This window comes from Microbacterium sp. Leaf203 (assembly GCF_001421275.1).
In the GTDB taxonomy this organism is placed as follows: Bacteria; Actinomycetota; Actinomycetes; order Actinomycetales; family Microbacteriaceae; genus Microbacterium; species Microbacterium testaceum_A.
Window position 1 is genome coordinate 412,304 of record NZ_LMKF01000031.1, and the last position, 55,418, is coordinate 467,721.

Here is a 55,418-nt window from a genome sequence, read left to right on the forward strand (position 1 = left end):
TCACCGCGATCATCAGGCGGTCGCCTTCGCGCGCGACCGCGCGCGCCACCCGAGAGGGCGTGCTCTTCGTGGTCTCGACGCGGATGTGGCAGCGCGTGCTCATCCGCACCGTCGGCATCGCCGTCCTCCCGTTGGCGGTCATGCTCCTATTGGCGGCCGCCTTCGTGCGCGACCCTGAGATCGGAATGGTCATCGCGGGGGCGGCGATGCTCGTCGGGGGCATCCTGTTCATCCTCCTCGCCCGGGGCATGAAGCGGATGCGTCTCGAGGTCACCCCCGACTCCGTGTGGTCGTTCGGTCTGGTGCGCGGACCGAACGCGGTGCCGCTGGCCGAGATCACCCGGTTGGAGCCAAACCCCGGCGACCGGTTCGGCGGCATCCTCGCGAAGACGGAGGGCACGACCCGATTCGGTGCGACCCGACTCATGCTGGGCTACCCCCAGCTGATCGACTTCTTGCAGCACACCCGCCCCGACCTGCCGATTCCCGACGGGTCGTGGCCCCTTCAGCAGAGAGCGGCGACCGCCCGCTGAGCCTGGCGGCGCGCCAGGGCGACGCGCAGCCGCTTCCCGGGGGAGCGGGCGGATAATGGACTGTGCCCACCTACCGCGACGAGGTCGTGGTCCTGCGTACCCACAAGCTCGGGGAGGCGGACCGCATCCTCACCCTGCTCAGCCGCCGCAACGGCAAGATCCGCGCGGTCGCAAAGGGCGTGCGCCGCACCTCGTCGAAGTTCGGTTCGCGCCTCGAGCCGTTCATGGTCGCCGACGTGCAGCTGTTCAAGGGGCGCAACCTCGATATCGTGCAGCAGGCCGAGTCGCTCGGGTCGTACGGGGCCGAGATCGTGGCGGACTACGACGTCTACACCACGGCCAGCGCCATGGTCGAGACCGCCGATCGCCTCAACGAGGCCGAGGCGACGCCCCAGCAATACCTGCTGCTGGTCGGTGGACTGCGATCCCTCGCCCGCGGTGAGCATTCCGAGCGCAGCGTGCTCGACTCGTACCTGCTGCGCGCGATGGCGCTGTCGGGGTGGGCGCCCGGTCTGACCGAGTGCGCACGCTGCGGCACCATCGGCGACCACGATTACTTCCTCCCGCAGCTCGGCGGGGTCGTCTGCTCGACCTGCGCCCCCGCGGGCTCGCCGCGCGTCGCACGCGACACGGTCGACATGCTCCGCGCCCTGATGGCCGGGGAGTGGGAGACGATCGACGCCGCCCCCGGTCGCACGATCGCGGCGGCCTCGGGCCTCGTGGCCGCGTACGCGCAGTTCCACCTGGAGCGCGGCATCCGCTCCCTCTCGCACCTGGAGTCGCATCGATGACACCCAAGCCGTTCACGCACCGCGACGCCGTGCCGTACCGCCCCCTCGACTGGACGGGCGAGTACCCGCCGGCCTTCCCGAAGGGCGCGGTTCCCGAGCACGTCGCGATCGTGATGGACGGCAACGGCCGGTGGGCCAACCGGCAAGGCCTGACCCGCGTGGAGGGCCATCGCGCGGGTGAGGGGGCCCTGCTCGACGTCGTGGCGGGTGCCATTCAGGCGGGCGTGAAGCACCTGTCGGTCTACGCCTTCTCGACCGAGAACTGGTCGCGCTCACCCGACGAGGTGCGCTTCCTCATGGGATTCAACCGCGAGGTGCTGCACCGCCGCCGCGATCAGCTCAACGAGTGGGGTGTGCGCATCCGCTGGTCGGGTCGCAAGCCGCGCCTGTGGGGCTCGGTCATCAAAGAGCTGCAGCACGCCGAACGTCTCACCGAGGGCAACTCCACCCTGACCCTGACGATGTGCGTCAACTACGGCGGTCGCGTCGAGATCGTGGATGCCGTGCGCCGCATCGGCGACGACATCGCGTCCGGCAAGCTCAAGCCCTCGGCCGTGACCGAGAAGCTCATCCGCAAGAACCTGTACCAGCCCGACATGCCCGACGTCGACCTGTTCGTGCGCTCGAGCGGCGAGCAGCGCACCTCGAACTTCCTGCTCTGGGAGTCGGCATACGCCGAGATGGTGTTCCTCGACACCCTGTGGCCCGACTTCCGTCGCACGCACCTGTGGGAGGCCATCGGGCACTACCAGTCGCGCGATCGCCGGTTCGGCGGGGCTGTGGACAAGCCGACGACGTGATCGATGCCGTTGACGGAATAGATCGGCGAATCGAAAGGTTGCACGCGATATGACGGATGCCATCAAGATCGACGTGTGGAGTGACATCGCTTGCCCCTGGTGCTACATCGGCAAGCGAAACCTCGAGAACGGCCTGGCCGCCACGGCCGCTGACGACGACGCCCCGGTCGTCGAGATCGAGTACCACTCGTTCGAGCTCTCGCCCGACACCCCCGAGGACTTCGACGGGGGAGAGGTCGATTACCTCTCGCAGCACAAGGGCATCTCGCCCGAGTCCGCTCGCGAGATGCTCGACCGCGTGACCGGCGTCGCCGCCGATGCCGGCCTTGCATACCGCTTCGACATCCTCAAGCACACCAACACTGTGAAGGCGCACGAACTGCTGCACTTCGCGAAGGAGAACGGCAAGCAGCTCGAGCTCGCCGAGGTGCTCATGTCGGCGTACTTCCTCGAGGGAAAGCACGTCGGTCGCGACGACGACCTCGTCGCCCTCGCGGTCGAGGTCGGTCTCGACGAGGCGGAGGCCCGCGAGGCCCTCGCCTCGCAGCGCTTCCGCGCGGCCGTCCGCGCCGACCAGGAGCAGGCCCGCCAGTTCGGCATCACCGGCGTGCCCTTCTTCGTCATCGACGGCAAGTACGGCGTCAGTGGCGCGCAGCCGGTCGAGGCCTTCAGCCAGATCGCCCGCCAGGTGTGGGGCGAGCGTCGCGAGGCCACGGAGACCGCCGACGCGTGAGGCTCCTCCACAGCGGTGCCCGTTTCCGATTCGCCGGGAGCGGGCACCGCTGTCGTTATCCGTCTGGGAGAATGGTGAAGTGAATACGGCAATGGCTCCGACGCGGTCCCTCCGCATCGGCAACATCGAACTCGACGCTCCCGTCGTGCTCGCCCCGATGGCCGGCATCACGAACACGGCGTTCCGCCGCCTGTGTCGCGAGTACGGTGCCGGGCTCTACGTGAGCGAGATGATCACGACCCGCGCGCTGGTCGAGCGCAACGAGACGACGATGCGACTCATCCAGCATCACGAGTCCGAGACCCCGCGTTCGATTCAGCTCTACGGCGTCGACCCGTCCACCGTCGAGGCCGCGGTGCAGATGATCGTCGCCGAAGACCACGCCGACCACATCGACCTCAACTTCGGCTGCCCCGTGCCCAAGGTCACGCGACGCGGCGGGGGAGCGGCCCTACCGTGGAAGACCTCGCTGTTCCGCGAGATCGTCGAACGCGCCGTCAAGGCCGCGGGCGACAAGCCGCTGACCATCAAGATGCGCAAGGGCATCGACGCCGACCACCTCACCTACCTCGAGGCCGGGCGCATCGCCGAGGGCGCGGGCGTCGCCTCGATCGCGCTGCACGCCCGCACGGCATCCGAGTTCTACTCGGGTCAGGCCGACTGGGCGGCGATCACCACGCTCAAAGAGACGGTCACGAGCGTTCCGGTGCTCGGCAACGGCGACATCTGGTCGGCCGATGACGCCGTGCGCATGATGGACGAGACCGGCTGCGACGGCGTCGTCGTCGGCCGCGGCTGCCTCGGCCGCCCGTGGCTGTTCGGCGACCTGGCGCGCGCGCTGGGGGGACCGGGTGCCGCCCACGGCGAGCCCGTCGACGCCACGCTCGGTTTCGTCGCGAAAGCCTTCCGTCGTCACGCCGAACTGCTCGTGGAGTTCTTCGAAGACGAGGGGCGCGGATGCCGTGACATTCGCAAGCACGTCGCCTGGTACTTCAAGGGCTACCCCGTCGGAGGCGAGCTGCGCGCGAGCCTCGCGACCGCGTCGACCCTCGACGAGATCGACGAGCTGCTGGCCACGATGGAACTCGACGCCCCGTACCCGGGTGCAGCGGCCGAGGGGCAGCGCGGTCGTGCGGGCACGCCGAAGCGCCCGGCCCTTCCCGACGGCTGGCTCGACTCCCGCGAGATCGGCCACGATGCCGGTCGCGCGCTCGCCGACGCGGAGTTGCACCACAGTGGCGGTTGAGGCGTCGCCGGCGGTCGCTCGACCGCTCGGCTACGACGACGTCGACGCGGCGCGCTTCCACGTCGAGAACCACCGCTCCCAGCGCGACGACTTCGCGCGCGATCGCGCCCGCGTGCTGCACTCCGCGGCGCTGCGCCGCCTCGCCGCGAAGACTCAGGTGCTCAGTCCCGCGAGCCCCGCCGACTTCGCCCGCAACCGCCTCACGCACTCGCTCGAGGTCGCGCAGGTGGGACGTGAGCTCGCGACGGCCCTGCAGCTGTCGCCCGACGTCGTCGACACCGCGTGCTTGAGCCACGACCTCGGACACCCGCCCTTCGGCCACAACGGCGAGCGTGCGCTCAACGAGTGGGCCGAAGACATCGGCGGATTCGAGGGCAACGCGCAGACCCTGCGCATCCTCACGCGCCTCGAACCGAAGTCGTTCGGCGCCGACGGCGAGCCGTACGGCCTCAACCTCACCCGCGCGAGCCTCGACGCCACGTGCAAGTACCCGTGGACGGTCGACGAGCCGGTGCCCGACCCGGGCGGCCGCTTGAAGTTCGGCGTCTACCCCGACGACGAGGCGGTGTTCCACTGGATGCGCGGCGGAGCCCCCGCCCGTCAGCGCTGCATTGAGGCCGAGGTCATGGACCTCTCGGACGACATCGCCTACTCGGTGCACGACTTCGAAGACGCGATGGTCAACCGTTACGTCGACCCGGCCCGCCTCGCCTCGCGCGTCGGTCGCGAGGGCCTGCTCGACGCGATCCAGCGCTGGGTGGGCTACGACTTCGTGCGCGACGACCTCGCCGCGGGCCTCGAGCGCCTCATGGCCATGCCCGAATGGATCACCACGTTCGACGGCACGCGCCCCGCGCTCGCGCGGCTGAAGAACCTCACGTCCGACTTGATCGGCCGCTTCGCACGCGCCGCCACCGCCGCCACGCGCGAGGCGTACCCCGCCGACGAGCTGACCCGCTACCGCGCCCACGTCATCGTGCCCGCCGAGGTCGAGGTCGAGATGGCGGTGCTCAAGGGCATCATCGGCGCCACCGTCGTGTCGATCGACGGCCGCAAGGTGCTGTACCGCGAGCAGCGCCACGTTCTCAAGCGCTTGGCATCCGCCCTCTGGGAGAACCCCGGCGCCCTCGACGCCCTGCACGCCCCCGACTTCGCCGCGGCCACCGACGACGCCGCGCGCCGCCGCGTCGTGGTCGACCAGGTCGCGAGCCTGACCGATCAGCTCGCGATCGCGTGGCACGGCCGGCTCGTGGGAGAAGTGGATGCCGCCGAGCTCGGCGTCTGGGCTCCCGGCGCCCGCGCCGCCCGGGGAGCGGATGCCTGATGCCCCGCATCCGCCAGTCCGACGTCGACGAGGTCAAGGCGCGGGTCAACATCGCCGATGTCGTCGGTGAGCGCGTCGCGCTGAAGTCGGCGGGCGTCGGGTCGATGAAGGGCCTGTGCCCCTTCCACGACGAGCGGAGCCCGAGCTTCCACGTGCGGCCGCAGGTCGGGTACTACCACTGCTTCGGCTGCGGCGAATCGGGCGACGTGTACTCGTTCCTCCGCGCGATGGACCACGTCTCGTTCACCGAGGCCGTCGAACGCATGGCCGCGCGCGTCGGATTCACGCTGCACTACGAAGACGGCGGGCCCGCGCCCGAAACGACCGGCCGCTCGCGCCTGTACGCCGCGAACGCGGCGGCGGCGGAGTACTTCCGCGCACAGCTCATGACGCCCGAGGCCGACACCGGCCGCCGCTTCCTCGGCGATCGCGGGTTCGACGCGGGCGCGGCCGCTCACTTCGGCGTTGGCTACGCCCCGAAGGGCTGGTCGCACCTCATGGACCACCTGCTCGCGCAGAAGTTCACCCGCGACGAACTGCTGCAGGCGGGGCTGGTCTCGCAGGGGCAGCGCGGCGTCTACGACCGCTTCCGCGGGCGGCTCGTCTGGCCCATCCGCGACGTCACCGGGCAGGTCATCGGCTTCGGCGCGCGCAAGCTCTATGACGACGACCAGGGCCCCAAGTACCTCAACACCCCCGAGACGCCGATCTACAAGAAGGCGCAGGTACTGTACGGCCTCGATCTCGCCAAGCGCGACATCTCGCGGTCGCACCGGGTCGTCGTGGTCGAGGGCTACACCGACGTCATGGCCTGCCATCTCGCGGGTATCACCACCGCGATCGCGTCGTGCGGTACCGCCTTCGGCAGCGACCACATCACGGTGCTGCGGCGAGTGATGGGCGATGACAGCTCGTCGGGCGAGGTCGTCTTCACCTTCGATCCGGATGCCGCGGGGCAGAAAGCGGCGCTGCGCGCCTTCGCCGATGAGAAGCGCTTCGCGGCGCAGACGTACGTCGCCGTCGCCCCCGAGGGCCTCGATCCGTGCGACCTGCGCCTGCAGCGCGGCGACGGAGCCGTGCGCGCGTTGATGGAGAACAAGGCGCCCATGTTCGAGTTCGTCATCGATCAGCGCCTCAAGGACTTCGACCTCTCCAGCGTCGAGGGTCGGGCCGGCGCCCTGCGCGCGGCGGCGCCCATCGTGGCCGACATCCGCGACCCCGCGCTCCGCCCGGGATACGTCCGCGTGCTCGCACGCCGCCTCGGTCTCGACATGCCCGAGGTGCAGTCGGCCGTCGAGCGCGCGGCCCGCGGCGCCGACCGCGCCGAGAAGCGCGAGACGCGGAGAGACAGCGAGCCCGCACCGATCGCGATCTCGGTCACGATGGCATCGCTCCCGAACAATCGCGATGTCGCCCTCGAACGCGGCGCGATGATGGCCTTCCTCCAGTACGGCCACCGCATCGAGCCGGACGTGTTCCTGCGGGCGCTGCAGACGCCATTCAGCCATCCCGCGCTCGAGGCCGTTCGCAGTGCCCTGGCATCCACCGACCTGTCCCAACCCGGCTGGGCCGTCGCCGCGGTCGAGGCCGTCCGCGAGCCCTTCCGGTCGCTCGCGGCGGAGTTGCTGACCGCCGAGTTCCCGGCGCGCACCGAAGAGGGAGCTGTCGCCTCGGCGAACGACCTCGCGCGGGGCCTGCTCGTGCGCGAGCTCGAGCGCGAGAAGAACGAATTGCTCCGCGGCATCCAGCGGGTTCCCGCCGATTCCGTCGAGGGCAAGAGACTGCGCTTCCGCCTGCGCGAGCTGGACGCCGATCGTCAGCGACTCGTCGCGACCTGACGGCTTGCTGCCGCGCGCCGCTGGCATCGCTCGTGCTCGTCGGGGAGGATGAGGGAATGCCCCGGACCCTCGACACCGACGTCGCCCTTCGCGCCGACGACCTGTCTCTGGCGCGCAGCGGCGTGCGCGTGATCGACGGGATCACCTTCACCCTGCCCGCCGCGCGCACGATGATCGTGCAGGGAGCGACGGGATCGGGCAAGACCTCGCTCGTCTCGCTCCTCGCGGGCCACCCCGACGACGGACTGACGGTGGTCGGGGGAGACGCGCGCGTGCACGGCATCTCGGCCCGCAGACCCGGCCGCGCCCGCCGCGAGTGGGTCTTCCACACCGGCTACCTGCCGCAGGGAGCCGGAGCCGCGCTTCCCTCGCGCTTGACCGTGCAGGACGTGATCGCCGAGCCCATCACGAGCCGCGACCGCAAGGTCAACTCGCGGGCTCTCGCGGTGCGCGTGGCCACGCTGCTGGACGAGATGGAACTGCCGCTCGGCACCGCGCCGAAGTACCCCTACGAGCTCAGCGCCGGCATGCGTCAGCGCGTCGCTCTCGCTCGCGCCCTCGTGCTCGAGCCGCGTCTGTTCGTCGCCGACGACCTGTACGCCAACCTCGACCTCGAGGTGCGCGCCGCGGCTCGCGCGTCGATCACGCGGCGTCGCGACGATCGCGGCATGGCATCGCTCATCGTGACGAACGACGCAGAAGCGCCGAAAGACCTGGATGCCGATGTCCTCGTGCTGCACGCCGGTCACGCCGTCGGACTCGGTCATGGCGACCAGGCCGTGCAGTGGACACCCGACGGCACGCCCGAGAGGCGGATTTCGGCCGGTTGATTTTTCCGCCGCCCCCGCGTGCTGTTAGTATCGTGGGGTTGCCCGCCGCAAGGTGAGCATGATCCTCGGTAGCTCAATTGGCAGAGCAATCGGCTGTTAACCGATAGGTTCTTGGTTCGAGTCCAAGCCGGGGAGCCAACGCAAGGCCCGACGCATCAGCGTCGGGCCTTCGCCGTTGCACGAGGCCTTTCGAAACGGCAATGAGCTCTGGAGTGCCCGGAGGTCACCGCCGAGCGCGGCTCGCCACGAGAGTCGCATCACGGCGTGAGCGGAAGGTGCGCTCTCGACCGGACCCGCGGATCCGCTAGTTCGCCGGGACGTCTGCGATCTGCCCTGCGCCCGGCCCCTTGCCGTTGTTCGCGCCGTTCCCCTTGCCGTTGCCGTTCCCCCTGCCGTTCCCGTTGCCCGGCGAGCCCGCACCCGGCGCCGTGCCGGTGCTCGCTCCGGGGGAGGGGGAGGTGCTCGGCGTCGGGACCGCGCTGTCGCCGCCCGGTTCAGGGGTGTCGGGCGCCGGCTCGACGACGGCGGAGCCACCGGAGCCGGGCGAGCCCTGACCGGGCTGCGAGACCCCGCCACCCGGCGCCTCGATGACGGGCGGGGCGGGGGAGGGCTGCGTGGGCTGCGAGGTACCGGGGTCTTTCGCCGGCGGCGGGGTCTCGGCATCCGTGTTCGACACCGGCTCGACGGACGAGGGGACGTCCTCGGCCACGACGGGGCCCGGCGTCGACGAGGGAGCCGGGGTCGAGACGCGGTCCGTGGTCATGTCGGACCCGGCGCCGAGCGAGAAGGCCATGACGTGCCCGCCGATGACGAAGGCAGCGCCGGCGGCGGCTCCGGCCCACAGCACGCGGCGTCGCCGCGAACGCGGGTCGCGCGCCGATGTCGAGGGGACACTGCCGGCTCCCACCGACGCGGCGGCCGACACCGGTGCGGTCGTCTCAGCACGGGAGCGCGGGAGAGTCCTCGACACCGCAGCCGCGCCCACCGGCGCCACGGGCTCGGCGCGCGCGGCAGGCGGAGTGACGGGGGCGGTCATCAACGCGGTCGGCATCGCCCATGAGGCCGCCGGCGCAGCCGCCGGGGTCGCACCCGTCTCGAGGGCCAGGGCCTCGGCGCGCTCGACGACGTTCGCCGCTGTGGGCCGTTCGTCGGGATCGAAAGCGGTCATGGACGTCAGCAGGGACTGCCACTCGAAGCCGTACGATCCCGGGATCTCGGGCTGACGAGCGAGGCGAGCCAACAGCGTCTCCTGTAGCGTTCCTCCGCCGAAGGGGTGCAGGCGCGTGAGCGCCTCGATGGCGAGGAGCCCGAGTGCGTAGACGTCCGACGCGGCACGGGGCGCCTCCCCGCGCACCTGCTCCGGGGCGAGATAGGCGGCCGTCCCGATGACGGTTCCGGGCGTGGTCAGGCGTGTCGCCCCGATCAGACGGGCGACGCCGAAGTCCGCGAGCACGGCCTCGTGCGAACGCACCCCGCCTCGCACGGGCCGCAGGAGCACGTTGGACGGCTTCACGTCCCGGTGCACGATCCCCGCGTCGTGGACCACGGTGAGCGCCCCCGCCAGGTCGGCGACGATCCCCGCGACCTCGGCGGGTGCGAGAGGGCCCTGCTCGATGCGCCGCTGCAGCGACGGGCCGTCGACGAGCTCCATCACGAGGTACACCTGGTCGTCGCCAGTGAGTCGAGCGTCGTACAGGGTGACGAGCGAGGGGTGCGCGAGGGCCGCGAGGGCGCGCGCCTCCGACATCCGGCGGAAGGGTTCGGGTTCGTCTGCGGCGTCGGCGTAGAAGATCTTGATGGCCACGTCGCGCGCGAGCACCTCGTCACGCGCGCGGAAGACGCGCCCCATCCCGCCGGCGCCGATCCGCTCGCGCAGGATGTAACGGCCGCCGAGGATGTCGCCCGCGTGGGGCATCGCGTGGTCGGACGAGAGGCTCATCGATTCCTTCGAGCAGGACCGCCTGACGGCGAGAGGGAGGGATGCCGGGACGCATGCGTCGAGTCGGACACTATGCCCGCGCGGCCCCTCGCAACCGGGGGTGGCGGGGTTCCACTCCGACGCGCATAATGGTGGCTCGGTTCGGGGGCAGGCTCTGCGTTCCCCGTCCCGTGCGAGTGCGCGAGGGGGCTGTGCCTCGGCACCGTGGGAGCGGTTCCACTAGGCTCTTTCCGGCCGCCGACGCCGGCCCGAGAGGATCCGACGTGCCCGCCCCCGCCTCTCGTGTGCGTCGCGACCTGCAGGGGCTCCGCGCCATCGCCGTCGTCGCTGTCGTCGCCACGCACCTGACGGCGTGGCCCCGTGGTGGTTTCGTGGGCGTCGACGTGTTCTTCGTCCTCTCGGGGTTCCTCGTCACGGGAATCCTCCTCTCCGACCTGGACCGCGAGGGCACGGTTCGACTCGGAGCCTTCTTCGCGCGACGGGTGAAGCGGCTGCTCCCCGCCGCGCTGGTCGTCCTCACGGCCGTTGTCGGCGCCGCCTTCTTGGTCTTCTCGCCCGTGCGGGCCGAAAGCACCCTGACCGATGCCCTGTCTGCGGCGGGCCTCGTCTCCAACTGGCACTTCGGCCTCGGGGGCCGCGACTACTTCGCCTCAACGGATGTCTCGCCCCTCCAGCATTTCTGGTCGCTGTCGGTCGAAGAGCAGTTCTCTGTGGCCTGGCCCTTGCTCGTCCTCCTCGCCGTCGCCGCTCTTCCGGCCGCCGCGCGCCGCGCACGAGGGGGACGCGTGGCGGTGGGACTCCTCGCCGGGGTGGTGGTCGTGGCATCCGGGATCGTCGCCGTCGTCCAGACGCCGGCCGATCCGAGCCTGGCGTACTTCTCCACGCTGACCCGGGCGGGTGAACTCGCCACGGGTGCCGTGATCGCTTCGGCCGCTCCCGTGCTTGCGCGCATCCCGGCGGCGGCCCGCGGCCTGCTCGCCTGGGCCGGGGTGGCCGTGATCCTCGCGGCGTTCTTCGTGATCGACCCGGCGGACCCCTTCCCTGCGCCCGCCGCCGCGCTCCCGGTGATCGGTGCGGCGCTCGTGATCGGCGGGGGGATCGGCGGCGATCCCCGTCACCGGCACCTCTTCGTGCTCACGAACCCCCTCGCCGTCACCCTCGGCGACCTCTCGTACTCGCTCTACCTCTGGCATCTGCCGGTGATCGTCTTCGCGGGCGTCCTGCTCGCGCCCGGGCCCGCCGCGACGGCGATCACGATCCTGGCCATGCTCGTCCTGACGGTCGCGACGTACCTCGGCGTCGAGCAGCCGTTCCACCGTTCGCCGTGGGCCGCGCCGCGCGTCGCGGAGCCGACGTCTCCGGCCCCGGCGGCCCCCGAAGCGATCCCGGCGTCGCGCCGCCCGAGCGCGCTCGCCTCGCGACCCGCCGGGTACGTTCCCGGTCAGCGGTACTACCCCGGATCCCGCGCCGCCGCGGCCCCGGTCGAACCCGCCCCCGCAACGGTCGTCGCCCCCGCGCCGCTCCCGACGCCGGAAGAAGAGCGGATGCCGGCACCCGCGGCATCCCTCCCCACTGACGCCGCACCCGCGTGGGCCGCCTGGCGCGCGCGCTTCGCCCCGCGCGTGGCGATGGCCGGCGCCACCCTCGCAATCGGCTCCGGCGCCACCGCCCTCGCCGTGATGTTGGCGTACGGAGCCCCGACACTCCCGGGACTGCCGGTGGCAGCCCCCGCCACGGTCGACGTCGCCGCCCAGGCCGGAGACGCCCTCAGCGCGCTGCAGGCGGAACTCGCCGCCGCGACCACCGCCACCTCGTGGCCCGACCTGCACCCCTCGCTCGACGAGGTGCAGCGCGCTTCATCATCGGCGAACCGCGCGCACGACTGCTTCACCCCGGGGGTCGCTCTCGACGCCGGCCGGTGCACGTGGGGCTCCGCCGACGCCCCGCGACACCTCTACCTCGTGGGCGACTCGAGCGCGATGGCGTACGCGCCCGCGTTCGCGAAGCTCGCCGACGACAGCGGGGGAGCGTGGCGCGTCACGACGGTCGGAATGTACGGATGCCGTTTCACCGATGTGCTCGTCGAGAGCCGCGATCCGTCGGTCATGGCCGGCTGCGCCCAGCGCAAGGCCGACGTCGCGGCGATGATCGCCGCCTCGCCCGCCGACCTGCTCGTGGTGTCCAACGCGTTCACGCTGGGGCGTGCGGTCGATGGACGCGATCTGAGTGTCGGTGATCTGGCATCCGCCATCGCCTCCGAGGTCACGGGATGGGCGCCCGCGGGCCACACCGTCTACCTCGCGCCTCCGCCCCACGGCGTCGACCTCGGCCGCTGCGTCTCTCCGCTCACCGGCCCGTCGGCGTGCCTTGCCGGCGTGGACGATGTGTGGACGCAGATGGAGGCCGCGACCGAGGCCCATGCCGCGACCACGGGTGACGCGGCGATCAGCTCGCTTGCCTTCAGCTGCTGGCAGGGCATCTGCCCCGCGTTCGCGGGCGACACCCCCGTGCGGTACGACGACACCCACCTGACCCCGGCGTTCGCGGAACGATTGACGCCGATTCTGCGGGGCGAGCTCGCGGCGCGCGGACTGTACTGACGGGAGCGGCCCCGGTCCCGCGCGTAACTGCGAGGCTGGGGGAGTGATCTCGCCTCCCGACGCCCCGACCGCCGACCTCGACGCATTGCGGTCACGCCTGCTTCCGGAGCGCGGGGGCCAGGTCGACGACAGCATCCCGCAGCTGGCCGACGCCGACCCCGACTTCTGCGCCCTGGCCCTCGTCCTGCCCGACGGCTCGGTGCGATCGAGTCGACAGGCGGACGTGTCGTTCAGCGTGCAGTCCGCGGTCAAGCCGTTCCTGTTCGCGCTGGCGCTGCTCGACACCGACGGCGCGGCGCTGGATCGCGTGGGCATCGAACCCACCGGCGAGTCGTTCGACGCCCTCAAACTCGAAAGCGGCACCGGCCGGCCGCCGAACCCCATGGTCAACGCCGGGGCGCTGCTCACGGCCTCGCTGGTCGAGGGTGCCGATGCCGAGGCGCGCATGGTCCGCATCGCGCGCGGGCTCGCCGCCTTCGCCGGACGCGAGCTCGACGTCGATGAGGACGTGGCGCACAACGAACATCTCCTCGGCGATCGCAACCACGCCCTCGCCCACCTCATGCGCGCGGAGGGCACCCTCGAACCGACGGCCGACGACGCCGTCGCGGTGTACGCCCGCGCCTGCGCGACCCTGGTGGATGCCGAGACCCTTGCCGTCATGGGCGCCACTCTCGCGCTCGGCGGAGTCAATCCCCGAACGGGGGAGCGCGCCGTGCCTGAGCGCGTCGCGCGCGACGTCATCTCGGTCATGGCGACCTGCGGCGTCTACGACGGATCAGGACGGTGGATGCGAGCGGTCGGCATCCCCGCCAAGTCGAGCGTCTCGGGTGCGATCGTGCTCTCGGTTCCGGGGCGTCTCGGCGGCGCCGTCGTGAGCCCGCCGCTCGACGAGCAGGGCACGAGTGTGCGGGGGCGTCTCGCGAGCGAAGCCCTCAGCGACGACCTCGCGCTGCACTCCTTCGGGGCGGGCTGACGACACCCGCCGAGGGATGTGTCGAGCGCGACCCCCACACGCCTAGGCTGACGCTATGGGGGCACGGGGGATCTATGTCGCGACGACCATCCGCGCGACGCTCGACCAGGTGTGGACGGCGACGCAGGACCCCTCGCAGCACGTGCGGTGGGACATGCGCTTCTCGCGCATCACACCCACCACGAGCGACGCGGACGGCGCCGCGCGCTTCGTTTACGAGAGACGCACACCCGTCCACACCGTCCGCGGCGACGGCATCAGCATCGGCGAGAGCTCCCGCCCCGACGGCAGCCGTACCTCCGCTCTGCGTTTCAGCACGGCCGACTGCCTGTCGCCCTTGCGCGACGGTCGCGGCTACTGGCGGTACGAGCCGGTGGACGGCGGCATCCGGTTCTCCACGGGCTATGACTACGCGGCGGGGTGGGGCCCGCTCGACGTGATCGTCCGGCCCCTCGTGGGCTGGGCCACCGCGTGGAGCTTCGACCGCCTGCGCCTCTGGCTCGAAACGGGTGTCGAACCGGAGCACTGGTCGCTCGTGCATGCCGTCGCCTTCTGGCGGAGAGATCGCCCCCGCGCATCGCGCTGCGAGAGGATCCCCCCGCACCGACGGCGTGCGCTCGACGACGCACCCGCCACGCTCGCCGCACTGCCTGCGCCGGGAGGCCAACGATGACCTCGATCTTCGCGCGGGCCATGGGTTCGGACTTCGACCGCCTTCACCCGATGATGCAGCGGCGCTTCGGCGTCGGCCTCGATGAGGGTCAGGCGTGCGTCGGCCACGGTGTCATGAGCGAGATCCGGCGCGGACCCTGGTGGACGGTCCCGTTCCTCCAGTTCGGAAAACTGCGGAACATCCTCGTCCCGGCGGTCGGCGAGAACGTGCCCTTCACCATCTGGAACAGCCCGTACCTCGACCCCTTCGGTCGTGAGACCGTGACCTTCGTCCGCGAGTACGAGGTGGGCGGGCGCTCCGCGCGGTTCGACGCGACGATGATCCTGCACGACGGACGGGTCATCGACTACCTCGGCACGCATCAGCATCTCGCCGTCGACCTCGACCTGAAAGTGGACGACGACGGCGGACTGCTCCTGCGATCGGGGGAGCAGCGCTTCTACGCGGGGCCGGTCGGCTTCCGGTTCCCGATGCTCTTCAGCGGCCGCGCCACCCTCCGCGAACGTTTCGACGACACCGACGGCCGGTTCCACGTCGACATGCAGGTCGACAACGATCGCTTCGGTTTTCTCTTCGGCTACCGCGGCAGTTTCACCTGCGAATGGATGCCGGCCTCCGGCGCCCCGCCCCACGTTTTCCCGCGGCGCCACGAATCCCGCGTCTGACATCGCCCGCACGCGGGTGTGAGAACATCGGCGCAGTGTCGCCGGATCGACATCTCCGAAGGAGTCCCCTCATGCAGCCAGTCGTGCGTCGTCGCGCGTCGCGCACCGTCACCGTCGGCGTCGTCGCCGCCCTCGCCGCCACCCTCACCGGGTGCGGGCAGGGGACGAACGTCTCGGACGACTACGCCCAGATCTGCCGGGACAATGCCACCGAGAAGCGACTTCCCGACGACGATTGCAACAACCACGGCGGCAGTGCGCACTGGTACTACCTGCCGCTCGGCTCCAGCAGCCGGACGGTTCCCGCGGTGGGGCAGCCGGCCACCGGTGGTTCCGACAGCCTTCCTTCGGGCAAGACCGCTGCCCGCGGCATCTCGAGCGACGGAGACAGCGTCTCGCGCGGCGGCTTCGGCGGCTCGGGCTCCGACGGAAGCCACGGCAGCTGATGCGGCGCATCGAGCTCGACCCGCGTCCCGACTGGGAGCGCACCATCAAGCAGTCCGGCCTGATCTATTCGCACTCCGTCCGCGACGACGGGACGGCGGTGGAGTACTGGAACGACGGCGCCGCCTACGTGTTCGCCCTCCCCGAGGTCGAAGAGCTCGAGAAGCAGACCGAGGAACTGCACCGCATGAGCCTCGAGGCGGCCCGGTACATGGCATCCGGCGCACTCGGTCATCTCGGGCTCAGCCCGAAGGCGTTCGAACTCGCGCAGTGGTCGCTCGAGCAGGACGAACCCGACGTCTACGCCCGCTTCGACCTCGCCTATGCCGGCGACGGCTCACCCGCCAAGATGCTCGAGTACAACGGCGACACCCCCACCGGTCTCATCGAGGCGTCGGTCACGCAGTGGTTCTGGTTGCAGGACCGCATCAAGAGCGGGGCGCTGCCTGCCGACACCGACCAGTGGAATGGACTGCACGAGGCCCTGGTGGAGCGCTGGCGAACCCTGCTGCACCGCTCGTTGAACGAGGGGGAGGGCGGCCGACTGTTCGTCGCCCACTCGGATGCCGACACCTACGGCGAAGACTGGGACACCGTCGCCTACATGCGGGACGTCGCCGGCGAAGCCGGGTGGGAACACACCGGCATCGAGATGAAAGAGATCGGCTGGCACCATGGTGCGCGGCAGTTCGTCGGCGTCCCGGAGCCCTGGGGCTCGTCGCGGAGCATCGCGGCGCTGCCCGGCGACACCCCGGGCACGCAGTATCCCGTGATCCGCAATCTCTTCAAGCTCTACCCGTGGGAAGACCTCGTCTCGGGGGAGGACCGCGTCGTCGGCGACCAGGAGTTCGGGGCCCTGCTCATCGCCGGTCGCGGACTCTTCGGCCGGTGGTACGAGCCGGCGTGGAAGATGTTCCTCTCGAACAAACTCCTCCTCGTCGCCCTCTGGCGATTGTTCCCCGGCCACCCGAACCTGCTGCCGGCCTATGCCGACGGCCCCAACGGCATGACCGACTTCGTCGTCAAACCCGTCTTCGGTCGAGAGGGTGACGGCATACAGGTGCATCGCCGTGACGGCAGCGTGACCTCGAACGGGCAGGAGTACCGCCGCGAGGGCGCGGGTCGCGAGCGCGTCTGGCAGCAGTACCACGAACTGCCCGACTTCCCGGGGGCGCAGGGGAGCAATCACCCCGTGCTCGGGTCGTGGGTGATCAACCAGGAAGCGTTCGGCGTCGGCATCCGCGAATCCGACGGACCGATCACCGACTACTTCTGCCGGTTCGCTCCGAACATCATCGAGAGCTGACGACGCCGCCCCGCGGCTGGCCGTTCACGCGTCGATGTCGTCGACGCCCGGCATCCACGAGATGCCCGGCTTGCCCCACTTGCGCTTCTTCGTAATCTTGGCCGCCACCCGGCTGTCCTCCTCGTCGAGGCGATCCACATACAGGATGCCGTCGAGGTGATCGAACTCGTGCTGGAGGATGCGCGCACGCCAGCCTGTCACCTCGATGCGGACCGCGTGACCGTCGAGATCCGTGCCGGTGAGCAGCGCCGCCTCCGACCGCCGCAGCGGGAAGCGTTCTCCGGGGAACGAGAGGCATCCCTCGCTCTCTTCGTCGGGGTCGGGGTAGCCGGGCTCCATCGGACGGATCCACAAGTCGGGGTTGATCACCACGCCCCGCCAGGGCCGACCCTCGTCGTCCTCGTACGTGTAGGTGAAGATGCGCAGGCCCACTCCCACCTGCGGGGCGGCGAGACCCACGCCGGGGGCGGTGTCCATCGTCTCGAACATGTCGGCGACGAGCGTGCGCACCTCATCGGTGATCTCGTCGACACGGGCAGCGGGAGCGTGCAGCACGGGATCACCCATGATGCGAATCGGGAGTACGGCCACGTCACCAGCCTAACCAGCGGACGGCGAGCTATCGTCGGAGGGTGATCCCGCTCGATGCCACCCTCAGCGACGGAATCGACCAACTCGTCGGTGTCTTCCGCGATCCCCGTATCCTCCTCGGCATCCCGCTGGCCCTCCTCGGGGCGGTGTTCATGTCATTCGGCGCGCAGTACCAGCACCGCGGAGTGCAGAAGGTCGAGCGCCTCTCGGGCAAGACCACCGGTGGCCTCTCGCGCAAGCAGCTCACGTCTCTGCTGACACGCCCCTCGTGGGTCGCGGGCACCGTCATGCTCGGACTGGCGATCGTGTGCCAGCTCTCGGCGCTGTCGGTCGCGCCGCTCATCCTCGTTCAGCCTCTCGGCGCGATCGCGCTCGTAATCACGACGGTGTTGAACGCCCGCGTCTCGGGGCAAAAACCGACGCGGCAATCCCTGATCGCGATCGCCCTGTGCGTGGGCGGCATCTTCATCTTCGTGACGATCGCCGCGTTCTTCGCCACCGAGCACGTGGTCACCGAGCGCGAACTGTGGATCATCCTCGGCATCCTCGCCGTCGTGGTCATCGTCTTCGGCGTGTTCTGGGTGCTCGTGCGTCGCCGGGCGCAGGCACTCTTCTACATCATGGCCGCGGGGGTGATCTACGGCTTCGTCGCGACCCTCGCGAAGGTCGTCATCAGCCGCGCGCAGGCCGGCAACTTCGAGTGGCTGACGATGCTGTGCCTCGTCGCTCTGCTGGCCGCGGTGGCCGTGGGCGCGTACTTCGTGCAGACCGCGTACTCGGTCGGCCCGCCCGACCTCGTCATCGCGGGGCTCACCGTCATCGACCCGATCGTCGCGGTGTTGATCGGTCTTCTCGTCCTCGGCGAGGCGTCGACGGCCCCCGCGTGGGCGCTCATCGGGTTCGTCATCGCGGGCGCGATCGCCACCTGGGGCGTGATCCAGCTGACCAAGCATCACCCTCAGGTCACCGCGGACGGAAAGCCGGCGAAGCCTCGGGTGAAGTAGGCCGTTAGAGGGGACGTGGCGTGCCCGGAGCTGTACTGCTGGTCGGTATCGGAGTGGCGCTCGTCACACGAAATGACGCGGAACCAGAACGGTCACCATTCCCTGATGTCTCGCAGATCGGACTGCAGGAGCCCGAGCGACTTGCCCTGCACAGCGTCTTCCAAACCAAGCTCGCGTGCGGCAGAGGCGAGTGACACGTCCTGACCTTCCGGGTCCTTTGTGAAGGGATCCATGGATCCTAAGCGCATGTCTTCTGTGCCGCGAGCGATGTTTTCGAGGATCGGCCGCAACGTCTCCGCAGACACGTCCCCCCACTCGTCATCCGATTCATCCAGGGTGACGCGCAGGGCCATCGTGCTCGAGATCGATCCTGTGTAGTCCGCAGTGGCCTCGCGAACACCGAAATTGCCCGACTCAAGTTCCGCCGCCAACTGGTCCGCACGCTCCTGCCCGGTGGGTCCGAACCCGACACAACCGGCGATCAAGATGGTGCATGTAGCGACCAGCACCATGAGAGTGGTCGCGCGCACGGTGTTTCGCATCGTTCTCCTCATCTCTCAAGGTAGTCGCCGCTCTGCCGGCATTCAGCGGGTCATTCCGCGGCGAACGCGCCGAGCTCAGCCTTCGAGAGCGAGAGGGATCCATCCGAGCCTGTTTCACTCAGCCCTAGCTGCCGTGCAGCCTCCGCCGTACTCACATCAGCGCCGTTGCCGTCCTGTGTGTAGAGAATCGCGTAACCGACGTTCGTGCCCGTCGCTTCGCGGCCCACGACCCGCAGAATGCCTTCCAGACCATCAGCGGAGACCGCGGGACCGCTCTCGAGGACGTCGGCCTCCAAGATCACCGTCACGATGAGACTCCCACTGAACGAGGCGGGAGCAGTGGCTTCCGCCCGTGTAACCCTCAACCCACCTTCCTCGAGCGAAGCCTCAAGGTGCGAGGCCCGTTCTTTGAGCGACGGACCGAAGCCGAAGCAACCCGAGAGGCCAGCGATCATCGCCACCGCGATCACGGCGACGGCAATGCATCTGCGTGTGCTCGCGACAGTTCTCGTGTCGGGTAGGGGAGGAAACCTCATCGCAGCTCCACTCGTTCGAAAAGGGCCAATCCCCGGGTCTGCAACGTCATCAGGCGGACGCCGCCAACGGAGAGCCTGCCTCGCTTTCGGTGGCGCTCCGCAGCCACTCACACAAAACGGCGAGCGATGGACTCGTACTCGCATCACTGTTTCGCCAGAGACTCGAGTCGTTCGCCGGTGAGAGAGAGTGACCGGCCGTTGACGGCTTCAGCGATGCCGAGGTCCTCCGCCGCCGTTTTTAGCGAGATCCGGATTCCCCCTTCTTCCTTCGCGTAGAAACCGACTCCGCCGACTCCCATTTCTTCTGCGCTTCGGGCGACAACGCCCAGGATCGGGCCGAGAGTCTTGGCCGACACCGAGTAGCCGGGCTTCAGCACGTCTGGTTCCAGGATCACCGACACGGTGAGGTCGCCCGAGAACGACGACAGGTAAATGGCTTCCGCGCTGTGCACGCCGAGCCCTCCGTTTTCGAGCTGCCTCGCAAGGTCATCGGCGCGCTCTTGCCCGGTCGGTCCACCTATGGAGCAACCGCCGAGCGCGGTGGCAAGGACGAGGCTCGACACGGCTAGCACTGCTCCGCGTTTTCGAACGTTCATCGTGACCCCATCGCCCGACGGACTGCCGCGTTACGCTTGAGCGAGGTAGGACTGGTCACTACTCCCGGCACACGTTCGAATTGCATCGAACCCGTGACGAAAGGAGTCGGAACGTCTTCGGTCACTTCCCGGCGTAAGAGGTCCATTGCTCCGCTACAAGCGTCAGCGAATCGCCATTGAGGGACTTCTCAAGCCCTAGCTCGGTCGCGGCATCTCGGAACGACAGGTCTTTCCCAAATTCGTCATCCGCGTAGAGATACAGACTTGTCACTTTCATGTCTGTAGCGTTGTCTGCCGTGAGCGCAAGGAGGCGTGTCAGGGTCGCGGCGGCGACCTCGCGGCCGCCCGGCTCCAAACCATCGGAGGAGAGCTTCACTGTGACGGTCAACCCGCCCGCGGCAGAGGGAGTCGTAACCACTCTCGCGCCCACGACACCGCTGCCCGCGGATTCGAGCGCCGCTGTCAGCCGCGCGTCCTTGTCGCCGGCACTGGGCCCGCCTAAGCAGGCGGTCAGCCCGAGCAAGAGCGCAACAGCCAGGACCGACAGTCCTGCACGAAGAGGACGGATCACTTTCTGGAAAGCGTCTCGAGGCGCTCGGGAGTGAGGAGGAGTGCACTTCCGTCGAGGGCCTCAGCGATGCCGAGGTCCTCCGTCGCCCGCACCATCGAGACGTCTATTCCTTGCTCATCTTCCGCGTAAAAAACAACTCCGCCCACATTCATCTCTTCGGCGCTTCGCGAAACGATTCCCAAGACCGGACCGAGAGCCTCCGCTGTGACCGTGTAGCCAGGCTGCACGACGTCGGGACTGAGAACAACCGTCACGGAAAGATCGCCCGAGAAAGAGGATTGAAAGATTGCCTTCGCGCTGCGCACGCCGAGCCCCGAATTCTCCAGCTGATTCGCGAGCTCATCGGCACGATCTTGCCCCGTTGGTCCACCTATCGCACAACCGCCGAGTGCCGCAGCGAGGAGAAGGCCCGCTACCGCCAGCCCGGCGGCACGCATGAAGGTACCCATCATGATCCCAACGCCCGCGCAGCTGCCAGGTCACAGTTGTCATACACATCAGCAAGCTTGATGAGCGTGTCTGCATTTCGGCGTAACCGATTGATACGACGAGTGGCCTCAGCCGAGGCTTCTTGACTTGACGTGATCGCGGCAACAGAAGCTTCTCCATCTGTGGTTGCTCGAAGCGACGCGATAGCTCTCTCGAGATCAGCCACAGTGCCATCCAATTCTGTCGCCTGCGCTTTTAATCGCATGGCTTGATCGGTAAGGTCCCCGACGCGGACGTCCAATCTCGGCGTCATCGTGCGCCTCTGTTTTCGTGAGTGGTGTGCAATTGCACGACGAATGGTGACGATTCCCCAAGCACCGGCGCGGCTATGAGCGCGGCCTCCTCACGGGCTTTTTCTTGCGCTTGTGCAATGGTGCGAACTAGGAGCGACTCGAAACCCGCGCTTAACTCTATTTCTCGAGCGAATGCAATTTCGAGCACAGCCCCGTCAGCCGACGCGGTGACCTCACATTCGCCCCTTGCGCTCCTAACGGACACGCGCACCCGCCTGATGTCGTCGATACGTGCTTCGAGAGATGCTCTTGCAGAACGGGAGCCCTCCACCTGTGCGTCTATCCTCGCGAGCGCGGCCTCGACCCGCCCTTCTAAATCCTGATTCATCGTCACTCTCCCGTTCTCGCCACGTAAACGTCCTCAACGCTCCCGTCGAGGAAACTCCAGTCATTCTTGAACTGACCGCCATCACGGACATAGCCCGAAAAGTCACTTTCGTACGTGACTGCACTGTGGGTTTTGGTCGGGTCCAGTGAACCGCCCGGATTGGGCAGCTGGATCCAATCCTTGTTCGGCGGCACCTCGCCTGGGCCAGTCGCAAGCGGGCCGCGCGGACCGCCGTACATTCGAGGCTGTCTTACTTCAGGCGTTCGTCCGTCCAACATCGGCACAGGGTCCGAGGCGTGCTCCACCTGCAAGACGGGAATGTGGTCCGGGATGTCAAACCCATCGACGGGAGCACCATTGGTTACAACGCCGACCGTGTTATAGGGCAAGCTACTGTCCGCAGCGAGGTTGCCAGCCATGATCCCACCTTGGCTGAAACCGGACCACACGACATCTGACCCAGGCGCGACTCCAGCATCTTCCAATGCTTGCTTCACCGCTCGCTCGTACTGAGTTCGCAACACGGGGTTGTCCATCAGCATCAGCGCAATGTTGCTGTCAAGATCATTGAGAGGCGGTGCATCGCGGTAGGTGTCCGCGAAGTCCTTCCCCATGAAGCCTTTGAGGGCCCCCCAGTCCTGGGTGGAGGGAAGATTAACGAGCGTATAAGTTGAGCCGTCCGGTCGACGGACGGTGCTGACACTAATCGCTGTCTGAGAATCACCGCTTATGGCATCGATGATGCGATTACGCTTGATGAGGTCGGCTGGCGAAGCGATTTCCCCGCTCTCCATGAGCTCGTCGTAAGCGGACGAATTCGCTGCCTTACTCGGGTCAAGTTCGCTGACTCGTGGATCGGCTCGCAGGAGGTCAGCAACGCCTCCCGCCAGCATGTAACCGAATGGTCCGCCACCGAGCGCATTAGCGATCCCGGGGAGCATTCGGGCCATGAGGTCCACCAGGACCTCGACTCCGCGCTCAACAATGGGCGCGAGTTCCGCGAGGAGCCCGGCGAGCTGCCCGAGCGCCGTGAGGAGCTGTTCGATCAGGTCCCGCGCCAAGACGATGATGTCCCACGCCGCGTCCGCGAACTCGCGGATGGCGTCGAGCTTGTCGAATGGGTTCAGGGTGAAGCTGGTCAGCGAGTCCGCCAAACGCGCCAGGGCGTTCAGCAGGCCGCAGATCGCGTCGCGGCAGGCGGTGACGAGAGTCGACGCGAGGGCCAGCGCAGACGAGGCGGCACCCGCCCAGTCCTGCACGTCCGTCAACACCCGCGAGACGTCTTCGTACCGCTGGCGCAGGGCGCGCACCGTTCGGCCATCGAGGTCGTCGAGAGCCCGCGCGGCGGACGCGAGGTCGAGCGTCAACTCCGACACCGACGACTCGACCGTGCGCCATTCCGACGACCGCATCGCGACGGCGCCCGGGTCGCCCTGCAACTCGTCCATCCACTGGGGCAGCGGCTGCACGTAGGTGATCAACCAGCCGACGAACCCGGGGATGCCATCGCAACCCCCGCCCGAAGATCGAGATGCGCCCGCAGCCCACGACTCGCTGCGCAACTGGGCAGCGACGGCGGCAGCGCCGCTCACGACTCGAACTCCTGCATGACCGCGACGGCCTGCTCTTCGACGTCGTCGAAGGACTCGCGCGCGACCTGGACGCCCTTCTGCATCGTGGCGACGAGTTCACGCGCGCTCGACAGCAGTTGCGCGGTGTTGCTCGCGAGTCCGTTCGCGGCTCCCACGACGATTCCCGACGCCAGGACGCCGAACGCCGATCCGGGAAGTGGTGCGCCGGCGGCGGCAGCCGCGGCATCCAGGGAATCGCTCACGCGTCCCAGTGTCGACGCCTGTTCCGCCAGGACGTCGGTGTCCATGATGATGTGCGTTCTTCCCGCCACGTGGCCCCCGCTCGTGTCAGCTTTTCCAACACCATAGCGAAAGCCTTCGCGGCCACGCACGGCCCCCTACGGATTGTGGATAACCGGATGCCGGTAGGCTCGATGTCGCTGGGGGCGGTGGCCAAGCTGGTGAAGGCAGCGGGCTCATAACCCGACGATCGTGGGTTCAAGTCCCACCCGCCCTACGACAGACAGGCACTCGGCCCCGCCGTGCTCGCGCACGTCGGGCTCGCGCAGCCCCCACCGCCCGAGCAGGACCGGCGGAACGAGCGGGAGGGCCGTTCAACGCTCCCGTAGCTTCGCGGCCGGATCAGCCGGTGCTCATCGCGGATTCGTAGACCGCGATGATCGGGTCGACCCGTTGCTCGATCTGAGCGCGTCCCCGGATCATGGCCGCGCTTGCCGCCGTGATCAGGTGGGGTTCCCGCCGGATTTTGGCCACGAGAGCGCTGATCCCCGCGGCATCCGGCGTATCGGCGAGAAAGCCACCGCCCGGCGGTTCGACCTCGCCGAGATCCGGGTCGCAGAAGAGCACGGGAAGACCGGATGCCGCTGCCTCGAGCATCACCATGGGCTGGTTGTCGAAGTCGTACGAGCTCGACACCAGCAGGTGGCTCGCCCGCATCGCATCGAGCACCTCCTGCTGGGACACCGGCCCGTCGTCGGTGCCGTTCATGCTGGTGACCAGTCTCGACGAGGGGCGGATCAGCCTCGGAGACACCGTCGTCCTGTGTGGCACCGCCGCGGGCTTGACCGCGAACGCCCTCGCGCTCAGGCTCTAGCGAGCCACGCTGGCAATGTGCATCGGAGGGATGCCGCGGCCCCACCGTCGAAGCCGGGTCCCGTCGAGGCGGTGTCGCGGCTGGCCCTCCGCGCGTGGAGCGTCTTCACCCACGGATGAGGCGGCCTCGCCGGTCGGGCAGCGGGCTCGAAACTTGACGACCGTGGGTTCACCTCCCACCCGCTCTCCGCGAGACCCCCGACCGGCTTCGACTGGTCGGGGGTCCTCTGCATGCGGCGGGCCAGCTCAGCCGGCGATCGGCGTCCGGATGAACAGGAACTGCGAGAAGAACAGGGTCGCCGTCGCGAGGATGACTCCGATTGCGAGGTAGCCGAGGACGAGTCCGATGATCGCCATCACGCGACCGACTCCGTAACGCTGGGCGGCGCGCAGTCCGAAGTGCCCGAGAATGATCGTCGCCACGGCGAGAGGGAACGCGGCGAACACGGCGACGAAGCCGATGAACGGCAGCGGTACGAAGGCCGAGTTGAAGAGTGCGATCGGTCCCACGATCACCGAGGCGATCGCTGTGCCGTTGGTGGTCGGGTCCGCCCGCGGCGGCGACGGCGGAGCGAACGGCGGCTGGTGCGGCGGCACGGCGGGCATCGTCATGCCCCCGACCCTAGTGGCACGACGCTTCCCCGAAAGCCCACCGGATGCCGATGTCGGAGGTGCCGTCTACGGTCGCTGGCGTGGCGGAGAGAGTGCAGGCATGGTGGGCCCGGCGACAGTGGTCGAAGGGGCGGGAGGTGCCCTACGCCGTCGGCGCGTACCGAGACTCGTGGGCCGCCTTTCCGGCGCTCATCCGTCAGTACCACCCCGATCTGAACGCGGGGATCGCACTCAGTCAGGTGCCGCCGGCCGCTGACGTCTTCCTGCTCTGGCAATGCGATTCAGGTCACCGTTTCGCGGCCACGCCCGAAGAGCAGCGACAGTGCCCCGGGAGGGAGCGCCGGCGCAGCGCCTGGTGCCCGGAGTGCAGCGAGCAGGCCAACCCGACACGCGCGATCGCTCTGCCCATGCGCGAATCGGTCTCGGCGCCGCCCGTCGCCGGGAACGCGGTACTTCGGCCCCGCCGAGGTGCCACACGCGCCCCGATCTGCCAGAAGACCCCAGACGTTCCCGTCGGCACGGCCTTCCTCTCACCGTGCGCGCCGCAGCCCGCCTCGGCCGTGGAGGATCGCGTTCGCGCCGACCTGCGGCAACGCCTCCTGCTGAGCGACGGATCCAACGCCATTCGGATTGCCAAACCGTTCTTCCACCATCTCGAGGTGTGGCCCGACATCGTGTTTCCCGAGCTGCGCATCGCCCTCGAATACGACTCGATCGGCCGTCACGGCCTCGAACACGTGGGAAAGCGTGAGGCGGCCGACCGCCGGAAGGACAGGGCTCTGCGCACAGCCGGATGGGAAGTGGTGCGGTTGCGAACCGGGAAGCTCGAACCTCTCGGCCCGCACGACCTCCAGCTCGCGGCCTGGAATCCGGCCGCACTGGACCGGCTGGTCGAGGCATTCCGCGGCATCCGGGGATCTCTGCTCGTGGACTCGTACCTGCGATGAGCCGCGCGCCTGGCGCCGGCTCCTTCTCGGAAGCCGACGACAAACGGGGCGCGATCCATGCACCGGGTCCATCGAAAAGCGACCCCGTGCACGGTCCGCGCCCCGGAACAACCTCCGAGATCGACGCCGCGCGGCTACGAGCCGTGCGCCTCCTCCGACACGGGCTGCCACTCGCGCCACGTTTGCAAGCGCGACTCGTAGTCGCGCTCGGCGATGCCGAGGGGCGCCTTGCCGAAGAAGATGCGCAACGGCGGGGTCGCGGCATCCACCACCTTCAAGATCGCCGCGCGAGTGGCTTCAGGCTTGCCGGGGTCGGCGGCGGAGGGGCGCTTCGCCGCCTGCTCGCGCACGTCGGCGTAGGCCTCGATCTCGTCGCTGCGCTGCGCCGAAGGGCCCGACCAATCGGTCGAGTACCCGCCGGGCTCGATGAGAGTGACGTGGATGCCGAACCCGGCGACCTCCTGCGCGAGCGACTGCGACAGGCCCTCCAGGGCCCACTTCGACGCGTGGTAGGCACCGACCGTGGGGAAGGCGCTGATCCCGCCGATGCTCGACACCTGGATGATGTGGCCCGAGCCCTGCGCGCGCAGGATCGGAAGAGCTGCCTGCGTCACCCAGAGCGCCCCGAAGAAGTTGGTCTCGAGCTGAGCGCGGACCTCGTCCTCAGTGAGTTCTTCGACCATGCCGAAATGCCCGTAGCCGGCGTTGTTGACGACCACATCGAGTCGTCCGAACTTCTCGTGCGCCTTCGCGACGGCGTTGAAGTCGGCCGAGCGATCGGTCACGTCGAGGCTGAGGGGAAGAAATGTGTCGGGGTAGTTCTCGACGAGCTCCGAGACGTCGTCGATGTTGCGGGCTGTGCCGGCGACGTTGTCGCCGCGTTCGAGGGCCGCCTCGGCCCACTCGCGGCCGAAGCCCTTCGACGCGCCGGTGATGAACCAGGTCTTGCTCATGGGTGTCCTCCGAAGAGATGTGGGGGTGAACGCGAGCGACGGTACGCCGCGCTCCTTGGCCCGTTCGATGGCTTGACACTCGAACCCGCCGCGCGACTGCTCACCCGTGACGAACGCCTGCCGCATCGAGGCACGCTCGCGAGGAGCGCTCCCGAACGCGGCAGGCGTTCATCGCGAGATCAGGTCAGGCGGCAGACCCACCCTGTGCCGCGGCCAGCTCGCCCGGGCCCGGCAGAATCTCGCGCAGCAGGTCGTCGAGAGTCACGACACCGAGCAACTGCTCGCCCGCCACCACGGTGGCCAACTGCACGCGTCCGCGACGCATGCGAGCGAGCGCGTCGTAGGCCGAGGCACTCGGCTCGAGCACGAGCGGTTCGCGCGCGATCTCGAGCGCCGGGGTGTCGGGGTCGACGGTCAACGTGTCACGCACGTGGGCAACGCGAGAGTCCGCGCCCGAGCCCACGAGGATGCGCAGGTGCGTCGACGAGGCGGCGACAGCCTGGATCTCGGCGACCGTGGCATCCCTCGGCACAGACGTCGGGGAACGATCCGTTCGCACGATGTCTCCCACCGTGAGCGTGCCCAGGGCGATCGCCTGAGCGATCGGCTCCGAGTACTGCTTCTCGAGCGTGCCCGCCTGGCGCGAATGCGCGACGAGCTCGCGGATCGTGTCGGCGTCTTGCCCGCCGGCCGCGGCCTTTTCGACGGGCTCGACACCCGACGCCTTCACGAGGCGGTTCGCGATGTGGTTGATCCACAGCAGGAACGGTCGCAGCGGCCAGGTGAGGGCGCGAGCCAGGATGCCGGTGGCCTTCGCCGCTGTCTCGGGGTGAGCGATCGCCCAGGACTTCGGGGCCATCTCGCCGATCACGAGGTGCAGGAACGTCACCACGATCAGGGCGAGCATGAACGCGATGATGTCGGCGAGCACGTAGGGCAGACCCCACGCCTCGAACACGGGAGCCAGCGCGTAGTCGATCGCGGGCTTGGTGATGGCGCCGAGCAGGAAGGTGCACGCGGTGATGCCGAGCTGGGCGAACGCGAGCATGACGGTGAGCTCGTTCACACCGCGCAGGGCCGCACGCGCCGAGGCACTCGTGGCGGCCTGTTCCTCGAGCCGGTGGCGGCGCGCGGCGAGCAGAGCGAACTCCACGATGACGAAGAACGCGCTCGCGATGATGAGCGCCGTGGTGATCAGGGCGACGGTCCAGCCGTTCATCGGGCCACCTCCTCGTCGATCGTCGAGACTCCGTCGGCAGGCTCGGCATCCCGGTCCACCTCGTTCAGGTGCACGGCCAGCTGGGACGGCACGTGTCGATCGACCTCGACGACCTCGATGGCGAGCCAGCGCTCGATGTCGAGGCCCTGCACGGTCTCGGACGCACGCTCGGGAAGGTCGACGCGCACGACACTGCCGATGGCGGGCAGGTCACCGTGGGTCTCGATGACGAGACCCGCGACGGTTTCGACGTCGCTCTCGGCGAGGTCGTACCCGATCAGGCGCTCGAGCTCGTCGAGGTGCAGATCGCCGGGCACCGTCCAGGCGTCGTCTCCGTCCGCAGAGACCTCGGCAACCTCCACGTCGTGCTCGTCGGACAGCTCGCCGATGACCTCCTCGGTCAGGTCTTCGATCGTCAGGATGCCGTCGAAGTTGCCGTACTCGTCGACCACGCACGCGAGCTCGTTGCGCGAGCGACGCATGCGGTCGAGGGCGACAGGCAGGAGCATCGAGGTCGGGATGACGACGGCGGCGCGCATGACGGATGCGACGGGCGCATCGTCCGCGGGCCGCTCGCGCAGCACGTCGATCAGTTCGACGACACCGACGGGGGAGTCCTCGTCACCGATCACGGGGTAGCGGGTATGGCCGGTGGCCATGAGCGCGCGGACCTCGCCGACCGTCGTGTCCGGGGTGACCGAGTCGATCTGCGACCGGGGGATCATCGCGTGTTCCACATCGCGCTGCGGGAAGTCCAGGATGCGGTCGATGATCATCGACAGATCGTCGGGGAGGTCTCCGCTCACGCGCGACTCCTCGATGATCGCCTCGAGGTCTCGCGCGGTGGCGCTTTCGTCGACGTCCTCGAGGGGCTCGATCCGCAGCAGTCGCAACAACGCGTTCGCCGCCACGTCGAACACGGTGATGAGCCACCCGAACAGCAGCAGGTAGATCCGTGTCGGAACAGCGAGAGCACGGGCGAGGGGCTCGGGACTCGCGATCGCGAGATTCTTCGGGTACAGCTCGCCGAAGATCATCGTGACGATGGTCGCCAGCAGCAACGCGCCGATGGTGCCGATCAGCACCGAGACGGTCGGGTCGATGCCGACGCCGCCGAGGAGGGTCCCCAGCGACTCACCGATCAGCGGTTCGGCGACGTATCCGATCAGGAGGCCCGTCACGGTGATTCCCAGTTGGGCGCCCGACAGCATGAACGACGTCCGCTTGGTGATCGCCAGCACCCGCTTGGCCTGCGCGTCGCCCTTCTCGGCCTTCGCCGCCATGCGCGAGCGATCAACCGACATGTAGGCGAACTCCTGCGCGACGAAGAATCCGCAGGCCGCGATGATCGCCAGAGTCACGATGATCCCCAACAGCAGTGTCAGGGCCGCAGCCAGCATCAGATCTCACCCCCTCTCGAGAAGAGGGGGCTCGAAGATCGGCCCTCCTGGTCGGTGGAGGTGCGGTGATGGCTCACGGGTTTTCTCTCTCGTGGGTCGGTGATCACTGATCCCCTCGACTGTATCCCGCACGATTCCGCCCAGGCTGGGGATTCACCCCGACCGTGCGCTCACCCCGGTTGCGTGATCTTCTGATCGGTGTTCGTGTACACGATCGAGTCGGCCGTGGTGCCGACCAGGCCGAGGGTCACGCGCGCGAGCCCCGGTGCGATCCCGTCGGCCGGTGGGGGGGTGTCGGCCCCGAGGGTGAGGGTCTTGCCGTCGGCGGTGGTCGCCGACAGCGAGTTCAGGTAGACCGAGACGTGCCCAGACAGCGTCATGCGGTCGGCTGTCGTGACGAGGGCGGGACCCGTCGCCCGCCGCACGGTGAGGGCGAACCCGTCGATGGTGATCTCATCGGCCGTCATCTTCAGCACGGTGATGCGCGTGCCGTCGGCGAGCGGCACGGTGGCCACGCTGACGAGAGGGATCCCCCGGAACGACAGGGACTGGGCGCCCAACTGGGCCGACGGTTGCGTGAAGACCGGTGAGTTCTCATCGACCACGGCGGCCTGCGCAGGCGGGGTGGTGGAGTCCTGCGGAGGCGGGGTGGGCGCCGGCGACGTCGGGGTGGCGGGCGTCGGATCCGGCGCCGGGACCACCGGGACGCCCGGCAGCGTCGGCAGAACGGATCCCGCCGTGGGTGTGGGGCTGGGCGTGGGCGACGGAGACGGGTCGCTGCACGGGAGCAGGATCGGGATGCATAGGCGCGCCGGCCGCGTGCCGTCGTCCGCCCACGCGGCTCCGGCGCCTGTCGCACCGCCCAGCAGGAGCATCGCTGCCGTCAGAGCGGCCGCTGCTCGCGCGCGCTTCATCGCCCGGCTCCCGTGATCGCGCTCTCCGCCTCCTCGGCCGTCGGCGCCGGGTCGTCCTGCGACCGGGGCGGCGCCCACGACACCGCGATGATGCCACCCACCGTGCTCAACAGCATCCCGAGCAGGAAACCTCCGAGGTTCACCCCGACGAGCGAATAGACGGCCACGGCGAGGGCGATGACCCCGTAGAAGATCCGGTGCGCGGGCATCGAGATGAGCAGGATGCCGAGGAGCACCAGGACGAGGGGGATCACCGTCGCCTGGAGGCCTTCGATTCCGAGCTGGATGTGCAGCTGACCGATGTCGAGTTGGCCCGAGAAGAACATCTCGATGCCGCCGAGAGCGACGAGCAGTCCGCCCACGAGGGGGCGATGGCGGCGCCATGCGCGAAAGCGCGCCCGCGCGGTGAGGTCGGGGGAGGTCATGGCGGCGCCGATCAGAAGCACGTCTTCGAGCCGTCGGTCAGCTCGAGCTTCATGCCGGTGAGAGTGAAGACCGACGCCTGCGTGCTCCACGCGGTCTGCTTGAGGTTCGCGATCGAGATGGTGTCGGCATCCTGAGCGAAGTCGCCCGCGGTGCCCTTCGCGGACGTGTTGACGGTCGAGGCGTCCACGCCGATGCGGATGTTGCCGAACGAGGAATCGCCCTGCAGGCCCGTCATGCCGATCTGCAGGTCGGAGGCCGACGCGGGGGAGCCCCCGCCGCCCGCGGTGATGAGGACGCCGACCTTGCCGAGCGGGGTCTCGCTGACGACCGATTGGCAGAGGTCGGCGAGCGTCGCCGACGCGATGTTCGCGATGGCGACGTTGTGCTCCCCGCCGGCGGTGTCGTTGGTGACGCCGGCGTACTGCGAGAAGCCGGTGCCCTCGAGCTGCGAAGCACTGATCTGGAATTGGCTGCCCGAGACGGAGAACGACACGGGCACGGCGCCCTGGGCGACACCGGTGAGAAGAAGGCTCGCCACGGCGGCGACGGGGACGGTGGTGAGGGCCACACGGCCGGTACGGGAGCGGGTCAGGTCACGGAACTTCATCGATCCTCCTGCGGAAGCGGGCCCGGCGACGGCGCCGAGCGACCTCAGGCTACGCCTCATTGACAGAGTGTCAATAGATCGCCGGCGCATCGCTTCGTTAGAGTTTCCTCATGTCGAGCGACCGGCGAACGCGCCTCACTCCCGATCAGCGGCGCGCCCAGCTCGTCGCCTCGGGCGTGGCGTTCCTCGTCGAGAAGCCGCTCGACGACCTCACGATGGAGGTGCTGTCCGAGCGCGTCGGGGTCTCGCGGGGCCTGCTCTTCCACTACTTCGGATCACGTCAAGGACTCCATCGCGAGGTGGTGAGCACCGCCGCGGCGGCACTGCTCGCGGCATCCGTCCCGCGTGAGGATCTCGCTGCCCGGGAGCGGCTCGACGACACGCTGGCGCGCATCGTGAGCTTCGTCCGCGAGCACCGCGGCACGTTCTTCTCGCTCGTGCGCGGCGTCGCGTCGGGCGACACCGAGGTGCGGCACGAGGTGGATCGCGCGCGCGACGTGACCGCCGGATGGGTCACCGACGGGTTCCTCGAGCTCGGCGCCGAGGACTCGCCCCTGTTGCGCGTCGCGCTGCGTTCCTGGGTGAACTTCGCCGAAGAGGTTCTCGTCGAACTCGCCCTCGGCACCGAGATGCCCGCGGTCGACATCGTCTCGTTCCTCTCGCGCTCGGCCTTCGGCGTCGTCGACTCGGTCGGAGCGGATGCCGAGCAGACTCCCTGCACCTGAGCGCCCGTGCACGTCCTCCCGGAAACCGCCCCCGAGGCGGGGCCGGGTGGCACAATGGAGACGCCCCCATTGCTGCGCCCCAGCGCGGTCCCTACGAAACACGGTTCGATTCGTCGAGCCAGAAAAGGACCTGTGATGGGACGTCTCATCTATCGTGACCGCGCGTCGTTCGACATCGACGACCGCATCCTCGCCCACCTTCGCATCGTCGTGATGAACAAGCTCCGGCGCAACGAGGGCTTCATGCTGCAACTGCCCGTCAACGAAGGCGTGCGCCAGGCCAGCCTCTGGATCCATGCCTCGAACGCGCTGGTCCTGCAGTTCTACGGTGGCCGGGAGCCGGCGATCGACCGCGCCCTGGTCGACCAGATGATGCACGACGCCAGTGGCGCCGACGGGCTCACACTCACCGCCGCGGGAATCGCCCCGGCGACCACGGCGCCGCCGCGGCAGCCGGTGGGCGGTCGCTCGGCCTGAGAGCCGGAGTCACCCTGCTGCTCGCTTCTCGAGCGGCAGGGTGACCTCGAAGCGCGCACCGCGATCGCTGTCGACGCACCGCACGTCGCCGCCGTGCGCCCGCGCGATGCCGCGCGCGATCGGTAGCCCCAGGCCCACGCCTCCGGGGGCCGCGCGCGCATCGTCGAGGCGGACGAGACGCTCGAAGATGCGCTCGTGGTCCGCCGGTGGCACGCCCGGCCCGTCATCGGTGACGGCCACGACCGCGGTGGACCCCCGCCGTTCGACGGCGATCGTGACCCGTCCGGTGCGACCCGTGGCACGAGCGGCGTTCTCGATGAGATTCGAGAGCACCTGCGCGACGCGGTCGGGGTCCGCGTGGACGGGCACCGCGGCATCCGAGATCTCCGTCCGGATGTGCAACGAGGGGTGCACGAGCGGAACGCGCTCCGCCTCTGCGGTGACGAGGGAACGCAGATCGAGGTCGGCCCGCGAGAGCTCGAGGCCGCGGTCGACGCGCGCCATGGTGAGCAGGTCGTCGACGAGACGCGACGCACGCGCGGCCTCGCGGGCGACGTGCGCGGCGAGCACCTCGCGTTCGGGTCCGGCGAGGTCGGCGCGGACGAGGGTGTCGGCGGCGGCACGGATGCCGGCGACCGGCGTGCGCAGTTCGTGCGCGGCGTCGGAAAGGAAGGCACGCAGGCGCTGCTCCGCGTCGACGGCCGCCTGCTCGGCCCCCACGACGTCGTCGAGCATGTCGTCGAGGGCGGTCGCGACGCGCCCGATCTCGGTGTCGGGTCGCGTGGGGTGCAACCGCCGCTCGCGCTCTCCGGAACCGATGGCGCGCGCCACCCGCGACACCTGGTCGAGGGGGCGCAGGCTCCGGCGCACCACCAGGGTGACCGCCCCCGCGGCGAGAACGAGAACCCCGATGGACGACAGGGCCATGATCCACCGCACCTGCACGAGCGTGTCGTCGATCCCCGCCGCCGATGCCGTCAGCGTCAACGTCGAGCCGTCGCTGAGGGTCGAGCGGAGCGTGACCAGGTCGCTGTCTCCCGTCACCTCCGAGGCGACGACGCTGACGTCGCTCGAGCCGGTGGGCTGCGGAGTGGACCGGGCACCCGGCCCTCCGCCTGGACCGCCGGGGCCGCCCGGAGGGCCGTCGCGCAACTGCTCGGGGCTGGGTCCGGCGACGACGGAGTCCCCGCTCGCGCCGTCGATGCGCACGGCGAGTCCCTGGTCGGACAGTCGTACGGCGAGGTCGGAGTCGTCGACGGTGCCCACGAGGGATGCCGCCGCGGCGGCGCGATCGCGAAGACGGTCTTCGATCTGACCGCGCAGGCGCGCACCCAACGCCACGTCGACGACGATCGCGAGCACGACGAGCAGGAGCGCGACCAGGGCGACCACCGCGACGATCGTGCGGCGACGCAGCGACCCCGATCTGAGCGGGGGAGACATGCTCATCGTTCCTCGCTCAAGCGATAGCCGAGCCCGCGGACGGTGTGGATCAGCCGGGGGCCGCGCTGCTCCATCTTGCGCCGGAGGGCGCTCAGGTGCACCTCGACGAGATTGGGGTCGTAGTCCTCGTAGCCCCACACTTGCGTGAGGATCTGCGCTTTCGAGAGCGTGCGTCCGCGGCTCTCGGCGAGAAGCTGCAGCAGCCGGAACTCGGTGGCCGTCAGCTCGAGCGACACCCCGCCGCGATGCGCCGTCGCCGCGTCGGGATCGACGACGAGATCGCCCACCGACACGGTCTGCGGCAACCGCCCGCGACGGCGGAGGACCGCGCCGCTGCGCGCGACGAGCTCGGCCATCGTGAACGGCTTGACGACGTAGTCGTCGGCCCCTTCCGCGAACCCGCGCAGGCGATCGTCGACCTCGTCCCGAGCGGTCAGCATGATTACCGCCGTGTCACCGGCGGCTCTCACGAGCGGAAGCAGACGGATGCCACTCGGCCCGGGCATCATCCAGTCGATGATCACGAGGTCGGGGCGGAACGAGGCGAGACGGTCGCTGAGATCGGTCCCGTCGGGCGCCGCCTCGGTGAGGAAACCGTCGGCGCGCAGGGCCGTGGTGACGGCGATGCGGATCGTCTCGTCGTCGTCGAGGACGAGCACGCGGGCAGCGAAGGACATCCGGGCGACGATACGGACGCGGGCTGAACGCCGGTTATGGCTTACCTATGCGAAGCAGGCGGGTGCGCGGGCTTCAGGTTCGCTTCAGTCCCGGCTCGAAGTCTGGTCTCAGAGCCGGTGACCGACACCGGACGGGAAGAGAATCATGAACGACGACAACCCCACGCTGCCGCTGCCGCGACAGGACGAGACCCCCGAACCCCGCCGCCGCTCGTGGCGCGGACCGGCGCTGATCGCCGGCGCCGTGATCGTGGCCGCCGGCCTCACCGGCGGAACCGCCGCCCTCGCGGCGCAGAGCAACGGCGCGGGGCCCCTCGCCGCCTCGTCGACCTCGGCGCCCAGCGCCGACGGCGGATCCACCGGACCGGGTAGCACCCCCAGTACCGCCCCGACCCCGGGGGCCTCGCCCACGACCCCGGCCGACGGCACGGCTCCGACGCCTCCCGCGGACGCAACCGCTCCGGCGGCACCCGCCGACGGCAAGGGACCCGGCGCGTGCGGACCTGCCGGCCCCGGTGGGCCCGGCGCCCCGAAGGGCGACGCCGCCAAGCCCGCACCGCCCGCCGACGGCACGGCGCCCACCCCTCCCGCCGACGGGCAGAAGCCCACGCCTCCCGCGCCTCCGGCCGATGGCACCGCTCCGACCCCGCCCGCGGAGGGGACCGCTCCGACTCCTCCCGCAACGCCGGGCAGTTGAACAGCGCCCCGCGCTGACCGCGCGCCACGCCCTGCGCGTGCAGCGCGCGGTCAGCGCGGTGGGGCACGATCGTTCGGTGGCGAGAACTCGGACGCGCCGACGGCGGACGCCCCGGCAACGGCTGATCCGGCGACGACGCATGACGTTCGCCGCGGTCGCCATGGTCCTCGTGGGCCTGATCGCTCTGGCGGTCATCCCCCTCGTCTCCCTCACCGCCGCGTGGAACACGGAGGCCCGGCGCGAGGCCATCGACCTCACCTCGTTCAATCCCGGCCACCTCATCGACGACGAGCCGTTCTACGACGGCGATGCCATGACGGCCGATCAGATCCAGTCCTTCCTCGACGACGAGGTGGGGGAGTGCCGCAACGACTCCTGTCTCTCGGTTCTGCGGTCCGACCTGCCCGCGCGGGGACCGATCGTCTCGGATGCCACGGGCCGCACGATCTGCGAGGGCTACGACGGGGGACAGCTCACCGCCGCCCAGATCATCGACCGCCTGCAACGCGCGTGCGGGATCTCGGCCAAGGTGCTGCTCGTCACCCTCCAGAAGGAGCAGAGCCTCGTGTCGGGCCGAACGGCGCGCGCCCCGTCACCCGAGCAGCTCGGTGCAGCAATGGGGGCGAGATGCCCCGACACCGCCCCGTGCGACGCCGGTGCCGCCGGATTCGGCGCCCAGGTCGCCCAGGCCGCCACCGATCTGAAGTCGTACAGCGCCTCGGACTTCATGCGGCAGCCGGGAACGCACTATCTCGCCTATTCACCGGATCCCTCGTGTGGGGGTTCAGACGTGACGATCGCGAACGCGGCCACCGCGGCGCTGTACAACTACACGCCGTATCAGCCGAACCCGGCGGCCCTCGCCGCGCGATGGGGGACGGGCGACGCCTGCTCGGCGTACGGCAACCGCAACTTCGCGCTCTACTGGGCGCTGTGGTTCGGCTGACACCCGCTGGGCCGATCGCGCGGCCGCCCCGCGGGACGCGCGGAGGAATCACAGTGTTGTGATTTCGTTATGCACGGGCGATAATGGCCGGACAACCGAACAATCGCCGGCACTCCATCACAGGTCGTAGGGGAAGACGTACCTGACGAAGGAGAAACCATGGCGATCACGTCTTCGCGCGGAGTGATCCTGATCCACTCCGCGCCCCGCGCGCTGTGCCCCCACCTCGAGTGGGCGGTCGGACGCGCTCTCGGCCGCGCCGTCAACTTCGACTGGGCCGAACAGCCCGTGTTGACGGGCAGCCGTCGCGCGGAGTTCTACTGGGAGGGCCCCGTCGGTTCCGGCGCAGCACTCGCGAGCGCGATCCGGGGGTGGGAACACCTGCGCTTCGAGGTGAGCGAGGATCCCACGCCGCGCAGCGACGGCGGACGCTGGATGCACACGCCGGGTCTCGGCATCCACTTCGCTCAAACCGATTCGGCCGGCAACGTCGTCATCGCCGAGGATCGCGTGCGCTACGCGATGGAGGTCGCGGCCGGCGACCCCTTCGAGCTGCAGCGCGAACTCGACGTCGCCCTGGGCTCGGCCTGGGACGAGGAGCTCGAGCCCTTCCGCCACGCCGGAGACGACCAGCAGATCGTGTGGCTGCACAAGGTCGGATGAGCCCGTCGAGTGGGGGAGGCGCCACTACCGGAGGTCGGTGAACACACCCGGCACCGGGAACGCGTATCCCTCGCTTGACGAAACGAGAGCCCCCTGGCATCCCCGATCGCAGTCGGGGGGATGCCAGGGGGCTCTCGTCGTGACGGGGAACGCGCTCAGACCGAGGCGATGGCGACGACGGCGTTGTGCCCGCCGAAGCCGAAGGAGTTGCTGATCGCGAGCTGGTCTCCCGCGCCGAGCTCGACGGGCGATCCCGAGAGCGCGAACGGAACCTCGGGGTCCTGCTCGGTCAGGTTGATCGTGGGGGGCGCGACGCGGTTCTGCAGGGCGAGAACCGTGAAGATCGCCTCGAGGGCTCCGGTGCCGCCCAGAAGGTGGCCGGTGGAGGCCTTTGTGGCCGAGACGGGGATCTCGTCGACCCGATCGCCGAAGACGGCGCGCAGCGCCTTGTACTCGTTCGGGTCGCCGACCGGCGTCGAGGTGGCGTGCGCGTTGATGTGCGTGACGTCGTCGACCGACGCGCCCGCCATCTCGAGTGCCATGTGCACGGCGCGAGCGGCGCCATGACCCTCGGGGTCGTTCGCGGTGATGTGGTACGAGTCGGCGGTGACGCCACCGCCCACGATCGACGCGTAGATCTTGGCGCCGCGGGCCTTGGCGTGCTCCTCGGTCTCGAGGATCAGCACGCCGGCGCCCTCGCCCATGACGAAGCCGTCGCGGTCGATGCTGGCCGGACGCGAAGCGGTCTCGGGCGAGTCGTTGCGCTTCGACAGCGCCTGCATCGACGCGAACGAGGCGATCGTGATCGGGTGAATGGCCGATTCGGTTCCACCCGCGATGACGACGTCGGCGAGGCCGTCGCGGATGTGCTGCACCGCGTTGACGATCGACTCGGTGCTCGAGGCGCACGCCGATGCCACGGTGCGCGCGAAGGCGCGGGCGTTGAAGTGCAGCGAGAGGTTACCGGCGGCCGCGTTCGGCATGAGCATGGGCACCGTCATCGGCATGACGCGACGCGGGCCCTTCTCGCGCAGGGTGTCCCAGGCGTCGAGCAGCGTCCACACGCCGCCGATGCCGGTGGCGAAGTCGACGCCGAGGCGGTCGGGGTCGATGTCGGGCGAACCCGCGTCTTCCCACGCTTCTTTGGCCGCGACCATGGCGAGCTGCGACGAGGGGTCGAGCCGCTTGGCGACGGGTCGCTCGAGCACGGTCTCGGGGCGCACGAGCGCCTCGGCCGCGAAGGTGACGGGCAGGTTGTACTGCTCGACCCACTCGTGCTCGAGGGAACGGGCGCCGGAGGTACCGGCGAGCAGGGCGGACCAGCTTTCGGGGGCCGTACCGCCGATGGGCGAGGTGGCGCCGATGCCGGTGACGACGATGCGGGGTGTGCTCATGAGCGAAGAATCCTTGGTGCGGCCGACAGGTCGTGACCGGTGGGGGCCGAAGCCCCCACCGGGAGGTGTCAGGACTGGTTCGACGTGATGAAGGTCACGGCGTCGCCGACGGTCTTGAGGTTCTTGACCTCGTCGTCGGGGATGGTGACGCCGAACTTCTCCTCGGCGTTGACGACGATCGTCATCATCGAGATGGAGTCGATGTCGAGGTCGTCGGTGAACGACTTCTCGAGCGCGACCTCGTCGGCCGAGATACCCGTCTCGTCGGTGATGAGCTCGGCAAGGCCGGCGAGAACCTCGTCGTTGGTGAATGCCATGATGTCTCCTGTTTCTTGGGGGCGGGCCTGTCAGGCCCCGATCAGTCTAGGGTTCGGTGTCGCCGCGTCAGGGCAGCACGACGACCTGCGCGCCGAACACCAGTCCGGCGCCGAAGCCGATCTGCAGCGCGAGGCCGCCGCTCAGCTCGGGGTGTTCCTCGAGCAGGCGGTGGGTGGCGAGGGGGATGGATGCCGCTGAGGTGTTGCCGGTCGTCTCGATGTCGCGACCGATGACGACGGTCTCGGGCAGGCCGAGCTGCTTGGCGAACTCGTCGATGATGCGCATGTTCGCCTGGTGCGGCACGAAGGCGGCGAGGTCGGCGGGCTCGATGCCCGCGGCCTCGATCGCCTGACGGGCGACCTTGACCATCTCCCAGACGGCCCAGCGGAAGACGGTGGGGCCCTCCTGGCGCAGGGTCGGCCACGGGGCGACGCCGTCGCGGAAGTCGGTGAGCGTGGCGTTCATGCCCACGGCGTCCGCTTTCGAACCGTCCGAGCCCCACACGGTGGGGCCGATGCCGGGGGTCTCGCTCGGTCCGACCACGACGGCGCCCGCGCCGTCGCCGAGCAGGAACGAGATGCTGCGGTCGGTGGGGTCGACGACGTCGCTGAGCTTCTCGGCGCCGACGACGACGACATGCTTCGCCAGGCCCGCCCGCACGAGGGCGTCGGCCTGACCGACGCCGTAGGCGAAGCCGGCGCACGCGGCGTTCAGGTCGTAGGCGGCCGCGGGGTTCGCCCCGATGCGGTCGGCGACGATGGCCGAGGCCGAGGGGGTCTGCTTGGGGTTGCTGATCGTCGCGACGATCACGGCGTCGATCTGGTCGGGGGCGATGCCCGACTTCTCGACGGCTTCGCGCGCGGCCTCGGTGGCCAGATCGATGGCATCCGTGTCCTTGTTCGCGCGGACGCGCGTGACGATGCCGGTGCGCTGGCGGATCCACTCGTCGCTGGAGTCGATGGGCCCCACGAGGTCGTCGTTGGGCACGAAGTTCTCACCGCGCGCGGCACCGTAGGCGTAGATGCGCGTGTGAGCGGCTCCCTGCAGCTGACGGAGGGTGGGGGTGCTCATGCCTGGTCTTCTTTCAGGAGTGAGACGGCCGCGTCGAGGTCGTCGGGGGACTTGACTGCCACGGTGGGGGTGCCGCGCAGTGCTCGCTTCGCAAGGCCCGTGAGGGCACCGGCGGGCGAGAGTTCGATGATGCCGGTCACGCCCTGCTCGGCGAACGAGGCCATGCAGCGGTCCCAGCGCACGGGCGACGAGACCTGGGCCACCACGAGGTCGAGAGCGCGGCGGCCCTCGGTCACGACGGAGCCGTCGGAGTTGGTCCACAGCGTCGTGGCGGGGTCGCTCACCTGCACGTCGGCGGCCGCGGCGCGCAGCGTCTCGACGGCAGGCTCCATGAAAAGGGTGTGGAAGGCGCCCGCGACCTGCAGCGGGATGACGCGAGTGCCGCGCGGGGCCTCGGCGGCGAGCTCGGCGAGGGCGGGGAGTTCGCCGGCGGCCACGATCTGTCCGCCGCCGTTGTAGTTGGCGGGGGTGAGTGCGAGCGCCTCGAGGCGTTCGAGCACAGCGGTCTCGTCGCCCCCGACGACGGCGCTCATGCCGGTCTCGACGGTGGCGGCGGCCTCGGCCATCGCACGGCCGCGCAGTCCGACCAGGCGCAGCGCGTCCTGGTCGGAGAGCACTCCGGATGCCGCCAACGCGGCGATCTCGCCCACCGAGTGCCCCGCGACACCGGCGACGGAGGTCGTGGCGCGATCGTTCAGCGCAGTCCACGACAGCAGGCTCGCAGCGACGATCAGCGGCTGGGCGACGGCGGTGTCGCGGATCTGATCGGCATCCCATTCGGTGCCGGCGGCGACGAGGTCGACGCCCGCCTGCTCCGAGAAGGCCCCGAGACGCTCGCGCGCTCCGTCGAGTTCGAGCCACGGCGAGAGGAAACCGGGGGTCTGAGAGCCCTGCCCGGGGAAGACGGCGATGATCACCGTTCCATCCTGCCAACGATCGAGCCCACGCTTATGGAGATATCGACACAGATATACGGCGTGTCTTTGTGCGCGCCGTGCATCAGCGCGCCAGGGGCGACCGTCGACCCACGGGTCCGCGACGGCGCGTGGCATCCGTTCCGATCGATCCCAGGATCAGCGCGGTCTGCAGGATGAGCGCCTCCCGGGGGCCCGTGGCATCCCATCCGATGACCTCCGACACGCGCTTCAGGCGATAGCGGACCGTGTTGGGGTGCACGTACAACTCGCGCGCCGTCGCCTCGAGCGAGCGCCCGTTGTCGAGGTAGCTCCACAGCGTCGCCACCAGATCGGCGCTGTGCGCCTGCAGCGGCTGGTAGACGCGATCCACCAGCGTCTGCTTCGCAACGGCGTCGCCAGCGAGGGCGCGCTCGGGCAGAAGATCATCGGCCTCCACCGGCCGCGGGGCATGACGCCACGCGCGGGCGACGGCGAAGCCGGCGAGGGCGGCACGAGCGCTCTGCCCGGCGTCGACCAACGCGGGGACCGCCGGTCCGAGGACGAGATGGCCCGACCCGAAACCGGGCTCGAGACGCTTGGCGATCTCGGGGAAGGGCAGTTCGGCGGAATCCTCTCCACCGCGCGCCGGCAGGTCGGCACGACCGACCACCAGCACCAGGCGCGAGCCCTGCACGCCGATGAGCACGTCGACGCCGAGCTTGCGCGCGGTGCGACGCACCTGGTCGACGTCGAGTTGCGGGGGAGTGGTGCCCACGAGCACCGCGACCTCTCCGTGGCCGTGCCAGCCGAGCGCGGCGATGCGGCTGGGGAGTTCGTCGTCGGCCTCGCCGGTGAGGATCGAGTCGACCACGAGCGCTTCGAGGCGAGCGTCCCAGAGGCCCCGGGCCTCGGCGGCGCGTGCGTAGACGTCGGCCGCGGCGAAGGCGACTTCGCGCGAGTACGACAGCATCGCCTCGCGCACCTTCTCGCTGCGTCCGGCGACGCGCTCTTCCATCACCTCGACGGTGACGCGCACGAGCTGCAGGGTCTGCGTCAGGCTGACGCTGCGCAGCAGCTCACGAGGGGCCGCGGCGAAGATGTCGGCGGCGATCGCCGGAGTGGATGCCGGCTCCTCGAACCACTGCAGGAACGAGGTGATGCCGGCCTGGGCGACGAGCCCGACGGCGGACCGCCGGGCTGGCGGCATCTCGGCGTACCAGGGAAGCGTCTCTTCGAGGCGCTGGATGGTCGCCGTCGCGAGATCGCCCGAGATGCGCCGCAGCCAGGTGAGGGTGTCGGCCTTCTCCTGCGCGGCGGCCGCGACCGCGCCCGCAGACCGGTCGGGCCCGGCCCCGCCCATGGAGGCGGAACCGGACCCGTCGGTGGTGCTCGTCACGCGCTCAGGCCTCGCCACCCGCGTTGCCGCTGGTACCGGCGTTGACGTCGTGCAGGCGGTACTTCTCGATGGCCTGACCCACGACCGCGTCGTCGACCTTGCCCTCGGCGACCAGCGCCTGCAGGGCACGGACGGCGAGCGACGGACCATCGATCTTGAAGAAACGACGGGCCGCGGCACGCGTGTCCGAGAAGCCGAAGCCGTCGGCGCCGAGGGTCCAGTAGTTCTGGGGGACCCACTGGCGGATCTGGTCCTGCACCGCGTGCATCCAGTCGCTGACGGCGACCACGGGGCCGTCGGCTTCCTTCAGCTTGTCGGTGAGGTAGGCCACGCGGGGCTCTTCCTCGGGGTGCAGGAAGTTGTGCTCGTCAGCGGCGAGACCGTCGCGGCGCAGCTCGCTCCACGAGGTGACCGACCAGACGTCGGCCGTCACGCCCCAGTCGTCCTTCAGCAGACGCTGGGCCTCGAAGGCCCACGGCACACCGACGCCCGAAGCGAGCAGCTGCGTCCGGGGACCATCGCCCTCGCCCGCCGAGATGTGGTGGATACCGCGGACGATGCCGTCGACGTCGACCCCCTCGGGCTCGGCCGGCTGCACGTACGGCTCGTTGTAGACCGTCATGTAGTACATGACGTTGGGGTCGGGGTGGTTGCCGCCGTACATGCGCTCGATGCCCGAGCGAACGATGTGCGAGATCTCGTAACCGTAGGCCGGGTCGTACGACACGGTCGCCGGGTTCGTCGAGGCGAGCAGCTGCGAGTGGCCGTCGGCGTGCTGCAGGCCCTCACCGGTCAGGGTGGTGCGACCGGCTGTGGCGCCGATGATGAAGCCGCGAGCCATCTGGTCGCCGGCCGCCCACTGGGCGTCGCCCGTGCGCTGGAAGCCGAACATCGAGTAGAAGACGTAGACCGGGATCAGCGGCTCGCCGTGGGTCGAGTACGCCGTGCCCGCCGCGGTGAACGCCGCGAGGGCGCCCGCCTCGTTGATGCCGACGTGGATGATCTGACCCTGCGGGCTCTCCTTGTACGCCAGCAGCAGCTCGCGGTCGACGGAGGTGTAGTGCTGACCCTTGGGGTTGTAAATCTTCGCCGTCGGGAAGTACGCGTCCATACCGAACGTGCGCGCCTCGTCGGGGATGATCGGCACGATGCGGTGACCGAAGTCCTTGACCCGCAGCAGGTCCTTCAGCAGACGCACGAACGCCATGGTCGTGGCGATCTCCTGCGTCCCCGATCCCTTCTTGGGCAGCGCGTACGCGGCGTCACCGGGCAGCTCGAAACCGACGTGCGTGGTGCGGCGCTCGGGCAGGAACCCGCCGAGCGCGCGACGACGCTCGAGCATGTACTTGATCGTCTCGTCCTGCTCACCGGGGTTGTAGTACGGCGGCTGGTACGGGTTCTCGTCGAGCTGCGCGTCGGTGACGGGGATGTCCATCGCGTCGCGGAACGACTTGAGGTCGTCGAGTGTCAGCTTCTTCATCTGGTGGGTCGCGTTGCGACCCTCGAAGTGCGGACCGAGGCCGTAGCCCTTGATCGTCTTCGCCAGGATGACGGTGGGCTGACCCTTGTGCTCCTTGGCCGCCTTGAACGCCGCGAACACCTTGCGGTAGTCGTGGCCACCGCGCTTGAGGCCCCAGACCTGCTCGTCGGTGTAGTCCTTGACGAGCTCGAGGGCACGCGGGTCGCGACCGAAGAAGTTCTCGCGCACGTAGGCGCCGTTCTCGGCCTTGTAGGTCTGGTAGTCGCCGTCGGGGGTGCTGTTCATGAGGTTGAGCAGCGCGCCCTCGGTGTCGCGGGCGAGCAGGTCGTCCCACTCGCGGCCCCAGACGACCTTGATGACGTTCCAGCCGGCACCACGGAAGAAGCTCTCGAGCTCCTGGATGATCTTGCCGTTACCGCGCACCGGGCCGTCGAGGCGCTGGAGGTTGCAGTTGACGATGAAGGTCAGGTTGTCGAGGCCCTCGTTCGCCGCGACCTGCAGCTGACCGCGGCTCTCGACCTCGTCCATCTCGCCGTCGCCGAGGTAGGCCCAGACGTGCGAGTCGCTGACGTCTTTGATGCCGCGGTTCGACAGGTACTTGTTCGACATCGCCTGGTAGATCGCGTTGATCGGGCCGAGGCCCATCGACACGGTAGGGAACTGCCAGAACTCCGGCATGAGGCGCGGGTGCGGGTACGACGGGATGCCGTTGGGCGCCTGCGACTTCTCCTGACGGAAGCCGTCGAGCTGCGCCTCGGTGAGACGGCCCTCGAGGTAGGCACGGGCGTAGGCGCCGGGGGAGGCGTGGCCCTGGATGAAGATCTGGTCGCCACCCGACGGGTCGTCGAGGCCGCGGAAGAAGTGGTTGAAGCCCACTTCGTAGAGCGCCGCCGACGAGGCGTAGGTGGAGATGTGGCCGCCGACGCCGATGCCGGGACGCTGGGCGCGGTGCACGGTGACCGCGGCGTTCCAGCGGATCCACTTGCGGTAGCGGCGCTCGAGCTCCTCGTCACCGGGGAACTCGGGCTCGTTTTTCTGCGAGATCGTGTTGATGTAGTCGGTGGTCGGAACCATCGGCACGTTCAGGTGCAGTTCTTTCGAGCCCTTGAGCAGGCTCAGCATGATCTCGCGAGCGCGAGCCGGACCCTTCGCCTGGACCAGCTGGCGCAGGGATTCCTGCCACTCCCCGGTCTCTTCCGGGTCGCTGTCCTGCGGCCCCTGCGAATACGGATCCTGGTCGTGAACAGTCACGGAAGACCTTTCGTCGTCTGGCAGGTCATGCCAGAGAATCGCCATACGAGTGCGGCAACCCTTGTTCGCTCCGCACAATCAACCAGCGTCCAGCCTAGCGAGTCGGAACGGGATCGGATGCGCGGCGGGCGCGAGCGATCCTCGCCCTGCGCGCAGACGGTTCGATGTCGAGACGAGTGGATGCCCGTCGAGAACGCCTGCAGCCCCCGCGCCGCGACAAGGCGCTCGAGGACGCAGGTCTACCCTGAGCCCGTGAGCACCCATGAGCGCGAGGGCTTCCGCACCCGGCCGGAGCATCGCTGGCCGGTCCTGATCGCCCTGGCCGTCGGTACGGGGCTGTACGCGGTGCTGCCGAATGAGGCGTCCGGCGTGCTCCGCTACGTCGTCGTCATCGCCGGCGTGCTGTGCGCCATCCCCATGGTCGTGACCAACCCCTCCCGACTGTCGCGCGAGTCGGCGGTCGGGAGGGGGTTCGCGCTGGCCTTCACCGCCGTGCTGCTCGTGGCGAACCAGGTCGCGTTCTTCCTGCTCATCCAGCAGCTGCTGCGCGGGGAGGGAAGCGGGGCCGGCACACTGCTGGGGGCTGCGCAGGTATGGGCGATCAACGTCATCGGCTACGCCGTCGTCTACTGGGAGATGGACCGCGGAGGGCCCATCGCTCGCCGTCGCGACGCACGCGACGAGCTTCCGCCCGCGGACTTCCAATTCCCGCAGGACTCCGACCGCGACGCGGTGAGCGAGGTTGCCCGCCGTTCGTCCGACACCGAGGACTGGGCGCCCGGGTACGTCGACTACCTGTACTTCTCGGCATCCAACGCCATGGCCTTCAGCCCCACCGACGTCATGCCCCTCAGCACGCGCGCGAAGCTGTTCATGATGGTGCAGGCGGTGTCGGGGTTCATCCTTCTCGCGCTGGTGATCTCGCGCAGCGTGAACATCCTGAACTAACGCGACGCCGTCAGCCAGGTCGGGGCGCCCATCAGGTCCTCGAGCTCGGTGACCAGTCGGGCCGCGTGGAATCCGTCTGCGACCGCGTGGTGGAGCTGCAGGGAAAGGGGCATGAACAGGCGCTCGCCGCGCTCGACGTACTTCCCGATGGTGACGATGGGGGCGAGGTGCGACGCGCCGTTCTCGATGTTGAGGGTGAAGCCCGTGAAGCTCGTCCACGGCACGCTCGATACGTCGAAGGTGTTGCGGGGCGGCTCACCCTGCGGGAAGAAGTCGAGACTGTTCGCGTGCGCGGCGATGGTCTGTTCGGCGCTCGCGTGGAAGGCCGCGAAGTCCGAGTCGTACGGCACCCAGAGACAGGCGAACGTCTCCCGCTCCGGGTGGAAGACCGTGAAGGCCGGGTGGACGACGTTCCAGACGGCGGGCGCGCCCGCTTCGTCGACGCGCATTCGGAATTCCGGATGCCGGTTCACGATCGACGCGATGGCCCAGATCTGCGCGATGGAGGTGCGGCACCCCGATGCGCGCCGAACCGCCACGAAGTCGGTGACGTCGATCTCGACGGTCATCGCGTAGGTGCAGGGCGACGAGCGCAGGTAGTGCTCGAAGTGCTGACGTCGGGGCCACGTCTCGAGGTCGATCGGAGTGAGCTGGTCCATCCGCCCATGATCCCAGGAGAGAAAAGACAGTGCGACTGAAAGGGGTGGGCCCTGCCGGGATCGAACCGACGACATCCACGGTGTAAACGTGGCGCTCTACCAGCTGAGCTAAAGGCCCTGGTCCGTCCGATCCTAATCGGCCCCGTCGATCCACCGAGACGGGAACCTTGTAATATGGCACGTAGTACATATTGGAGGGCACGTGACGACCGCGACACCGCTGCTTCGCGCCGCTCGCAAGAGCCGCAATCTCACGCAGAAGGCCATCGCCGATCGGCTTCACGTCGATCAGGGGCGCATTTCGCGCGCCGAGAGTGCGGGCGAGCTCGAGTATGGAACGGTCGAGCGCATTCTCGGCGCGACCGGCCACCGGTTGTACTCTGCCCCCACTCGTCGCGACGATGTCGCGACTGCCGCGTCGTCCATTCGCTCGCATCTGCGGCGCGGCGATCGACACCGCGCGCTTCGCGCGTTCATCCAACTCAGCGACGACCTTCAGGCCGAACGCGGGCTCATCCGTGGAGTGCTGGTGGTGGCCGAGCCGGAGCCCACCGGGGAAGCCGTGTGGGACTCCGCGCTCGCCGCGCTCGTCTCTCTTCGCCTCAATGAAGAGAATCTGCCGCATCCGGAATGGACCAAGACACCGAACCGGCACCTCCCGTCACCGAGGACACTGGAGGTAGACCCCGCCGACCCGCGCCCTGGCCCCGGCGACGTACCGGAAGAATTCCTCGAGCACGGTGTCCTCATCTGGAGCGACACCCTCGCGAGCGTCTGAGGTGCCCATCCTCGGGCGGGACGACATCGTCGCAGCATTGCGCGATCTCGTCGAAGAACTCGTCGCCAGCGGGGATCGCGTCGGCATCCGCCTCGTCGGGGGAGCCGCAATCGCGCTCCGCCATTTCGAACGGGAATCCACAAACGACCTGGATGCAACAGGGGTGACGAGCCAGGACGATCATGCCGTCGCCGAGGCGGCAGCGCGCGTCGCCGAGCGACGCGGATGGCCGAAGGATTGGTTGAATTTCGAGGTCGACCAGCTCGGAGCAACTCCCTGGATCGGTCGCCCTGCCGAATGGGAGAACCTCTACGACGCCGATGGTGTGGTCATCGAGGTCGCTTCGGCGGAGACGCTGCTGGCGATGAAACTTCGAGCAGGACGCCCCGGTCGCGATGTCAATGACATACGTCGGCTGCTTCATCTGTGTGTAGTCGGCACCATCGATGCGGCGGAGGACCTTTATGAGGGGTACTACCCCGGCGACAGCATGAGCGCACGGACGCGGGGATAGTTGAGCGGATCCTCGAAGAAGCCTCGCCACCACCGCTCCACCCGGTCGACCCGATTCGGTGGTGACCGCGCACCAGGTACGCGTACCGCGGATGTCCGAGGCCCGGGGTAGCGTGGGGGACGTGAATGCCGATCCCGCCGACCAGCGCAAACTGCTCGACCTCGCCGACCTCGACGCGCGTATCCACCGTGACGAGAAGGTCGCCGGCAACCCACCGCAGGCCGACCGCGTGCGCGAGCTCATCGCGCAAAGGGCGACGCTCACGCAGGAGCTTTCGACGCGCGCCAACGTCCGCGACGACATCAACGCCGAACTGAAGCGCCTCGAGTCCGACGTCGCCGTGGTCGACGCCCGCATCGCCCGCGACACCGAGCGACTTGCCGCGTCGTCGAACCCCAAGCAGGCCCAGGGCTTCGAGAGCGAGCTGACCTCGCTCAAGCGGCGCAAGAGCGACCTCGAAGACATGGAGATCGCGCTCATGGAGCGGCTCGAGGCAGCTGATGCCGCTGTCACCGAGCAAGAGGCAGTGATCGCCGACACCAACGCGCAGGGCGCTCAGCTCAGCGCCGAGGCCAAATCCACCGTCACCGACGCGACCACGCGACTCGAGGGCGCGCGCCGTGATCGTGAGGCCGTGGCCGCTTCGGTTCCCGCCGACTTGCTCGGGCTCTACGAGCGGCTCGCCTCGCGCGGCAACGGTGCCGGACTCCTGCGTGCCGGGGCGTGCGAAGCGTGCCGCATGGTGCTTCCGCCGAGCGATCTCGCCGTCGTCCGCCGCGCGCAGACAGACGAGGTCGTGTTCTGCCCCGAGTGCGGCGCGATCCTCGTCCGCACCGAAGAGTCCCGATGACCCGAGACGGCCGTGGCCTCTGACACGGTCGTCGTCGCCCGCGCGGCATCCGGTTCCCCCGTCCTGATCGAGCTCGACGCCGACGCGAACCCGCTTCGCTCGACCGAGGTCGACGAGCTCGTCGCGGCCGTCCGTGCGCGCGAGCACGCGGGCGACGTGCGCTGGGTCTGGCCCGACACCACCACCGCCTACCCAGAGCTGCTCAATGCAGGCGTACGCGTCGCGCGAGCGTGGGACCTTCGGCTGGTGCACGCGATCCTCCGCGACGCCGTGGCCGTCACCGACGACGCCGGGCTCCGCCGCGCGACCGCCTGGGATGCCGCATCCACCCCACCCGACGCGGGCGACGCCCTCTTCGACCTGGGGGAATCGGCATCCGGAGTCCCCGAATCCGCCGACGAAGCGGTCGCCGAATACCGGCGCCAGCATGGCGCCATCGCCGCCGCAGCGACACCCGGCGCCCTGCGGCTGCTGGCCGCCGCCGAGTCGGCCGGTGCGCTCATCGCCGTCGAACTGCACGCGGCGGGCGTGCCGTGGAGTGTCGAGGCGCACGAGCGCCTGCTGGAGACCGAGCTCGGGCCGCGGCGCGGCGGCGGGCTCCCGGAGCGCATCGAGCAGACCGCCGCCGTCGTCCGCGACGCGCTCGGCGACCCGAAAGCCTCGCTCGACTCGCAGCCGCGACTGCTGCGCTCCCTGCACCGCGCCGGCCTGCTCGTGCAATCGACGAGCCGCTGGGAGCTGTCCGAGCACGACCACCCCGCCGTCGCCCCGCTGATCGCCTATAAAAAGCAGATGCGCCTCTACACCGCGAACGGCTGGGCGTGGCTGGCCGAGTGGGTGCGCGACGGTCGGTTCCGTCCCGTCTACGTGCCGGCCGGCGTCGTCACCGGGCGGTGGGCCTCGTCGGGCGGGGGAGCCCTGCAGATCCCACGCGCCCTGCGGACCGCGGTGCGGGCCGACCCCGGCTGGACGCTCGTCACCGCCGACGTGGCCCAGCTCGAACCCCGTGTCCTCGCCGCGATGGCACGTGACACGGCGTTGGCCGAGGCGGCATCCGGTCGCGATCTCTATGCCGGCATCGTCGAGCGCGGTGCCGTCGCCACCCGCGCCGAAGCGAAGCTCGCGATGCTCGGGGCGATGTACGGCGCCACCACCGGAGAGAGCGGACGGCTTCTCCCGCGGCTGCGGAGCACGTTCCCCTGCGCGATGCAACTGGTCGACGACGCGGCGCGCACGGGAGAGGACGGCGGGGTCGTTCACACCTGGCTCGGTCGGACGTCCCCCACTGCTGGGGAGTCCTGGCGCGCGCTGCAATCTCGGGCGAGCGACGCTGCGGCATCCGGGATCGACGAAACACGCGCGCGCCGATCCGCGCGCGACCGCGGACGCTTCACACGCAATTTCGTGGTCCAGGGCACGGCAGCCGAGTGGGCGCTGGCATGGCTGGCCGACCTCCGCTCACGTCTCGCGAAATTCCCCGAGGTGGATGCCGCCCACGCGGCGCCTGCGTCGGGACCGGTGTTCCACCGGGCGCCGCACCTCGCCTTCTTCCTGCACGACGAAATCGTGGTGCACACCCCTCTTGCGCACGCGGATGCCGTGGCCGACGCGGTGCGGGAGGCGGCGGCATTCGCCGGGCGCTTGCTCTTCGGAGCGTTCCCCATCGACTTCCCCCTCGACCTCCGCGTCGGCACGACCGCAGACAAGGGCTGACAGGCGCTCGGTACGCTCGAGGGGTGATCGAGCTGCCGCCGTACCCGCGACGCGCCTCGAATGCCGCGGTGAGGGACGCCGATCCGCTCGCCTACCGCCTGGCCGCGTCGGGCGTGGGGACACTCGCCCTCGGAGTCCTGCTCCTCGTCGGGTGGGCGCTCGTGCAGTTCGAGGTCGTCAGAGCCGCATGGCTCGACACGCTCGCGGGACTGGTCGCTGTCGTCCTACTGTGGGCGGGTGTCCTCGGGCTGGCGCTCGGGGCCGCACTGGTCGCCTATCCGGCCGGAGTGCGGCGCGAACTCGCCCTGCACCGCTTCGCGCGTTCTGTGGGGTTGTCGTACGCGCGATTCGGCGCACCTCTCGAGATGGGCGGAGTCTTCTTCGCCGAGCGGGCCCCCGGTGCCGATCCCTCGTACGGGAGCGCCTTCGAGCTGTATCGGCCACCTTTCGACGATGCCCCGCTTCGCCTGGGCGTCGCCACGTTCGAGGGGGGACGGGATGCCGCGCGCGGGCCGCGCCACGCTTTTCGCTTCCTCGCTCTCCGGCTGCCCCGCCCGATGCCGCACATCATGATCGACTCGCTGCGCAACGGACGCCTCCGAGCCGAGCTACCGGGCGCGCAACGGGTGTCCCTCGAGGGCGAGATGGATCGCCACTTCGCGGTCTACGCTCCTCTTGGCTACGCGCGCGACGCTCTCCAAGTCCTCACACCCGACGTCCTCGTCTGCCTCCTCGAGCACGGACGGAATTGGGACGTCGAAGTCGTCGACGACCTCCTGCTCGTGGCATCCACCCGATTCCGGCGGGGCCGGGATGCCACGGAAGTGCCCGCTCTGCTGCGCTTCGCGACCCTCCTGGGTGCCGAAGTCCGCACGCAGATCGTGCCGTACACCGACCCCCGCGCTGTGTTCCCCCGCACGCAGGTCGCCGCCGCGGGGAGACGTCTGCGGCGGCGTTCGGTCTGGTGCGACATCGCCATTCTGCTCGGGCTCGTCATCGGAGTGCCCGCGGCGATCCTCGGTGGCGTCTTGCTCGTCGCCCGGTGACGGTGTCGGCGCGGCACGGCCCCGTAGACTAGCGAGCGCGAATGGGTCGGCTGGACGGTCGCGTCACGGGTTCGCCCGTGCCGAGGAACGTCCGGGCTCCACAGGGCAGGACGGTGGGTAACGCCCACCCGGAGCAATCCGCGAGACAGTGCCACAGAGAGCAGACCGCCCCGTCCCCTCGGGGTGCGGGGTAAGGGTGAAAGGGTGGTGTAAGAGACCACCGGGGTCGTGGTGACACGACCCGCGAGGTAAACCTCGTCCGGAGCAAGGCCAGACAGGGGATGACGACGCGGCTCGCCGAGTCCCCGGGTAGGCCGCTGGAGCGGCACGGCAACGTGTCGCCGAGAGAGATGACCGTCCACGGGGTTTCGACCCCCGGACAGAACCCGGCGTACAGGCCGGCCCATTCGCCCCTCGGGATCGCACGCCGAAACCAGTAGTCCGGTCGGCATCTGAGCGCCGTGCGGCTCCGAAGACCTGTCGTGGCACAAGACGACGCACGGGACTTCCTGGTCAATCTCATCGATCGGGCGGACGCGACAGGACGACCCTTCTGGGACGCGACCGCCGACGAGCGGGCGATCGCGCGTGCGCGCTTCGGCACGCCCGCGGCCGCGCTGCAGACGACGCGCAGCCGCGACGGCGATTCGGGGGCCGTCGGCGCGGCCGACCTGTTCCTCGGCACGGCGATCCTCGTCGAGGTCGCGGCGGAGCTCCTGCAGGCGCCGAGCAATGGGCGCACGCGCCAGCAGGCCGTCGCCGCCATGCGCGAGCGGGTGCATCTGCTGCTCGGCTAGACGCGCTCGCGGGTCACCCCCGATGCGGAGTGTCGGACATATGTTCTACACTCGACCACGGCCGGGGAAGGGGTCCGGTGCATGGGTTCGACGAGAGTCAGCGACGAGATGGTCGCTCGGGTATTGGCATCCATCGCCCCCTGCACGTTGCAGCCCGAGACCTGGGGAGCGCGGCCCATCGAGTGGTACGCGCAGAAGCGCCCTGTATGGGCGTGGGTGACCTGGCCCAACCGGGCCGCCACCCGCGAACCCGCGTGGGCGACGGGTGGCAACGACCGCGTGGTCATGCTCGAGGTGCCGTGCGAGGGCGGCCACTGGGCACCCGTAGTGTGGCGCAATGCGGTCAGCCTGCGTCGGGCAGACGCCGCCTGAAAGGTTTCCGGATGCCACGGCACCGGCCCCGGATCTACTTGACCGCGGGCAGCGCCTCGGGCACCGGCACCGCGAGCGACGCGGCGCCGATGATGCCGGCGTTGTTGCGGTGCTTCGCCGGGACGATGGGAGCACGCAGCTTCAGTAGGGGGAGGAAGTTCTCGGAGTGCTTCGACACGCCCCCGCCGACGACGATGAGGTCGGGGCTGAAGAGGAACTCGACGTAGTCGTAGTACCACTGCAGGCGCTTCGCCCACTTGTCCCACGACAGTTCCTCGCGCTCCATGGCCGAGTAGGCCGCGAAGTGCTCGGCGTCCTTCTTGTGCCCGGCGCGCTGCAGGTGACCGAGCTCGCTGTTGGGAACGAGCACGCCGTCGTAGATCATCGCCGACCCGATGCCCGTGCCGAGCGTCGTGAGGATGACGAGACCGTTCACGCCCTTGGCCGCGCCGTAGCGCACCTCGGCGATACCGGCGACGTCGGCGTCGTTGGCGAAGTGGATGTCGCGCGACAGGCCGTGCTCGAAGAACTTCTCGGCCTCGAAACCGATCCACGACTTCGAGACGTTCGCGGCCGAAAGGGTGCGGCCGCCCTTCACGATCGAGGGGAACGCGACGCCCAGGGGAAGATCCGCGGGGGCCTCCAGAGTCTCGAGCACCTGCTTCACCGCCGCGAGGACGTCGGCCGGCTCTGCACCCTCGGGCGTCGCGACCTTCACCCGGTCGCTGATCAGCTCACCGGCATCCAGATCCACGATCCCGGCCTTGATGCCGGTTCCGCCGATGTCCACTCCGACCGCACGAGACGCATTCGTTGCCATACCCCTCAGCCTATCCAGCCGCACGGTCGGGATCAGTAGGATCGGGGGAGCACCGGCGGTTCGCGCCGAGACGCGAGATCCACGTGAGGAGCGATCGTGAGCGACGATGACAAGAAGTACTGGTACAACCTCGAGACCGGCAAGGTCGAGCAGGGATACGAGTCGCCCGCGGTGGATCGCGCCGGCCCCTTCGACACCGCCGAAGAGGCGGCCAACGCGCCGCAGCTCATGAAGGAGCGCTCGAAGCAGTGGGCCGAAGAAGACGCCCGCGACGACTGGGGCTCCGGCTCCACCCGCTGAACGCCCACCGAAACGAGGGATGACGATGGACAAGCAGCGCGATTTCGTCTTGCGCACGATCGAGGAGCGGGGCGTCAAGTTCGTCCGCCTCTGGTTCACCGACGTGGTCGGCACGCTCAAGTCGGTGGCGATCGCCCCGGCCGAGGTCGAGGGCGCCTTCACCGAGGGGCTGGGCTTCGACGGCTCCGCGATCGAGGGACTGACGCGGTCGTACGAGTCCGACCTGCTCGCGCACCCCGACCCCACGACCTTCCAGATCCTGCCGTGGCGCGGTGAGATCGACCCGACCGCGCGCATGTTCTGCGACATCACGACGCCCGACGGGCAGCCGGCCGTCGCCGACCCGCGTCACGTGCTCAAGCGCACGCTCGCAAAGGCGGCCGACGCCGGGTTCACGTTCTACACGCACCCCGAGATCGAGTTCTACCTGTTGAAGTCCTCGCAGCTGGGTGCCGACGGTCGCCCGCAGCCGGTCGACTCGGCCGGGTACTTCGACAACGTCCCCGGCGGCACGGCGCACGACTTCCGTCGCCGGTCGGTGCGCATGCTCGAAGACCTCGGCATCTCGGTCGAGTTCAGCCACCACGAGGGTGGACCCGGCCAGAACGAGATCGACCTGCGCTACGCCGATGCGCTGACCACGGCCGACAACATCATGACGTTCCGCACGGTCGTGAAAGAGGTCGCGATCGAGCAGGGCGTGTACGCCACCTTCATGCCGAAACCGATCAGCGGCCAGCCCGGCAGCGGTATGCACACGCACCTGTCGCTGTTCGAGGGCGACATGAACGCGTTCTACGAAGAGGGCGCGCAGTACCAGCTGTCGAAGGTGGGCCGTCACTTCATCGCGGGCCTGCTGCGTCACGCGAACGAGATCTCGGCCGTGACCAACCAGTTCGTCAACTCATACAAGCGCCTGTGGGGCGGCGACGAGGCTCCCAGCTTCATCTGCTGGGGCCACAACAACCGCTCCGCTCTCGTGCGCGTGCCGCTGTACAAGCCGAACAAGGGCCAGTCGACGCGGGTCGAATACCGCGCGCTCGACTCCGCCGCCAACCCCTACCTGTCGTACGCGCTCATGCTCGCGGCGGGCCTCAAGGGCATCGAGCAGGAGTACGAGCTCCCGGCCGAGGCCGAGGACAACGTCTGGTCGCTCAGCGACGCGGAGCGCCGCGCGCTCGGCTACGCACCGCTGCCGGCGAGCCTCGACCACGCCCTCGAATACCTCGAGGAGTCAGAGCTCGTCGCCGAGACGCTCGGCGAGACGGTCTTCAAGTACGTGCTGCTCAACAAGCGGCGCGAGTGGCAGCAGTACCGCGCTCAGGTGACGCCGTTCGAGCTCGCGAGCAACCTCGAAGCGCTCTGACAGTCGTCCCATGACCTCGGGCGATCGTTCCACCGCGCTCACCGCCCTCGCCCGCACCGGCTTCTCACGGCTCGCCGAAGCAGACACCCTGCTCTCCGAGCTCGAGGAGTCGGTGGGGGTGGAGCGGGCGGATGCCATGCAGCTCGCGCAGCGCGTGGCCGACCCCGACCGTGCCCTGCTGTCGATCCTGCAGGTCGCCCGCCGTGATCGCGAAGCGGTTCGCGCGGCGGCGGCGGACGCGGGAGCGTGGCGCGCCCTGTGGGACATCGTGGGCGCCTCCGACGGCTTCGCGGAGTTCTACCTGCGCCACCCCGATGAGCTCGCGCATCTCTCGGGTGCGGGCCTGACCCTGCCCGACGAGCCCTTCATGCGCGCCGAGCTCCTGGCATCCGTCGGCGACGTCGAGGGCTT

Annotated in this window: 61 protein-coding genes, 3 tRNA genes and 1 other RNA gene (1 of these 65 cut by a window edge); 36 read left to right on the top strand and 29 right to left on the bottom strand. The window is 69.3% G+C overall.

Going from position 1 to position 55,418, the window contains the following annotated elements; translation table 11 throughout:
* The 9 genes from ASE56_RS14725 to ASE56_RS14765 all read left to right on the top strand — a co-directional run.
* The coding region (locus tag ASE56_RS14725; protein ID WP_235557009.1) for a hypothetical protein at positions 1–533 on the top strand (533 nt) is incomplete at its 5' end.
* A gap of 62 nt (positions 534–595) precedes the next feature.
* The gene (gene recO, locus ASE56_RS14730; RefSeq protein WP_056231295.1) at positions 596–1,324 is read left to right on the top strand and encodes a DNA repair protein RecO; all 729 of its coding nucleotides are present in this window, start codon (positions 596–598) and stop codon (positions 1,322–1,324) included.
* Positions 1,321–2,124: an isoprenyl transferase gene (locus ASE56_RS14735; protein WP_056231299.1), complete on the top strand. Its 804-nt coding sequence runs from the start codon at positions 1,321–1,323 to the stop codon at positions 2,122–2,124. The genes recO and ASE56_RS14735 overlap by 4 nt, the downstream gene beginning before the upstream one ends.
* Before the next feature lie 49 nt (positions 2,125–2,173).
* The gene (locus ASE56_RS14740; RefSeq protein WP_056231304.1) at positions 2,174–2,857 is read left to right on the top strand and encodes a DsbA family protein; all 684 of its coding nucleotides are present in this window, start codon (positions 2,174–2,176) and stop codon (positions 2,855–2,857) included.
* A 91-nt stretch (positions 2,858–2,948) separates the two neighbouring features.
* The gene (gene dusB, locus ASE56_RS14745) at positions 2,949–4,103 is read left to right on the top strand and encodes a tRNA dihydrouridine synthase DusB (RefSeq protein WP_056231307.1); all 1,155 of its coding nucleotides are present in this window, start codon (positions 2,949–2,951) and stop codon (positions 4,101–4,103) included.
* Positions 4,093–5,427, top strand: a complete 1,335-nt coding sequence (locus tag ASE56_RS14750) for a deoxyguanosinetriphosphate triphosphohydrolase (RefSeq protein WP_056231310.1) — start codon at positions 4,093–4,095, stop codon at positions 5,425–5,427. Before dusB ends, ASE56_RS14750 begins: the two co-directional genes overlap by 11 nt.
* On the top strand, positions 5,427–7,265 hold the full coding sequence (gene dnaG, locus ASE56_RS14755) for a DNA primase (protein WP_056231315.1): 1,839 nt from the start codon (positions 5,427–5,429) through the stop codon (positions 7,263–7,265). The genes ASE56_RS14750 and dnaG overlap by 1 nt, the downstream gene beginning before the upstream one ends.
* Positions 7,266–7,321: 56 nt before the next feature.
* On the top strand, positions 7,322–8,095 hold the full coding sequence (locus ASE56_RS14760) for an ATP-binding cassette domain-containing protein (protein WP_056231319.1): 774 nt from the start codon (positions 7,322–7,324) through the stop codon (positions 8,093–8,095).
* Positions 8,096–8,157: 62 nt separating this feature from the next.
* A tRNA-Asn gene (locus ASE56_RS14765) sits at positions 8,158–8,233 on the top strand.
* Between the two features lie 166 nt (positions 8,234–8,399).
* Here the strand turns inward: ASE56_RS14765 and ASE56_RS14770 are convergent.
* Positions 8,400–10,034, bottom strand: coding sequence for a serine/threonine-protein kinase (locus ASE56_RS14770; protein WP_056231325.1), 1,635 nt, complete (start codon positions 10,032–10,034; stop codon positions 8,400–8,402).
* 263 nt (positions 10,035–10,297) lie between these two features.
* Between ASE56_RS14770 and ASE56_RS14775 the strand changes: the two genes are divergently transcribed.
* From ASE56_RS14775 to ASE56_RS14800, 6 genes are all read left to right on the top strand, one after another.
* On the top strand, positions 10,298–12,634 hold the full coding sequence (locus ASE56_RS14775; protein ID WP_235557010.1) for an acyltransferase family protein: 2,337 nt from the start codon (positions 10,298–10,300) through the stop codon (positions 12,632–12,634).
* A 43-nt stretch (positions 12,635–12,677) separates the two neighbouring features.
* Positions 12,678–13,610: a glutaminase A gene (glsA, locus tag ASE56_RS14780; protein WP_235557011.1), complete on the top strand. Its 933-nt coding sequence runs from the start codon at positions 12,678–12,680 to the stop codon at positions 13,608–13,610.
* Between the two features lie 55 nt (positions 13,611–13,665).
* Positions 13,666–14,283: an SRPBCC family protein gene (locus ASE56_RS14785; protein ID WP_082450724.1), complete on the top strand. Its 618-nt coding sequence runs from the start codon at positions 13,666–13,668 to the stop codon at positions 14,281–14,283.
* Positions 14,280–14,948 (top strand): DUF4166 domain-containing protein, encoded by a 669-nt coding sequence (locus tag ASE56_RS14790; RefSeq protein WP_056231328.1) that lies wholly within the window; start codon positions 14,280–14,282, stop codon positions 14,946–14,948. Before ASE56_RS14785 ends, ASE56_RS14790 begins: the two co-directional genes overlap by 4 nt.
* A gap of 71 nt (positions 14,949–15,019) precedes the next feature.
* Positions 15,020–15,394, top strand: coding sequence for a hypothetical protein (locus ASE56_RS14795; protein ID WP_056231331.1), 375 nt, complete (start codon positions 15,020–15,022; stop codon positions 15,392–15,394).
* Positions 15,394–16,698 (top strand): glutathionylspermidine synthase family protein, encoded by a 1,305-nt coding sequence (locus ASE56_RS14800; protein ID WP_056231334.1) that lies wholly within the window; start codon positions 15,394–15,396, stop codon positions 16,696–16,698. The genes ASE56_RS14795 and ASE56_RS14800 overlap by 1 nt, the downstream gene beginning before the upstream one ends.
* 24 nt (positions 16,699–16,722) lie before the next feature.
* On the opposite strand, the gene def is transcribed toward ASE56_RS14800, so the two are convergent.
* The gene (gene def, locus ASE56_RS14805; RefSeq protein WP_082450727.1) at positions 16,723–17,289 is read right to left on the bottom strand and encodes a peptide deformylase; all 567 of its coding nucleotides are present in this window, start codon (positions 17,287–17,289) and stop codon (positions 16,723–16,725) included.
* A gap of 41 nt (positions 17,290–17,330) precedes the next feature.
* Here def and ASE56_RS14810 point away from each other — a divergent pair, with 41 nt between their 5' ends.
* On the top strand, positions 17,331–18,293 hold the full coding sequence (locus tag ASE56_RS14810) for a DMT family transporter (protein WP_174799693.1): 963 nt from the start codon (positions 17,331–17,333) through the stop codon (positions 18,291–18,293).
* Between the two features lie 92 nt (positions 18,294–18,385).
* On the opposite strand, the gene ASE56_RS14815 is transcribed toward ASE56_RS14810, so the two are convergent.
* The 8 genes from ASE56_RS14815 to ASE56_RS14845 form a co-directional block, all read right to left on the bottom strand.
* Positions 18,386–18,835 (bottom strand): hypothetical protein, encoded by a 450-nt coding sequence (locus ASE56_RS14815; protein WP_143017863.1) that lies wholly within the window; start codon positions 18,833–18,835, stop codon positions 18,386–18,388.
* 50 nt (positions 18,836–18,885) lie between these two features.
* Positions 18,886–19,371 (bottom strand): hypothetical protein, encoded by a 486-nt coding sequence (locus ASE56_RS14820; RefSeq protein WP_074694996.1) that lies wholly within the window; start codon positions 19,369–19,371, stop codon positions 18,886–18,888.
* A 143-nt stretch (positions 19,372–19,514) separates the two neighbouring features.
* On the bottom strand, positions 19,515–19,934 hold the full coding sequence (locus ASE56_RS14825; RefSeq protein WP_143017862.1) for a hypothetical protein: 420 nt from the start codon (positions 19,932–19,934) through the stop codon (positions 19,515–19,517).
* Positions 19,935–20,088: 154 nt separating this feature from the next.
* Complete coding sequence (locus ASE56_RS14830) at positions 20,089–20,538, bottom strand: hypothetical protein (RefSeq protein WP_056231352.1); 450 nt, start codon at positions 20,536–20,538, stop codon at positions 20,089–20,091.
* Positions 20,535–20,987 carry a hypothetical protein gene (locus ASE56_RS14835; protein ID WP_162234523.1) on the bottom strand — a complete coding sequence of 151 codons (453 nt, stop codon included), beginning with the start codon at positions 20,985–20,987 and terminating at the stop codon, positions 20,535–20,537. The genes ASE56_RS14830 and ASE56_RS14835 overlap by 4 nt, the downstream gene beginning before the upstream one ends.
* Positions 20,988–21,276: 289 nt before the next feature.
* Positions 21,277–21,648: a YbaB/EbfC family nucleoid-associated protein gene (locus ASE56_RS18080; protein WP_369111675.1), complete on the bottom strand. Its 372-nt coding sequence runs from the start codon at positions 21,646–21,648 to the stop codon at positions 21,277–21,279.
* Between the two features lie 2 nt (positions 21,649–21,650).
* Positions 21,651–23,240: a hypothetical protein gene (locus tag ASE56_RS14840; protein ID WP_056231359.1), complete on the bottom strand. Its 1,590-nt coding sequence runs from the start codon at positions 23,238–23,240 to the stop codon at positions 21,651–21,653.
* Positions 23,237–23,482, bottom strand: a complete 246-nt coding sequence (locus ASE56_RS14845) for a hypothetical protein (protein WP_156371755.1) — start codon at positions 23,480–23,482, stop codon at positions 23,237–23,239. The genes ASE56_RS14840 and ASE56_RS14845 overlap by 4 nt, the downstream gene beginning before the upstream one ends.
* A 180-nt stretch (positions 23,483–23,662) precedes the next feature.
* Here ASE56_RS14845 and ASE56_RS14850 point away from each other — a divergent pair.
* Positions 23,663–23,736: transfer RNA gene (locus tag ASE56_RS14850), tRNA-Ile, on the top strand.
* Between the two features lie 125 nt (positions 23,737–23,861).
* Here ASE56_RS14850 and ASE56_RS17260 read toward each other — a convergent pair.
* Entirely contained in the window at positions 23,862–24,227 is a 366-nt protein-coding gene (locus ASE56_RS17260; RefSeq protein ID WP_056231369.1) for a glycosyltransferase, read from the bottom strand.
* Between ASE56_RS17260 and ASE56_RS18085 the strand changes: the two genes are divergently transcribed.
* Entirely contained in the window at positions 24,226–24,333 is a 108-nt protein-coding gene (locus tag ASE56_RS18085) for a hypothetical protein (protein WP_369111595.1), read from the top strand. The two genes, ASE56_RS17260 and ASE56_RS18085, sit on opposite strands and share 2 nt — an antisense overlap.
* Before the next feature lie 245 nt (positions 24,334–24,578).
* On the opposite strand, the gene ASE56_RS14860 is transcribed toward ASE56_RS18085, so the two are convergent.
* The gene (locus tag ASE56_RS14860; RefSeq protein ID WP_056231373.1) at positions 24,579–24,944 is read right to left on the bottom strand and encodes a hypothetical protein; all 366 of its coding nucleotides are present in this window, start codon (positions 24,942–24,944) and stop codon (positions 24,579–24,581) included.
* A gap of 80 nt (positions 24,945–25,024) precedes the next feature.
* Between ASE56_RS14860 and ASE56_RS14865 the strand changes: the two genes are divergently transcribed.
* Positions 25,025–25,891 carry a zinc-ribbon domain-containing protein gene (locus ASE56_RS14865; RefSeq protein ID WP_082450831.1) on the top strand — a complete coding sequence of 289 codons (867 nt, stop codon included), beginning with the start codon at positions 25,025–25,027 and terminating at the stop codon, positions 25,889–25,891.
* A 134-nt stretch (positions 25,892–26,025) separates the two neighbouring features.
* Here ASE56_RS14865 and ASE56_RS14870 read toward each other — a convergent pair whose 3' ends face one another.
* From ASE56_RS14870 to ASE56_RS14895, 6 genes are all read right to left on the bottom strand, one after another.
* On the bottom strand, positions 26,026–26,844 hold the full coding sequence (locus ASE56_RS14870; RefSeq protein WP_056231377.1) for an SDR family oxidoreductase: 819 nt from the start codon (positions 26,842–26,844) through the stop codon (positions 26,026–26,028).
* 184 nt (positions 26,845–27,028) lie between these two features.
* Complete coding sequence (locus tag ASE56_RS14875) at positions 27,029–28,063, bottom strand: CNNM domain-containing protein (RefSeq protein WP_056231380.1); 1,035 nt, start codon at positions 28,061–28,063, stop codon at positions 27,029–27,031.
* Positions 28,060–29,463 carry a hemolysin family protein gene (locus ASE56_RS14880; RefSeq protein WP_056231382.1) on the bottom strand — a complete coding sequence of 468 codons (1,404 nt, stop codon included), beginning with the start codon at positions 29,461–29,463 and terminating at the stop codon, positions 28,060–28,062. Before ASE56_RS14880 ends, ASE56_RS14875 begins: the two co-directional genes overlap by 4 nt.
* Positions 29,464–29,633: 170 nt before the next feature.
* Positions 29,634–30,377 (bottom strand): hypothetical protein, encoded by a 744-nt coding sequence (locus ASE56_RS14885; RefSeq protein WP_056231388.1) that lies wholly within the window; start codon positions 30,375–30,377, stop codon positions 29,634–29,636.
* A complete protein-coding gene (locus tag ASE56_RS14890) occupies positions 30,374–30,802 on the bottom strand; it encodes a DUF6114 domain-containing protein (RefSeq protein WP_235557012.1) in 429 nt (142 codons plus the stop codon). Before ASE56_RS14890 ends, ASE56_RS14885 begins: the two co-directional genes overlap by 4 nt.
* Positions 30,803–30,813: 11 nt before the next feature.
* On the bottom strand, positions 30,814–31,410 hold the full coding sequence (locus ASE56_RS14895; protein ID WP_056231393.1) for a DUF6230 family protein: 597 nt from the start codon (positions 31,408–31,410) through the stop codon (positions 30,814–30,816).
* Positions 31,411–31,520: 110 nt separating this feature from the next.
* On the opposite strand from ASE56_RS14895, the gene ASE56_RS14900 reads away from it, so the two are divergent.
* Positions 31,521–32,135: a TetR/AcrR family transcriptional regulator gene (locus ASE56_RS14900; protein ID WP_056231396.1), complete on the top strand. Its 615-nt coding sequence runs from the start codon at positions 31,521–31,523 to the stop codon at positions 32,133–32,135.
* 135 nt (positions 32,136–32,270) lie between these two features.
* Positions 32,271–32,612 carry a hypothetical protein gene (locus tag ASE56_RS14905; RefSeq protein WP_074694980.1) on the top strand — a complete coding sequence of 114 codons (342 nt, stop codon included), beginning with the start codon at positions 32,271–32,273 and terminating at the stop codon, positions 32,610–32,612.
* A 9-nt stretch (positions 32,613–32,621) separates the two neighbouring features.
* On the opposite strand, the gene ASE56_RS14910 is transcribed toward ASE56_RS14905, so the two are convergent.
* Positions 32,622–34,061, bottom strand: a complete 1,440-nt coding sequence (locus ASE56_RS14910) for a HAMP domain-containing sensor histidine kinase (RefSeq protein WP_235557013.1) — start codon at positions 34,059–34,061, stop codon at positions 32,622–32,624.
* Positions 34,058–34,732: a response regulator transcription factor gene (locus ASE56_RS14915; protein ID WP_056231404.1), complete on the bottom strand. Its 675-nt coding sequence runs from the start codon at positions 34,730–34,732 to the stop codon at positions 34,058–34,060. The genes ASE56_RS14910 and ASE56_RS14915 overlap by 4 nt, the downstream gene beginning before the upstream one ends.
* 145 nt (positions 34,733–34,877) lie before the next feature.
* On the opposite strand from ASE56_RS14915, the gene ASE56_RS14920 reads away from it, so the two are divergent.
* The 3 genes from ASE56_RS14920 to ASE56_RS14930 all read left to right on the top strand — a co-directional run bounded on the left by ASE56_RS14920 (position 34,878) and on the right by ASE56_RS14930 (position 37,038).
* Positions 34,878–35,429: a hypothetical protein gene (locus tag ASE56_RS14920; protein WP_056231408.1), complete on the top strand. Its 552-nt coding sequence runs from the start codon at positions 34,878–34,880 to the stop codon at positions 35,427–35,429.
* A gap of 139 nt (positions 35,430–35,568) precedes the next feature.
* Positions 35,569–36,375 (top strand): hypothetical protein, encoded by an 807-nt coding sequence (locus tag ASE56_RS14925; RefSeq protein WP_056231411.1) that lies wholly within the window; start codon positions 35,569–35,571, stop codon positions 36,373–36,375.
* A 159-nt stretch (positions 36,376–36,534) separates the two neighbouring features.
* Entirely contained in the window at positions 36,535–37,038 is a 504-nt protein-coding gene (locus tag ASE56_RS14930) for a DUF3145 domain-containing protein (RefSeq protein WP_056231415.1), read from the top strand.
* A gap of 155 nt (positions 37,039–37,193) precedes the next feature.
* Here ASE56_RS14930 and ASE56_RS14935 read toward each other — a convergent pair whose 3' ends face one another.
* The 6 genes from ASE56_RS14935 to aceE all read right to left on the bottom strand — a co-directional run bounded on the left by ASE56_RS14935 (position 37,194) and on the right by aceE (position 44,844).
* Positions 37,194–38,432, bottom strand: a complete 1,239-nt coding sequence (locus ASE56_RS14935) for a beta-ketoacyl synthase (protein WP_056231419.1) — start codon at positions 38,430–38,432, stop codon at positions 37,194–37,196.
* A gap of 68 nt (positions 38,433–38,500) precedes the next feature.
* A complete protein-coding gene (locus ASE56_RS14940; RefSeq protein ID WP_022880558.1) occupies positions 38,501–38,749 on the bottom strand; it encodes an acyl carrier protein in 249 nt (82 codons plus the stop codon).
* A gap of 67 nt (positions 38,750–38,816) precedes the next feature.
* Entirely contained in the window at positions 38,817–39,821 is a 1,005-nt protein-coding gene (locus ASE56_RS14945; RefSeq protein WP_056231429.1) for a beta-ketoacyl-ACP synthase III, read from the bottom strand.
* Positions 39,818–40,738 carry an ACP S-malonyltransferase gene (locus ASE56_RS14950; RefSeq protein WP_056231434.1) on the bottom strand — a complete coding sequence of 307 codons (921 nt, stop codon included), beginning with the start codon at positions 40,736–40,738 and terminating at the stop codon, positions 39,818–39,820. Before ASE56_RS14950 ends, ASE56_RS14945 begins: the two co-directional genes overlap by 4 nt.
* 82 nt (positions 40,739–40,820) lie before the next feature.
* On the bottom strand, positions 40,821–42,077 hold the full coding sequence (locus ASE56_RS14955) for a CdaR family transcriptional regulator (protein WP_056232370.1): 1,257 nt from the start codon (positions 42,075–42,077) through the stop codon (positions 40,821–40,823).
* A gap of 40 nt (positions 42,078–42,117) precedes the next feature.
* Positions 42,118–44,844, bottom strand: coding sequence for a pyruvate dehydrogenase (acetyl-transferring), homodimeric type (aceE, locus tag ASE56_RS14960; RefSeq protein WP_056231438.1), 2,727 nt, complete (start codon positions 44,842–44,844; stop codon positions 42,118–42,120).
* Positions 44,845–45,096: 252 nt separating this feature from the next.
* On the opposite strand from aceE, the gene ASE56_RS14965 reads away from it, so the two are divergent.
* A complete protein-coding gene (locus ASE56_RS14965) occupies positions 45,097–45,792 on the top strand; it encodes a DUF1345 domain-containing protein (protein WP_056231440.1) in 696 nt (231 codons plus the stop codon).
* On the opposite strand, the gene ASE56_RS14970 is transcribed toward ASE56_RS14965, so the two are convergent.
* Together ASE56_RS14970 and ASE56_RS14975 are read right to left on the bottom strand one after the other, a co-directional pair.
* Entirely contained in the window at positions 45,789–46,451 is a 663-nt protein-coding gene (locus ASE56_RS14970; RefSeq protein WP_056231442.1) for a CatA-like O-acetyltransferase, read from the bottom strand. The two genes, ASE56_RS14965 and ASE56_RS14970, sit on opposite strands and share 4 nt — an antisense overlap.
* 45 nt (positions 46,452–46,496) lie before the next feature.
* Positions 46,497–46,569: transfer RNA gene (locus tag ASE56_RS14975), tRNA-Val, on the bottom strand.
* An 84-nt stretch (positions 46,570–46,653) separates the two neighbouring features.
* Between ASE56_RS14975 and ASE56_RS14980 the strand changes: the two genes are divergently transcribed.
* From ASE56_RS14980 to ASE56_RS15010, 8 genes are all read left to right on the top strand, one after another.
* Positions 46,654–47,229, top strand: a complete 576-nt coding sequence (locus ASE56_RS14980) for a helix-turn-helix transcriptional regulator (protein ID WP_056231447.1) — start codon at positions 46,654–46,656, stop codon at positions 47,227–47,229.
* 1 nt (position 47,230) lies between these two features.
* Complete coding sequence (locus tag ASE56_RS14985) at positions 47,231–47,743, top strand: hypothetical protein (RefSeq protein WP_056231451.1); 513 nt, start codon at positions 47,231–47,233, stop codon at positions 47,741–47,743.
* Between the two features lie 121 nt (positions 47,744–47,864).
* The gene (locus tag ASE56_RS14990; RefSeq protein ID WP_056231456.1) at positions 47,865–48,593 is read left to right on the top strand and encodes a zinc ribbon domain-containing protein; all 729 of its coding nucleotides are present in this window, start codon (positions 47,865–47,867) and stop codon (positions 48,591–48,593) included.
* A 12-nt stretch (positions 48,594–48,605) separates the two neighbouring features.
* On the top strand, positions 48,606–50,306 hold the full coding sequence (locus tag ASE56_RS14995; RefSeq protein ID WP_081349734.1) for a bifunctional 3'-5' exonuclease/DNA polymerase: 1,701 nt from the start codon (positions 48,606–48,608) through the stop codon (positions 50,304–50,306).
* A 23-nt stretch (positions 50,307–50,329) separates the two neighbouring features.
* Positions 50,330–51,352, top strand: coding sequence for a hypothetical protein (locus tag ASE56_RS15000; RefSeq protein WP_056231459.1), 1,023 nt, complete (start codon positions 50,330–50,332; stop codon positions 51,350–51,352).
* Positions 51,353–51,394: 42 nt separating this feature from the next.
* Positions 51,395–51,762: RNase P RNA component class A (rnpB, locus tag ASE56_RS16290), an RNA gene on the top strand.
* Positions 51,763–51,834: 72 nt separating this feature from the next.
* A complete protein-coding gene (locus ASE56_RS15005; RefSeq protein WP_056231464.1) occupies positions 51,835–52,149 on the top strand; it encodes a hypothetical protein in 315 nt (104 codons plus the stop codon).
* An 81-nt stretch (positions 52,150–52,230) separates the two neighbouring features.
* Positions 52,231–52,521, top strand: a complete 291-nt coding sequence (locus ASE56_RS15010; RefSeq protein ID WP_143017854.1) for a hypothetical protein — start codon at positions 52,231–52,233, stop codon at positions 52,519–52,521.
* A gap of 34 nt (positions 52,522–52,555) precedes the next feature.
* Here the strand turns inward: ASE56_RS15010 and ppgK are convergent, their stop codons facing one another.
* Positions 52,556–53,341, bottom strand: a complete 786-nt coding sequence (ppgK, locus tag ASE56_RS15015) for a polyphosphate--glucose phosphotransferase (protein ID WP_056231476.1) — start codon at positions 53,339–53,341, stop codon at positions 52,556–52,558.
* Between the two features lie 96 nt (positions 53,342–53,437).
* Between ppgK and ASE56_RS15020 the strand changes: the two genes are divergently transcribed.
* The 3 genes in view from ASE56_RS15020 to ASE56_RS15030 are tightly spaced (at most 25 nt apart) and all read left to right on the top strand, a layout consistent with a single transcriptional unit that may run on beyond the window.
* The gene (locus tag ASE56_RS15020; protein ID WP_056231480.1) at positions 53,438–53,641 is read left to right on the top strand and encodes a hypothetical protein; all 204 of its coding nucleotides are present in this window, start codon (positions 53,438–53,440) and stop codon (positions 53,639–53,641) included.
* Positions 53,642–53,666: 25 nt separating this feature from the next.
* Complete coding sequence (glnA, locus tag ASE56_RS15025) at positions 53,667–55,007, top strand: type I glutamate--ammonia ligase (protein ID WP_056232374.1); 1,341 nt, start codon at positions 53,667–53,669, stop codon at positions 55,005–55,007.
* 10 nt (positions 55,008–55,017) lie between these two features.
* A protein-coding gene (locus ASE56_RS15030) for a bifunctional [glutamine synthetase] adenylyltransferase/[glutamine synthetase]-adenylyl-L-tyrosine phosphorylase (RefSeq protein WP_056231484.1) crosses the window boundary here: on the top strand, positions 55,018–55,418 show its start. The gene runs 2,590 nt beyond the window's last position; 401 of the gene's 2,991 nt are visible here — the first part of the coding sequence; the start codon lies at positions 55,018–55,020; the stop codon falls past the right edge of the window.

Bases quoted from the DNA above. Each gene is read 5' to 3' on its own strand.
- ASE56_RS14735 (WP_056231299.1), top strand. From the start codon at position 1,321: ATGACACCCAAGCCGTTCACGCACCGCGACGCCGTGCCGTACCGCCCC.
- ASE56_RS14945 (WP_056231429.1), bottom strand. From the start codon at position 39,821: ATGAGCACCCCCACCCTCCGTCAGCTGCAGGGAGCCGCTCACACGCGC.
- ASE56_RS14860 (WP_056231373.1), bottom strand. From the start codon at position 24,944: ATGACGATGCCCGCCGTGCCGCCGCACCAGCCGCCGTTCGCTCCGCCG.
- ASE56_RS14890 (WP_235557012.1), bottom strand. From the start codon at position 30,802: ATGACCTCCCCCGACCTCACCGCGCGGGCGCGCTTTCGCGCATGGCGC.
- ASE56_RS14740 (WP_056231304.1), top strand. From the start codon at position 2,174: ATGACGGATGCCATCAAGATCGACGTGTGGAGTGACATCGCTTGCCCC.
- ASE56_RS14785 (WP_082450724.1), top strand. From the start codon at position 13,666: ATGGGGGCACGGGGGATCTATGTCGCGACGACCATCCGCGCGACGCTC.
- ASE56_RS14940 (WP_022880558.1), bottom strand. From the start codon at position 38,749: ATGGCATTCACCAACGACGAGGTTCTCGCCGGCCTTGCCGAGCTCATC.
- glnA (WP_056232374.1), top strand. From the start codon at position 53,667: ATGGACAAGCAGCGCGATTTCGTCTTGCGCACGATCGAGGAGCGGGGC.
- ASE56_RS14915 (WP_056231404.1), bottom strand. From the start codon at position 34,732: ATGTCCTTCGCTGCCCGCGTGCTCGTCCTCGACGACGACGAGACGATC.
- ASE56_RS18080 (WP_369111675.1), bottom strand. From the start codon at position 21,648: ATGAATCAGGATTTAGAAGGGCGGGTCGAGGCCGCGCTCGCGAGGATA.
- ASE56_RS14815 (WP_143017863.1), bottom strand. From the start codon at position 18,835: ATGCGAAACACCGTGCGCGCGACCACTCTCATGGTGCTGGTCGCTACA.
- ASE56_RS14930 (WP_056231415.1), top strand. From the start codon at position 36,535: ATGGCGATCACGTCTTCGCGCGGAGTGATCCTGATCCACTCCGCGCCC.
- ASE56_RS14760 (WP_056231319.1), top strand. From the start codon at position 7,322: ATGCCCCGGACCCTCGACACCGACGTCGCCCTTCGCGCCGACGACCTG.
- ASE56_RS14955 (WP_056232370.1), bottom strand. From the start codon at position 42,077: ATGGGCGGGGCCGGGCCCGACCGGTCTGCGGGCGCGGTCGCGGCCGCC.
- ASE56_RS14870 (WP_056231377.1), bottom strand. From the start codon at position 26,844: ATGAGCAAGACCTGGTTCATCACCGGCGCGTCGAAGGGCTTCGGCCGC.
- ASE56_RS14770 (WP_056231325.1), bottom strand. From the start codon at position 10,034: ATGAGCCTCTCGTCCGACCACGCGATGCCCCACGCGGGCGACATCCTC.
- ASE56_RS14905 (WP_074694980.1), top strand. From the start codon at position 32,271: ATGGGACGTCTCATCTATCGTGACCGCGCGTCGTTCGACATCGACGAC.
- dnaG (WP_056231315.1), top strand. From the start codon at position 5,427: ATGCCCCGCATCCGCCAGTCCGACGTCGACGAGGTCAAGGCGCGGGTC.
- ASE56_RS14875 (WP_056231380.1), bottom strand. From the start codon at position 28,063: ATGAACGGCTGGACCGTCGCCCTGATCACCACGGCGCTCATCATCGCG.
- ASE56_RS14880 (WP_056231382.1), bottom strand. From the start codon at position 29,463: ATGCTGGCTGCGGCCCTGACACTGCTGTTGGGGATCATCGTGACTCTG.
- ASE56_RS17260 (WP_056231369.1), bottom strand. From the start codon at position 24,227: ATGAACGGCACCGACGACGGGCCGGTGTCCCAGCAGGAGGTGCTCGAT.
- ASE56_RS14910 (WP_235557013.1), bottom strand. From the start codon at position 34,061: ATGAGCATGTCTCCCCCGCTCAGATCGGGGTCGCTGCGTCGCCGCACG.
- ASE56_RS14800 (WP_056231334.1), top strand. From the start codon at position 15,394: ATGCGGCGCATCGAGCTCGACCCGCGTCCCGACTGGGAGCGCACCATC.
- ASE56_RS14795 (WP_056231331.1), top strand. From the start codon at position 15,020: ATGCAGCCAGTCGTGCGTCGTCGCGCGTCGCGCACCGTCACCGTCGGC.
- ASE56_RS15010 (WP_143017854.1), top strand. From the start codon at position 52,231: ATGGGTTCGACGAGAGTCAGCGACGAGATGGTCGCTCGGGTATTGGCA.
- ASE56_RS18085 (WP_369111595.1), top strand. From the start codon at position 24,226: ATGCTGGTGACCAGTCTCGACGAGGGGCGGATCAGCCTCGGAGACACC.
- ASE56_RS14970 (WP_056231442.1), bottom strand. From the start codon at position 46,451: ATGGACCAGCTCACTCCGATCGACCTCGAGACGTGGCCCCGACGTCAG.
- ASE56_RS14885 (WP_056231388.1), bottom strand. From the start codon at position 30,377: ATGAAGCGCGCGCGAGCAGCGGCCGCTCTGACGGCAGCGATGCTCCTG.
- ASE56_RS14920 (WP_056231408.1), top strand. From the start codon at position 34,878: ATGAACGACGACAACCCCACGCTGCCGCTGCCGCGACAGGACGAGACC.
- ASE56_RS14935 (WP_056231419.1), bottom strand. From the start codon at position 38,432: ATGAGCACACCCCGCATCGTCGTCACCGGCATCGGCGCCACCTCGCCC.
- ASE56_RS14900 (WP_056231396.1), top strand. From the start codon at position 31,521: ATGTCGAGCGACCGGCGAACGCGCCTCACTCCCGATCAGCGGCGCGCC.
- ppgK (WP_056231476.1), bottom strand. From the start codon at position 53,341: ATGGCAACGAATGCGTCTCGTGCGGTCGGAGTGGACATCGGCGGAACC.
- ASE56_RS14820 (WP_074694996.1), bottom strand. From the start codon at position 19,371: ATGAGGTTTCCTCCCCTACCCGACACGAGAACTGTCGCGAGCACACGC.
- ASE56_RS14790 (WP_056231328.1), top strand. From the start codon at position 14,280: ATGACCTCGATCTTCGCGCGGGCCATGGGTTCGGACTTCGACCGCCTT.
- dusB (WP_056231307.1), top strand. From the start codon at position 2,949: ATGGCTCCGACGCGGTCCCTCCGCATCGGCAACATCGAACTCGACGCT.
- ASE56_RS14925 (WP_056231411.1), top strand. From the start codon at position 35,569: ATGACGTTCGCCGCGGTCGCCATGGTCCTCGTGGGCCTGATCGCTCTG.
- ASE56_RS14895 (WP_056231393.1), bottom strand. From the start codon at position 31,410: ATGAAGTTCCGTGACCTGACCCGCTCCCGTACCGGCCGTGTGGCCCTC.
- ASE56_RS14835 (WP_162234523.1), bottom strand. From the start codon at position 20,987: ATGGGTACCTTCATGCGTGCCGCCGGGCTGGCGGTAGCGGGCCTTCTC.